Genomic DNA, 54,769 nt, shown 5'->3' on the forward strand with positions numbered 1-54,769 from the left:
GTTGAGAATGTTGTTTTTCCCGAGCAGCCCACCATAATAAAGGGCCAGGCCGGGGAACATGAGCGCTACAAGTGCAAAGGCGGCAAGAAGCCACGCGAGATCTGCCTGTGGCATGAAGAACTCCGATCAAAAAAGTTGTGTTGAGACATAGGTCTGGCGTTGGGCCTACGGTCCACGTGCACGTCTTGTCAGCTGAGCAGCCAGGCGGCAGCCGCAGCGCGATAGTCGCTTATTCCCTTGTAGGTTGCGATGTCTTGCGGAGTGGATACCAGTACTTGGGCGAAGTGGTCGCGCCATGCGGATATGTCTTCAAGAGAAGCCATAAATGTTCGGATGCTAAATGTCCCTGATCTGCCGGCAGCCGCACGAGAAACTGCTCTGCTCGCGAGGTAATGCCTTCGCTGGTGAGTCGCAGCACCGGTTGGTGTATGTCATTGAAACTCATGCCCGCGTCGAAGTGCAGCTGTCAGCCGCGCTCCTTGACCAGGAGCAGATCCGTCCTGTTCCAATTCGTTTCTCGCTAAGAGGCCAGCCGATTGATCAAAACCGCGGCAGTTCTGCCGGCCAGGAAACAGGCACATTGCGGCCGCAGTGAAGGCAGCATTTAGTGCGGGCTGGCTTGTAAGGGATGCGGCGTCAGCAGCCGAGCAGCCAGTCCGACGCGGCCTTGCGGTAGCGGCTGATGCCTTTGTACTCGGCCATGTCCTCGGGGAGTTCAGCCAGGACGCGGCCCAGGCGATCACGCCAAGCCGGCACTTGGGCTATGTCCGATAGGGGCAGGAGGTGGGTGCGGACCAGGAATAGAACCGCCCCGGAGTGGGGGAGGCGGACGAGGTGTTGGACTTCCACACGAAGGTGGAGCCGCTCAGGCATGGTGGGGTCGGCTGACACAGTGCTTCGGTCGCTGGCCCATTCCGGGTAGGTTTCGGTGGAAGTGTCCAGTCGCCGGTCAACAGTCATTGTCCAGTTGGTTCTGCGGTAGTTCTCTCCGGGCTGGAGACGCATGAGGAACTGCTGGGCCCGCGCCACGATTTGCTCCTCATGAACGCGTGGGACGGGGCCATGGACTTCCAGGAATTTCATTCCCACGTCAAAACCCAGGGACCAATCTGCAGCGAAGGTGACCACGCCGGCGTCAAGCCAGAGAGCGTCCTCCCGCTGGTCAAGGAGCACGATGTCGTCCTGTACCTGGCTGCCAAGGAACCGAAGGGGACCCTTGGGCAAGGTTGCGTCGTCTCCATAAGTGAATTCCAGTTCAAGGTCCTGCAGCATGTTCCGCCAAGTACAGGCGTTTCCATCCCTTGTGAAGGAGAAGCTTTCCGGATGTTCCTTGGCCAGGAGCGGGAGCAGGGTGGCGATGGCATCCCATACGGCGAACCGCATGTGGGGCAGCACGTGGGCGCGGGATGGATCCCGGTTCAATACCTCCTCGCGCTCCCTTAGTTCCTCCAGGTAATGTCCGTCGATGTCCAGGATGCCGGCTCCCCACGTACCGGCCTCCGTCTGCACCGGGTTGGCGGCAGGTTCCACGTTGGTGCTGTACCTGTAGCTGTCCGCAGGAAAAGGGAAAGGAAACCGGGCGATTCGCGCCGGAAGGACGGCAGTCCCACGATCTGCCTCGATGACGTCGGTACTCACAGGTCCAACTCCAATTCTTGGTCAAAGCTGCGCGAGACGCAGCACATGATGGTGGTATTTGCGGCTTTTTCCGCCTCTGTCAGGAAGAGATCCCGGTGTTCCGGTGCGCCTCTCAGCACCGAAAGGGAGCACTCGCCACATACACCCTTGCGGCACATGTTGCGCACGTTTTTTCCTGTTTTTTCGAGTGCCTCCAGCAGCGAAACTCCCCCCGGGACCTCCAGGCTGATGCCGCTGCGGGCCAGGCGCACCGTGAAGGGTGTGCCCGGATCCAGTTCTGTGCCTCCGAATGGTTCCGAGTGCAGGCGGCTCTTCGGCCAACCTTGCTCCAACGCCGCCTCCAAAACGGTGTCCATGAAGGCGGCCGGGCCGCACACGTAAAGATGTGTACCTATCTGCTGGTTGCTGAGTTTTTCCCGTAATTCCTCACGGAAGACGTGGCGATCAGTGCATTCCCTCAGCGCAGGCCCAAGCAGCTCCCGGGCCTCGGCCACGTGTGCCCCCGCCCGCGGGCGGTAGGCGTAGAGCAGTGTTGCGGCCACGTTTTTTTCGGCTGCGGCCCGTGCATGCGAAAGCATGGGTGTGATACCGATTCCTGCCGCAATCAGGAGGTGGTGCGTTGCTGTCGCCACGGGCGGAAAGGCGCTGCGCGGCCGGGAAACGCGGACCCGGTCGCCCACCGCAAGGCCGTGCATCGCCAAAGAGCCGCCTGAACCGCCCTCAACCCTGAGTACAGAGATGGTGTATTCAAAGGGTGTGCTGCCGGAACCGGTCAGTGAGTAGGCGTTCGCGCCGCCCCCATACTGGACCACAAGGTGGCTTCCAGGAACATAACGGGGCAGCGGCGCGCCGGCCGGATCTTTGAAAGTGATGCTGGTGATCGAATCCGTTTGAATGCTGACAGCAGCGACTTCCAGGTGGAGGCCCTGCTGAACTGCCGGGTGGACACCGGCTTCAAGCGCCGTCGTGGTCATGCTGACTCCTCGGCGTGGGCTGCGAATCCGAGGTATGCCGCTTTTCGCCGCGAAAAGTGGCCGGAGATTACCAGGGTGGTGGAGCAGCCCTGGCAATGAACCTCCGACCCCGGCCCTTGAAGGGACGGAGTCTTTGTATGGCAATGTCCGCAAAACACAACCGATATCCCCGCTCCCTTGCCCAGCAGCCTCATCTCCTCCTCTACGAGCCCGCACTCCGCCGCGACCGCGGCAGCTGCCTGGATATCGGCTGTCGGCCCGGCGAGCACGAGCCGCATCCCCACATACGTCGATGCAAGCACCGACCTCAATTGCCTGAGGCTTTCGTGATCAGCTGACGTGAAGTGAAGGTCCTGCTGCGGCAGCCCATCCGGGTTTTCAGGCGCAAGGGACTCTGCCTGTCCAAAGGACACGCAAATGACGCCGCGGAAGCCGTGCACCGGGCCAGCCACGGCCGAGGGATTCACGTATGCGGGTTTCATTGACGTCCTACGGTGCGAAGGAGCGGTGACCGGTGTAGAAACCCAGAGCGTAATCCGGGGTCTCGAACTTCACCGTGGTGCCCTTGGGAAAGAACAGAACGTCACGTTCCTTCGCCCGCACAACGTCGCCGGTTGCCTGGTCGGTGAGGATGAACTCGCCCTGAACGACGACCTTCATTTCGTCATACGTGTACTCGTAAACAAGTGGCTCGGAGACTCTGAGTTCGAAGAAGCCGGCGCTTATGGCGGAGCCGCCGGGGTTGGAGAACGAATCGCCAATCGCGGCGTCGACGCCGGGTTCATTCATCGAGGGAAGGCCGATGAAACCGCCTTCTACTTTCTGGATTGATCCAGCCTTCGTGATGGTACCTGTCAGTGCTTCCACGGTTCCTCCAATTGATAGTGGGATGAAACGATGATTCACCACAGTGAACGGGCGTGGGTTTCCGGGCGGTTAAGTTGCTGTTGCCATCGGTCGCTGCAGACGACATCCAGAGTTAACAAACCGGGTCATCATTTGAAACATGCTTTTGACTACTCTGGTTCAACAAGGTTTCATAAGAAGCAACAGCAACCGAACAGGATAGTTTCGATGACAAGTCTCGCAACCCCTGAAGTACAGGCGACGGCGCCCGTGGCAGCGGACGCCGGCCGGATTTCCCTGGCGGATATTGCCGAAGCCCACGGCGTCCGCTTCCTGCTGGCCACCTTCGTGGACATGACGGGGAAGCCCTGCGCCAAGCTGGTCCCGGTTGAAGCCGCCGATGAACTGGAAAACGGCGCGATGGGTTTCGCCGGTTACGCCGCGGGCCTGATGGGCCAGAAGCCGCAGGACTCGGACCTGATCGCCATCCCGGATCTCGCGTCCTTCACGCCGGTGCCCTTCATCAAGGAGGGCCTGGCCATCATCCACTGCGACCCGCATGTTGACGGGAAGCCCTGGCCCTACGCCCCGCGCGTGGTCCTGAAGAACACCCTCGCCCGCCTGGCGGAGAAGGGCATGCAGGCAAAGGTGGGTGCCGAGGTCGAATATTTCCTGGTGACAAAGAACGACGACGGGACGCTGAGTACCGCCGACGACAAGGACGATTCGCCCCGCCCCTGCTACGATGCCCGCGGCGTCACCCGCATGTACGACCACCTCACCTCCATTTCCGATGCCATGAACAGCCTGGGATGGGGCAACTACGCCAACGACCACGAGGACGCCGCCGGCCAGTTCGAGCAGAACTTCAACTATGCGGACGCCCTCACCACGGCTGACCGGGTGGTGTCCCTCCGCTACATCCTGAACATCCTGGCCGGGCAGCGCGGCATGACCGCCACGTTTATGCCCAAGCCCTTCACTGACCGCACCGGCACCGGCCTGCACTTCCACCTGTCCCTGTGGTCGGATGCGGAGGCACTGTTTCCCGCCGAGGGAGCGGACGGCGGCCGCGGCCTTGGGCTTTCCGGCCTCGCCTACTCCTTCATCGCCGGCATCCTGGACCACGCCCCCGCGCTGCAGGCCTTCCTCGCGCCCACCGTGAACTCCTACAAGCGGACCGGCGCCACCACCAGCTCCTCCGGCGCCACCTGGTCGCCCCGCAAGGCATCCTTCGGCGGCAATGACCGCACCCACATGATCCGGGTGCCGGACAACAAGCGGATCGAGCTCCGTTCCGGGGACGGCTCGGCCAATCCGTACCTCGCCATCGCCACGGCCATCGCCGCCGGGCTGGACGGCGTGGAGAAGTCCCTCGATCCGGGCCAGCCGTCCGGGCCGGGGGAGTCCAAACCCGACGCGCATCTTCTCCCGTCCACCCTGCTCCACGCCGTGGAAGCGCTGCGGAAGGACCCCGTGATCCTGGCCAGCCTCAGCGGCGACCCCGCCATTGGCAGCTACTACGCAGACGCCAAGGAAGAGGAGTTCCTCAGCTGGCACAACCAGGTCAGCGACTGGGAAATCCGCACCTATTTGACCTCTATCTAGCCGCCCCTATCTGACCCACTACCCACCCAGCAAAGGACCACCATGTGCGGAATCGCCGCGCTGCAGCTGCGCAACCCCTCGCTGCATCCCCAGATGGGCAGCCTGCTGTCCTCGATGCTCTGCCAGATCGTTGACCGCGGACCGGACTCCGCCGGCCTCGCCGTCTACAACACCCCCGGCCTCGTTTCCCCCGGGACGTCCACGCTGAGCCTCCTGGGCAAGGACCAGGGAATGACGACGGCGGCCATCACCGCAGGCGTGGCCGCGCTCCTTCCCTCCGATGCAGCAGCAGCCGCGCGGGTGGTGGGCGATACCACGCTGGTGAGTGCCGCCGTCGGGACTGACCTGCTGGTGAAAGCAGTCAGCGAAACCCTGCCCGACGCCACCATCATCGGACGCGGCGAGCACGTCGCCGTGATGAAGAGCGTCGGCCACCCCATGGAGATCGCCGCCGAGCATGGACTCGAAGCCATGGCCGGAAGCCAGGGCCTGTCCCACACCCGGATGGCCACCGAATCCGCTGTCACCGCGGGCGGTTCGCACCCCTTCTCCGTCGCCGACGACCTGTGCCTGGTCCACAACGGCTCCTTCTCCAACCACGCCACCGTCCGCCGCGACCTGAAACGCGAAGGGGTGGTGTTCGACTCCGAAAACGACACCGAAGTGGGCGCCCGTTACGTCGCCTCCCGGCTGAAGCAGGGCGACACCCTGGAAGAAGCGCTGGTGAACCTGGGCAAGGTCCTGGACGGCTTCTACACCCTGGTGGTCACCACGGCGGACAGCATGGCCGTGGTCCGCGACCCCATCGCCTGCAAGCCGGCCATCATCGCCGAGACGGATGACTACGTGGCCATGGCCTCCGAATACCGCGCCCTGGCCGGCCTGCCCGGCATCAACAACGCCCGCATCTTTGAACCGGAACCCGGAAAGGTTTACACATGGTCACTCTGACAGCCCCCGAAGCCCCCACCGTTGACGCGCTGAACGAAACCACGGTTGACCTGGCCGCCAGCACCGTCCGTGAACTCAACCAGGCCATCCACAACGCCGTTGACCGGCAGTCCTGGACCGTCACCAACCCCGGCGGCAAGCACAGCCTGGCCGTGGGTATCAACGCCGACATCACGGTGACCATCGAAGGCCACGCCGGGTACTACGCGGCCGGGATGCACCAAAAAGGCGACGTGACCATCAACGGCAATGCCGGCGTCGGACTGGCCGAGAACATCATGTCCGGCAGGGTGCACGCCACCGGTGACGCCTCGCAGTCCGCGGCGGCCACCGGCCACGGCGGCCTGGTGGTCATCGACGGGAACGCCGGGGCACGCTGTGGAATCTCCATGAAGGGTGTGGACATCGTGGTGGGCGGCAACATCGGCCACATGTCCGCGTTCATGGCCCAGGCCGGCCGCCTGGTGGTCTGCGGCGATGCCGGGGACGCGCTGGGCGACTCCATCTACGAGGCGCGCCTTTACGTCAAGGGCACCGTGGCTTCCCTCGGCGCCGACTGCATCGAAAAGCCGCTGCGCGAAGAGCACCTTGCCGAACTCGCGGAACTGCTCGCCGCCGCCGGTCGCACCGACAACCCGGCCGACTTCAAGCGCTACGGCTCAGCCCGGAACCTTTACCACTTCCACGTCGACAACTCGACGTCGTACTAGGAGCCCCCATGACCATCACCTCAGTACCGCTCCCCGCTGAAGCACCAACTGCGGCACCCGCGCAGGATCTGGCTGAATTGGGTCTGCGCGAGTCCGCCACCTTTGACCGTGCCACCATCGCCGACATCCAGCGCGCGGCCGACACCGGCGTCTACGACATCCGCGGCTGGGGCGCCAAGCGCAAGGTCCCGCATTTTGACGACCTGCTCTTCCTGGGCGCCTCCATGTCCCGCTACCCGCTGGAGGGTTACCGCGAAAAGTGCGATACCGACGTCGTCCTCGGCGACCGCCACGCCACGCGGCCGCTGCACCTGCAGACACCGGTGACCATCGCCGGCATGAGCTTCGGCGCACTGTCCGCCAACGCGAAGGAAGCACTCGGCCGCGGCGCTTCCGAGGTGGGAACCTCCACCACCACGGGCGACGGCGGCATGACGCCTGAAGAGCGCGGCCAGTCCAAGCACCTCGTGTACCAGTACCTGCCGTCCCGGTACGGCATGAACCCGGACGACCTGCGCAAGGCCGACGCCATCGAGATCGTGCTGGGCCAGGGCGCCAAGCCCGGCGGAGGCGGCATGCTCCTGGGCCAGAAAATCACCGAACGGGTCGCGGGAATGCGCACCCTGCCCGTGGGCATCGACCAGCGCTCGGCCAGCCGGCACCCTGACTGGACCGGCCCGGACGACCTGGAAATCAAGATTGGTGAACTCCGCGAAATCACCGACTGGAAGACCCCCATCTACGTCAAGATCGGCGCCTCCCGCCCGTACTATGACACGGCACTCGCGGTGAAGTCCGGCGCCGACGTGGTGGTGGTGGACGGCATGCAGGGCGGAACCGCCGCCACGCAGCAGGTGTTCATCGAAAACGTCGGCATCCCCACGCTCGCCGCCATCCCGCAGGCCGTCCAGGCACTGCAGGAACTCGGCGTCCACCGCAAGGTCCAACTCATCGTCTCCGGCGGCATCCGCACGGGCGCCGACGTGGCCAAAGCCATGGCCCTGGGCGCGGACGCCGTCGCCATCGGAACCGCCGCCCTGATCGCACTCGGCGACAACGATCCCCGCTACGCCGCGGAATACTCGGCTCTGGGCTCCGCCGCCGGGTTCTACGACGACTTCCAGGACGGCCGCGACCCCGCCGGCATCACCACCCAGGATCCGGAACTCTCGTCCCGGCTCGACCCGGTAGCCGCAGGCAAACGCCTGGCCAACTACCTCCGCGTCCTCACCATGGAAGCCCAGACCATCGCCCGGGCCTGCGGAAAGTCCCACCTGCACAACCTGGAGCCGGAAGACCTGGTGGCTCTGACCATCGAGGCCTCCGCCATGGCGCGGGTGCCGCTGGCCGGCACCAGCTGGATCCCCGGAGTCCAGGGGAGCTTCTGATGCCTGACCCGTCAGATTACGTGGTAGTGGGCGCCGGCCTGGCCGGCGCCGCCACTGCCTGGCAGCTCGCCGTCCGCGGCCACCAGGTCACGCTCTTGGAACGCGACGTCCCGGCGGCGCATGACGGCAGCTCCCACGGGTCCGCCCGGATCTTCCGCTACGCCTACCCGGACCCGTTCTACACCCGCGCCGTGCTGGAATCGAAAGCACTCTGGGACGGCCTGGCCCTGGACGCTGGAACGGAGCTGATCACCCCGTTCGGCGCCGTGGACTACGGCCCGGAACGCGATCCACGGCGCCTTGCCTCGGTGCTGGGCGGCGAAGGAATCGAGCACCAACTGCTCTCGGTCGCCGAAGCCCGGAACCTCTGGCCGCAGATCGCCTTCGACACCGAGGTGCTCTGGCATCCCGGAGCTGGAGTCATCGACGCCGAGACCACCGTGAACGCGATGGTGGAGCTCGCCGTCCGGAACGGGGCCCGGGTCCTCACCGGCTGGAACGTCGTCCGCGTGGAAACACGGGGCGCCGGCTACCGGGTGCACTCGGCAGCAGGCAGCACCATCGACGCCGGCAACATCGTCGTCAGCGCAGGCGGCTGGCTGCCACAGCTGCTGGAATCGCTGCCGCTCCCGGCGGGCTTCCTGGCCGGACTGCCCGAATTCACCGTGCGGCAGGAGCAGGCATTCCACTTCCGGTACAAAGACACTGCCGACTTCCCGGCCGGCGCCTGGCCCACCTTCATCCACAAGGCAGCCGGCATCCAGGCCTACGGGTTGCCCGGCGGACGGGACGCCGGGTTTGCCGGGCAGAAAGTGGCGGAGTACAACGGCGGACCGCGCATCCCGTCGGCAGCCGGCCAGACGGGCACGGTGGACCCGGCCAACCGCGCCCGCATGACGGATTACGTCCGCCGGTACCTTCCCGGCCTGGACCCTGAGCCGTACGCCGAAACCACCTGCCTGTTCACCAACACCCCCACCGAGGACTTCCTGATCGACCGGGCGGGTAACCTCACCCTCGTCTCGCCCTGCTCCGGACACGGGGCCAAGTTCGCGCCGCTGATCGGCCAGTGGGCGGCCGACCTGGCCACCGGCGCCGGGACTGTTCCGGACAGGTTCCGCAGCGCCACCTCCCCAGCCCTGACCACATAGAACGGACACCTGTGAGCCTTTCCCAGACAGCACCTGCGCCGGCTGCCGTACCCGGTGCAGCTGCCGGCGCCCCCACGGTGGCCGGCCTCCTCAAGGACATTTCCGGCGTGGGCCGCGACAACACCCGCGGGGGCTACTCACGCCCGGTGTTCTCCACCGCCGAGACCGACCTGAGGGCCTGGTTCATCGAACAGGCCGGCCGGCGCGGCCTCGACGTCCAGACGGACTCCAACGGGATCATATGGGCTTGGTGGGACACGGCAACGGGAGTGCGGAAGGACGCCGTCGCCACCGGCAGCCACCTCGATTCCGTTCCCGGCGGCGGTGAGTACGACGGGCCGCTCGGGGTCGCGTCGGCCCTGGTCGCCGTCGACCTCCTCAAAGCCCGCAACTTCCGGCCGCGGCGGCCCCTGGCCCTGACGGTCTTCCCGGAGGAGGAGGGCTCGCGGTTCGGCGTCGCCTGCCTGGGCTCGCGGCTCCTGACCGGCGAACTGGACCCGGACAAGGCACGCAACCTCAAGGACCCGGACGGCAACACGTATGCCGACGTGGCCGCAGCGAACGGCCAGGACCCGCGGTTCATCGGCGCAGACTACAAGGCCCTGCAGCGGCTCGGAATGTTCGTTGAGCTCCACGTGGAGCAGGGGAGGGGGCTGATCGACCTCAACCAGCCCGTGGCCATCGGATCGTCCATCCTGGGCCACGGCCGCTGGAAGCTGAGTATCACGGGGGAGGGGAACCATGCCGGCACTACCCTCATGAAGGACCGCAAGGACCCCATGATCGCCGCCGCGCAGGTGATGGTTTCCATCCGGGATACCGCCCGCAAATACCGTGACGCCCGGGCCACCGTGGGGAGGATGCAACCCGTCCCCGGCGGCACCAATGTCATCGCCTCCCGGGTGGACCTGTGGATCGACGTCCGCCACCCGGAGGACTCCGTCACGGCCGCACTGGTGGAGGCGATCGGGCTGAACGCCCAGGTCCTCGCCGCGGAGGAAGGCTGCACAGCCAGCCTGGGCATGGAATCGCTGAGCCCCACAGTGCATTTCGACGGCGGCCTGCGGGACCGGCTGCAGGAGCTGCTGCCTGCCGCCCCGGTGCTGGACACCGGCGCCGGGCACGACGCCGGGGTGCTCGCGGCGCACCTGCCCACCGCCATGCTGTTCGTCCGTAACCCCACGGGCGTCTCGCATTCGCCGGACGAACTGGTGGAGGACGGGGACGCCGAAGCCGGCGCACTTGCCCTCGCGGACTCACTGGCCGGGCTGTTGGGCGAGGCACGCGGGATTGGCTTGGACCGGCGTCGTACTCCGTGCCTCCCGCGGCCCGCCTAAGATGGCAGACATGACCGAAAAGGCACGTCGGCAGGCCTGTCGTCAGCTGAACTTGCCGCCCGTACCGGCCTGTCCAAGGCCATGATCTCGCGAGCGGAAACCGGCCACCACCTCCTGCTCGCTGACCACGCTGCAGAGGCTGGCGGACGGGCTGAAGGTTCCCGTGACCGCGCTGTTCCGCGGCGCCGACACCGACCGGGACGCCACCTTCACCAAGAGCGGCCCGGGCAGCCTCACCGTCATGGCTCCTACGAGTACGCCATGGAGCCGGGGGACTCGCTGCTGCTCGACGGCGAAGGCCCCCACGGTCCGCTGGAACTGCTGGACTTACCTATCCAGTTCCTGCCGGTTTCCGCCAAATAGCGCCGCCCGCTACCGACGGCTCCTGCAGTAACTCCTGCGCGCCGCGGGACACCTGAAACTCGCTTGTGGATGACCGAAACGATCATTTAACACATCGGAAACCCACCCAAAAATTGCCGCCATACAGTTGGAACCAGACGGCAACAGCCGCCCCTCCGCTGAACGTGGTTTCTCCGTCCACGTCCCTCCGCAGAGCGGCTCTGACGGCAAATAACCGTTCTCTCTTCGCATCACGAAAGGGGTTTCCCCATGGATTCGGGAAATGTCGCTTGGATTTTGGCCAGCTCGGCGCTGGTGTGCATGATGATCCCCGCCCTGGCCCTGTTTTACGGGGGCATGGTGGGGTCGCGCCGCATTCTCAACATGATGATGATGTGCTTTGGCGGCGCCAGCCTGGTGGCCGTCCTCTGGGCACTGTTCGGTTACTCCATGGCCTTCGGCAACTCCGTGGGCGGCCTGGGCCTGATCGGTGACGTCACCGAGTTCCCCGGCATGGGGCAGCTGCTGGCCAAGGATGATTCGGCGTCAATCCCGGTCATCCTGTTTGCCGCATTCCAGCTGTTCTTCGCCTGCGTCACCACCGCACTGGTTGCGGGGGCTGCCGCCGGGCGCATGAAGTTCGGCGCCTGGATGGTGTTCGCCGGGATCTGGGCCACTGTGGTCTACTTCCCCATCGCCCACTGGGTGTTCGCCTTCGACTCGGCAGACGGCAGCACGATGGGCGGCTGGATCGCCAACGGCATCAAAGCCATCGACTTCGCGGGCGGCACCGCTGTGCACATGAACGCCGGCGCCGCCGCCCTGGCCCTGGCCCTGGTCCTGGGCAAGAGCTCCGGGTGGCCGAAAATGGAACACACGAAGCCGCACAGCCGCCCGCTGGTCCTGGTGGGCGCAGGCCTGCTGTGGGTGGGCTGGTTCGGCTTCAACGCCGGCTCCGCACTCGCCGCCGGCCAGTCCGCGGCCGTGGTCTTCCTTAACACGGCCGTCGCCGCTTCGGCCGGCCTGCTGGCGTGGGCCCTCGTGGAGCGGGTCCGCCACGGCGCCGCCACCAGCATGGGCGCCGCGTCGGGCCTGATCGCGGCGCTGGTGGCCATTACCCCGGCGTGTGGCGCGGTGAGCCCGCTGGGTGCACTGGCCATCGGTGCCATCGCGGGGGCCGTCTGCTCGCTGGCTATCGAATGGAAGTTCCGTCTGGGCTTCGACGATTCGCTCGACGTCGTAGGCGTCCACCTCGTCGGCGGCATCCTGGGCACCCTGCTGATTGGCCTTTTCGCCACGGACAAGGCCCCGAACGGCGTCAGCGGCCTGTTCTACGGCGGCGGCTTCGACCTGCTGGGCGTCCAGGCGATCGCCACCGTCAGCGTCCTGGCCTACTCGTTCGGCATCACCTGGCTCCTGGCCAAGATCCTGGACAAGGCCATGGGCGGCCTGCGCATCAAGCCCGAGGATGAACTGCGCGGCATCGACCTCGCGGCGCACTCCGAGCTTGCCTACCTGACGGATGAGGACCCGGTGGAACTGGGCTCGCCGCAGCGGGTCTAACGTCGGCAACGCGCCGGCGCGCCGCCTGCTGGGGGCGGTGTCCGGTGGACGCTTCCGTGTCACGGGTCCCAGCGCACGAGTCAGGGCCAAACCTTGGACCGGTGCCGGCAGCCGCCGGCTTATAGTTCCAGGGTTTGGCCCTTCGTCGTGCCTACTGTTCCGTGCAGGCCAGGGTTCCGCCGGATCCAGTGTCCGGTGCCGTCCACCGAGCGGTACACCGCCTGGCCGCGCCATTCATCCACGATCATCCAGTAGTTGCCGCCGAGCCGGACGTTTATCTAACGTTTCGGATCCGCTGCGCATATACCTTGGCGCGCCGGATATGCGGGGTGCGCCAGGGAATCCGCGCAGCGAGACTGAATTCAACCGTCGAAAACTGCAGTACACGCGTCGAAAGCGGCCGCTAATCCTTGAACAACCCCGCCAGGTCCTCCGCCGTGATGGCTCCGCCGGCCAAGGCGTCACCCTCCATCACGTCCGCGAACAGCTGGGACTTCCGGGTCTTCAGGGCCATGACCTTCTCTTCGATCGTGTCCTTGGCCACGAGCCGGTACACCATCACGTTGCGGGCCTGCCCGATCCGGTGTGTCCGGTCCACGGCCTGCGCCTCGGAGGCAGGGTTCCACCAGGGATCGAGCAGGAAGACGTAGTCCGCCTCGGTGAGGTTGAGCCCGAACCCGCCGGCCTTGAGCGAAATCAGGAACACCGGGGCGCTGCCGTTCTTGAATTCGCTGACGACGTCGGCACGGTTCCGGGTGCCGCCGTCGAGGTAGCAGTACTCGATTTCTTCCTCGTCCAGCCTTTCCCGGACCTTCCCCAGGAATCCGGTGAACTGGCTGAAAATCAGGGCCCGGTGCCCCTCGGCCACCAGGTCATCCAGCTGCTCGAACAGCACATCCAGCTTGCTGGAGCGAACGGCGGAGAGCGCAGGGTCCACCAGGGTTACGTCCAGGCTCAGCTGCCGCAGCAGCGTCAAGGACTGGAAGATGGTGAAGCGGTTTTTGTTGACGTCCTCGATCAGTCCCAGGATCTTTTGCCGCTCGCGCTGCAGGTGCGTCTGGTACACCTTCTGGTGCCGCGGGTTGAGTACCACTTCCAGGACCTGTTCCTGCTTGGGCGGCAGGTCCTTGATCACCTGGTCCTTGGTGCGCCGCATCATCAGCGGCCGGACCCTGCGCCGGAGCTTCTCGAGCTGCCCCTTGTCGCCGTTCTTTTCCACCGGCTTCTGGTAGTACTCGGCGAAGCGCTTGGGGCTGGAGAACAGGCCGGGAGCCACAATGGACGTCAGCGCCCAGAACTCCATCAAGTTGTTCTCCAACGGGGTGCCGGTGATGGCCAGCTTGAATGCTGCCGGCAGCTTCCGCGCACACTGGTAGGCCTTGGACTGGTGGTTCTTCACGAACTGCGCCTCATCCAGGACCAGCCCGGCCCAAGTGCGGGAGGCGTAGGCCTCGTAGTCGATCCGGAACAAAGCGTACGAGGTGATGACGACGTCGGCCGCGCCGAGAGCCTCGGCCACGTCCTGGCCGCTCTTCCCGAACGTCTCGCCGACCGTGCGCACGGTCAGGCCGGGGGCGAAGCGCGCGGCCTCGAGGGCCCAGTTGCCCACCACGCTGGTGGGTGCCACCACCAGGAACGGCGCGACGGCGGCCTGCCTGGTTTCGACCGCCGCGGCACCGGTGTTCCCTGACGGGAGCCCTGGATCCCCGGACGCAAGCCCATGGTCCTTCGCGGCGCACATCAGTGCCAGCGCCTGCACGGTTTTGCCCAGGCCCATATCGTCGGCCAGCACGCCTCCCAGGCCGTGTTTGTAGAGGAAGCTGAGCCAGTTGTAGCCCTCCAGCTGGTACGGTCGCAGCTCGGCGTTCAGGGATGCGGGCAGCGGCAGCCCGTCCACGCCACCTTCCAGGAGTCCGCCCACGGCCGATCGCCAGGCGGCTGCCTGCTGGTCCACGATGCCCAGCTGCGCCAGCTCGTCCCAGAGCCCTGCCTGGAAGCGGCTGATCTGCAACGGCGCATCCTTGTTGTCCTGCAGCGAACGGGCTTCCTCGATCAGTGCCCGCAGCTGGTGCAGTTCCGGCAGGTCGAGCGAGAAGTAGGCGCCGCTGGGCAGCAGCATCTTGGTCTGCCCCGAGGCGAGCGCTGAGAACACGGCCGCGAAGGAGACGGGCTGGCCTTCCAGGGAAATCTGGATGCCCAGGTCGAACCAGTCCCGCTGCTCGGTGGCCTTGGTGGAGATGGACACCACGGGTGCTTCCTCGGCTTCGCGGTAGTCGGCGATCTCACCCACGGTTTCCACGTCCACGTCCGGTGCTTCCCGCAGCCGGGGCAGCACTTCCTCGGTGAACGCCAGCGTATCCAGGCCCTTGAGCTCCACCGACGCCGCCAGGCGCGGCGTGCCCCAGCCGTCCGTGGCGGACTCGCCCAGGGCTGCCACCGTATCCCAGGGCTGGCCGATACCTTCCAGGATGCGGGACTCGGCGGTGTCGTCCCGGTAGCCCTGATCGCCCGGGTGCCGCCACAGCGGCTGCGCCGTGACCAGTTTCCCGGTGCGGTAATGCCACTCCCAGTGCAGCCGCACCCGGTGGTCCGCCCCGTAATTGGCCAGCAGGGACAGGGTGGGAACGGCCAGCTCGGGAAGCTCGACGGACTCGTCCCGCGCAGTGACCCGGGCGGTCTGCTTGAGCTTCGGGTAGAAACCCGTGAGGAACCGGGACTCGTCCTTGGCCGGAATGTGGAGCGTGCTTCCTGCCGTGACGAACGCCAGGAGCTCCTCGCTCAGCCCGTTCTCCAGCGGCGCCAGCGTAATGGCGCCGTCCGGATCCGGAACACCCGGCAGCGCGGCCTCACCGGACGTGAAGAAGAGGCCGTGCGCGGGCCGGCCGATGGTGCCCACCGCCGCCGGATCAACCTCTTCCCCCGCCACGGTGATAGTGGGAGACAACTCCAGCCCGGCGTCGGACACCGCAGTGCTGGAACCTGCGGTGCTGGAACCTGCTGTCCCCGGCCCGCCAGTTCCGGACGCAACGGGTTCGGAAGCCGCATTGGACCCGGCGGAATCCGCCGCGGGAGGCCCGCCCGCCGGGGCCCCGAACCTGCTCAGGGAAAGCCCGACGGCGGCGGGGGCCTCCGCGACCCGGACCGGCTCAGTGCCGCGCGAGTGGACCAGGGCAAGCCCGATCTTTCGAGCATCGGAGAGCAGGCTCCACAGGTTCTTCCCGGCGTAGGAGTTCAGGCCCAGCCACAGGCCGGATGAATTGTGCATCCGGCTGGCTGACGTGGAGTGCCCGGCCAGGAACTCCTGCATCCACTCCACGTGCGCCTGGTTCGATTCCCGCCGGAAGCTCAGGTAGCTCAGGGTGTTCCAGGAAACGTCCCCGCGGATCCATTTACCCTTGGCGCCCATGATGACGGGCCGGACCTTGAGCTGACGCACGCCGCGCACCGGGTCGCGGCGGCCGGTGTAGGAGAAGTGCGGCGGCGGTTCCTCCACCTCGAACTGCAGCGCCAGCGGAACACCGCTGGTGGAAGGGCCGGCGCCGGGCTGGGAAATCAGCGGGCTGAGGGCTTTTTCCCAGTCCGAGAGGGCCGCGGACGGAGCGCGGGACACCTGCGTGGACGTGGACGGCGTCAGCAGCTGCATGCGAATGGCCGGGTTGTCCTCCGCCGCGAAAAGCAGGGCCGCCACATGCTTGCAGTCCTTGCGGACGGGGCAGCTGCAGACTCCTACGGTGCAGCTCCAGCCGCCTGCCTTGCGGACCAGCTTGGCGGTGGTGGAGTACGGAACTTCCGTCCCACCCCGGACCTTGCCCAGCATGAGCCCGGTGCCGGCGTCGAACGACATGCCCGAGACCCTGCTGGCCATGGCATACGCCAGCCCGGCCGCGAGGGAGCGGTCGTTGATGGCGGGTGTCTGTATTGCCAGTGCCGCACTTTCGTCCGGTTGGGATGGCATGGTGCGCGCTACTTTCAGCAGGCCACGGCGGAGCCGGGTCCGGTGGGTGGTTATCTGATCCATCTTAGTTCGCCTGGCAGCAGGCCCATGTCCCGCCTCCTGTCCGGGCCGCCTCGAAAACTTCGCTTGACGTTCACTTCCTCCTCGACGCTGCCGTGAACTGGCCCCCGTAGCGTGAAAAGCGTCCGGAGCACCACCATCCCAGCAGCGAGGATTTCCATGATCACCACGCCACAGCCCGTCGTCCTGACCAGCAGCAGCATCGAAGCGAGCGATGAGGAGACGGTGCAGGCCAACGTCACCGTCATCGACGCCATGCACACTGCCCTGCTCCACACCGAGGAGATGTCACCGGTGGCGGTCCGCAGCTACTACGTCGATTTCTACCTGACTCAGGCGCTGGAAGGCGGCTTCGCGCAGTACGCCTTCCTGGCCCTTGACCGTGCCGCTACGGACACGCTCATCCGCGAGGGCATGGCGGGCATGGGCGCCACAGCACACCTTGAACTGTTCAACCGCGCCGTCGAATCCTACGACGCACTGTCCGAGGAGGACACGGAGCTTTACCTCGACGGCAGCGTCGATGACGACGGCGACGTTCCCGACGGCGTCCTCCGGATGGAGGAGCTGGACGGCGAGTTCGAAGAACTGCTGGAGCAGGAGAACATCACGGCCCTCAACGCCGGCTGGCTGCGGCGCCAGGCAGACCTCGTGGTGCTCGATGACGAGGAAGTCGGCCCGTACATCCAGGGCCTCGTTGCCCACATCCCGGACCTGCCCGAACGCCGTGCCCAGGCTGAAGCCGAAGCACTCGAGGATGCTCCGGACTTCGAAGTGATCATCCGCGAGCTGTGCGACATTGCCGGCTACGGGCTCACGAAGATCACCATGGGCGACCCCAACTACATTCACGACGGCGAAAAGACGCTGGCGTGGCATTTCAGTACTGACAACGGCGACTTCCTCATGGTGGAGGAGGAGGACGAGGCGTTCATGATCAACCCTGAGACCCAGGAAATCGTTGCGGCCGTGGAATTCGAGGACGCAGACCTGGTCGAGGCCTAGCAGCCCGGCCGGCCGCTCCGGTATTGGCGCGGCCCGCGGGACTTTTTGCACGGACTCGGGGCGGGGCGGGACAGCAGCGGATCAGCTGCCCCGCCCCTTCCCGCGATGTGGCCGAAAAAGAAAATACCAGGCACCCGTAACCTCCGCGCCGTCTCCGGCGATGTAGTCAGTGATGGGTCCGCCCGCCGGGCCCAATCGGACGTGTTGTCTAGGTTTGGAGAAGTTAAATGTCTGTGTTCACCGTGCTCGCCACCAGCAAAGTCGCCGCCGGAGTCCTGGCTGCAGGAACCCTGGCCGTTGGAGGAACCGGCGCCGCCGCCATCTCGGGCGTCCTGCCCACCCAGGCCCAGCAGACCGCCCACGAAGTCTTCGGCGCACCGGCCCCCAAGCTCGGCGCCGACGCCGCAGCCAACGGCCAGGCCACCCCGGCGCCGACCGCCACCGCCGCTGTTTCCGACGCCCTGAAGACCGCTGACGCTTCCGCGGACGCCAGCGCCAAGGCGTCCGGCACCGCTACGGCAAGCGACGAGAAGGTTTCCGCCAACACCACCGCCTCGGCAGCAGCCAAGACCGCTGTTGACGCTGCCGGTCCGGCTGCCTTCGGCCTCTGCACCGCCTTCGCCAATGGCGGACTGAACGCTTCCTCGCAGGCCTTCTCCTCCCTGTCCATCGCCGCCAGGGGTGACGCGAACATCAAGAGCTACTGCGCCGACGTCGTAGCCAAGGCCGACGTGGCCGCCAAGGCCGACGCCGCAGCCAAGGGTTCCGCATCGGTTGAGGCCGACAAGCCCCAGGTTCCGTCCGCACCTGCCGTGCCCGCTGTCCCCGCCGTTCCGGGCGCCGACGGCAACACCACCGTTCCCGCCGTTCCGGCCGTTCCCGCCGTTGGCGGCAACACCGCCCACGCTCCTTCAGTTTCGGTCCGCTAAGGCAGTTGGCTAGTCTGGATTGCGGCTGCGGCCGCAGTCCGGGCAGCCGGGCGGGGTGCGCTTGCCTGGGACAGCACCCCTGAACAACCCGCAACAAGGCAGCCGGAAAACCACGGGAACTGGCAGTCCGTACCGGAAACCGGGAAAAAGGCGAGAGCCGGATCCCGGGATGGAGGAGCCGCTGGTGCTAGACACTTTGGCCCAAGAAGAGTTCGACATATTCGACAACGCAGCCGGAACGGATCCGGCCGCGTTGTTCGCTGCTGCCTACAGAACTTTCGCCGGCCCGGTGCAGGGCTACCTCAAAGCACGCGGACTTGATGATCCCGAAGCCGTCACCCAGGACGTCTTCATGGCGTTCTTTCCCAGGATCGGCAACCTTACCGGCGGGCTGCAGGGCGCCAAGTCGCTGATCTTTTCCATCGCCCACGCCCGCATGGTGGACCACTACCGCCGGCTGGAGCGACGGCCACAGCTGACACCGTACGACCCCCAGCATGACGGCCGGACAACCCCGTCCGCGGAGGACCAGGCCGTTGAATTAACCGGCGGGGCCGCCGTCATGCTGGAAGGGCTCAGCGAAGAACACCAGGAGGTCCTGGCCCTTCGCGTCGTGGCGGACCTGTCCATCGAACAGGTGGCCGCCATTATGGGCAAGAGCGCCGGAGCCATCAAGCAGCTCCAGCGCCGGGCCCTGCAAAACCTTAAGGCACAAACGCTCAAGAGAAACCAGGCGAATCATGAGTGACACCGCAGGATCCCGCAACGACGGGGTGGTCGACCAGCTCCTGCTGGAGGCAGGCCTCGGCGACGACGGCCAGCTCCGTGACGCCCTGCTCGACCTGCGTTCGCTGGCAGCCGGGGCCCCGGAACCTTCAGCCGACATCGCCGCCTTGATGTCCGGGGCGTCCACTGGCGCCCCCGCCACCACGGTGCTTCCCGCCGCCGCACCCGCGGAAACATCGATGCTTCCCACCGGGAAACCGGCAGACGAACTGGCCGCCCGCCGCAAGGCCAAGCGCCGGATCACGCTCACCACGCTCTCCGTTGCCGCCTCCCTCGCGGCCGGCGGCGCCGTCGCCGCTGCCTCCGACCAGGGATTCCGTGACTCGTTCAGCCAGTTGAACCACGCGGTCACCTCCTTCGTGACCGGTTCCACCGCCGCCCCCGCAGGCAAGAAGGGCGGGGAAGCGCCGGTGCCCGGTCCCGCGGCGACGCGGCCCGCGGCCGCCAGCCCGGAGGCCGTTCCTGCGGCACCCGCAACCGCCCCGGCACCCGGCGGCGTGGCGTCGCCGTCCGCTGCTGTGCGGCCGGGCAGCACCCCCACCCATGGTTCGTCCGCTTCACCGGCCCAGAAGCCGGCCGGGGTGCCGGCGGAACCGTCACTGCCCACGGACGTCCCCGGGGATGTCCGGAAGGGCCTGGAGCAGGCGTCCAAACTGCCGGTTCCCGTTCCCACCGAAATCCCGCTCCCCGGTAAAGCGACGGACGCGCCCCAGAAGTAGGCCCTGGCCGCATTCGGACGTGAGGTCAGTAGGCCTGCCCCGCCGCCTTGGCCATGGCCCCTGACGGATCGGACAGGAACCACACGCCGCCGATGCCTTGGCCGAGGGTGTCACCGGGTTTGGTGTCCTTGGCGAAGTAGTACAGGGGCATGCCGTTCAGCGTCACCTGCTTCTTGCCGTCCGCGCCGGTGATGGTCCCCAACTTCCCGGTGATTCCCTCAGCAGTGGGTGTCCCGGACGTGGTGGTCAGCGGCGGCCATTGGACCAGGCAAGAGCCCGTGCACGCGCTGGTGCCGGAATCCTTTGTGTCCTTGGTGAAGAGATAGAGGCTCATTCCCTTTCCGTCCACCACAATGCTGCCCGCCGTTGAGGAGGACGCCGTCTTAAGCTCGACGGCGGCACCCGCCTGCGAGGATGACGCTGCGGAAGAAGCCGACGAGGTGGCGGCTGAGGTAGCCGCGGTGCCCGTGGCCGGACTGGTGGCGGCGGGTGAGGTGCCGGAGCTGCTGCCGCAACCGGTGAGGGCTGCGGCGAGGGCCAGGATGGCGAGGCCCGGCCCGGGATGGTGCTTCATGGTGTGCTCCCTTGGCTGGATTTTTTCTTGGTATGGCCCGGCGTCGGATGACCGGACGCTAACCCCTACGACGCTTCCGGGTGAAGAATGGTTCACAGTCCTGCCGAATGCACGGAACGGAGAATGCCCCCGGTCCTCAAGAGTGGCCGGACATCGACCAGGAGGAGCTGGAACGCTCCTATTGAACCGTTTCCGGCCAGCCGGCGTCGTAACAGCAGGAAGCGGAGTGTTTCGGCGACGGGCCGGTGACGGGAGGAGTGGGATGCCGCTCGATGACAGAGTGGTGGAGGCGATCTACCGCGAGCACGGCAGCGCCCTGCGCCGTTTCGTGCTCAGCGCAACCCGGGATCCGCAGATCGCGGAGGACGTGGTCCAGGAAACCGTGCTCCGTGTCTGGCAGCACGCCCCGGACATCAACGGAAGTTTCCGCAGTTACCTGTACCGCACAGCCAGGAACGTCATGATCGACAACTATCGCAGGAGCCGGCGCCGGCCGGCCGAGGCCCTGGGAAGTGGCCTCGCAGATCCCGTCGAGGTGGTGGGACGCGTCGACGAAATGCTTAACCGGGTTTTGATGGAGGAAGCGCTGTTGCGGCTGAGCAAGGAACACCGCGAGGTCCTGGTGGCACTGCACTACCGCCGCTTTACAGTCAACGAGGCAGCAGTCCAGCTCAATATTCCCAGCGGCACGGTCAAGTCCCGCGCCTACTACGGGCTCCGGGCACTGCGCACCATCCTGGACGAGATGGGGGTGGAACGGTGAGCACCAACCAGCACCACCTGCTCGGCGCCTACGTCCTGGGCGGCCTGGATCCCCAGGACCTCGCCCTCTTCGAATCCCATCTCCAGGAGTGCGCTGCCTGCCGCAAGGAACTGGCCGCGCTGGAAAAGGTACCCATGCTCCTGGACGCCCTTCCCGTCCCGGACGCCCTGGCGCTCACCGCCGCACCCGGCGGCAGCGAAGATGCCGGGAGCAACGTTCCCGTCCGCCTTTTCGACGAACTGTCCCGCCGGCGTCGGACCGTGCGACGGCGGTGGGTAGCTTTGGCGGGCGCGGTTGCGGCCGCGTGCCTGGCAGTGGGCCTGGCGGTGGGGCCGCTGCTGGTCAGGCCGCCGCAGCCGGATGCCACCTACTCTGTGGCCTCCGGGAACGGGCTGCAGGTCCACATCGACATGGCACGCAAAGCCTGGGGCACCGAACTCGCGGTGAGCGGCAGCAGCCTGCCCTCGGACGGGACACTCTCACTGTGGGTCCGCGACCGTGCCGGCGGGGAGGACCGTGCCTGCGCCTGGTCGGCCACCCCCACCGGGAAAGTCAAGGTCACCGGGGCAACACCCATCCAGCTGGCAAGCATTTCCAGTGTGGAACTGCGCGACGGCGCCCAGCACGCGGTGGCGGTGATTACGGTTCCGTAGGACCTGCCGGCTTGGTATGCAGTGCCCGGAATTCGGCCACCAGGGCCTGGTCCTCGCAGGCGCGGGCGAAAGCTTCGATCCGCCGTTCGATCTCGTACCCCAGCAGCCGGCTGCCGATCCGCTCCATCGCGGCCCGGAGCACGGCCGGCCGGCACGAAAACGTGTACTTCCAGACTGCCCTTGTGCCGTCGTCGTCCGCGGTGAAGCGCCAGCCACCGCCGAAATTCGCGAAGAACCACGGGCCGGACACCATGGTCATGCCGACGCTGCGCGGTGGCGCGTAAGAGACGTACTGGCTGACCATGTTCAGGCCCAGCCGCGACCTGGTGCGGGTGCGGACGCCCTTCCCCGCAGCCTGGGCGCCGTCGAGGAATCCCTGCGCGGAGATGAAGGGGTCCCATTTGAGCCGGAAGGTGCCGGTGGTCTGGGAGAAGGCGAAGGCAGTCTCCGGATCGATGCGGATAAAGCGCTCGGCGCGTACCTGGGGCATCCCTCAACCCTAACCAGCCGTACGGCCGGTTACTTGCTCATTTTGGCCAGCCGGGCGCGCATCACCATGTACGCGCCGTAGCAAATCAAGCCTGCTCCCACCGCTGCAAGGAGATAGGGCCCGAGGGGTTGGTCGCGGAGGGCGCGCAGGCCGCCGTCCAGGCCGGTGGAGTCCTCCGGGTGCTGCTTCACCGTGGCCACGACGATCAGCAGGCCGGCGAGCAGCAGTACCGTTCCCTTCGCGAGGTAGCCGGTCACACCCAGTGCGGTGACCGCCGTCCTCGCCGGGCCGGGAGAGGGCATCCGCAACTGCTTCTGGAAGGACTTCTTGGGACCCCTGACGCCGTACGCCACGCCCGCGACAGCCACCGCCAGGCCGATCACCACCAGCAGCGCCACACCGCCGGGCGCCAACATCATGGAAACGGTGAAGTCACTGGTGGCCTTGCGGTTGTCGCCGCCGGTGCCGGTGCCCGTGACGAAGTGCCACAGCGTCAGGGCAAGCACGGCGTAGACGACGGCTTGCAGGGCGGCCTTGGCCTTGTTCTTGGCTTTTTTCTTGGTGGGCTGATGGTTGAAATCGAAGATTGCATCGCTTGTCTGCCACAGCGACAAGGCGGCGCAAGCGGCGAAGCTGCCCCACAGCAGGAAAGGGCCAACAGGCATTGTGGCCAGTTCGGCCACCGCGCCGCTGAAATCGGCGCTGCCGGCGCCCCCCACGGCGAGCCGGATGGCGATCGCACCTACCAGCAGGTGCAGGATGCCGCTGACCGCAAAACCCAGCCGGGCAAGAATCTCCAGGACACGCGAATTCGTGACGTCTTCGGCCTTGTCAACGGCCTGCTGCAATTCTTTTTTGATCGTCGTTCCTTTGGACAAGCGCAGTAGAGCGCTGGTGTGCGTGCCCTTCTTATATGGCAATCGTGCCACGAGGGCCCGGTCCGGAACAGCCGGCCCGCAGCGGCCGGCGCGGGCTGCCTGCCGCCAAGCGGTGGCCGGTGCAGGTGCTGCCGCCGGTGCGGGCCCCGGGTTCGGGATAGGGCGATGGGGAGGGATCCCCATCGCCGGGTCCGGCCCCCTGTGCAACCATAAGGACCAACGATCCACACGCACCGCATACTTTTCCGGGGGAAACCATGACTCTTTACGGCGCTGACGTCAGCCAGTTGCGGGCTCTGGCCAAGGCAGCGGACCAGGCGGCGTCCCTCTTGAGCAGCCGGGCCGGTACCCTGCACAGCCAGATCCAGTCCGCTCCGTGGAAGGGGCGGGACGGTGAACTTTTCCGCCAGGAGTGGAGTGGAAGCCACCGGCCCAGCCTGGACAAGGTGGTTGCGAGCCTGCGGGAGAACTCCAAGATCCTGATGCGGCAGGCCGACGAGCAGGAGAAGGCCTCCACCGCCGGTTCGGGTGGATCCGGGACCAGTACCTGGGACCGGCTCACCTCGCTGGCCGCGCAGGCCCGGGAGTGGCTGAAAGAGAAGGCGGAGGCGGCCAGGGCGGCAGCCGAACACCGTAAGGAACTTGAAGCCGGGCTCGAACGCCTGGTCAATGCCAGCCCGGAAGAGCAGGCCAAGTGGTGGGACAGCCTGTCAGCGGCGGACCGCAAATACCTGATTGAGGGCGAAGGCAGCGATGGGCCCTTCGCCGAGGACCTGATGCGCATGGACGGCGGCATTCCCGCCGCCGCACAGCAACTGGCCAAGCAGCACCTGCAGGAGCTTGCCAAGGCGGACATCCCGATCTATTCGGAGACGGGCAAGGCCTCCATCGAGGCCAGGGTGGCCTGGGTCCACGGCGGCGCTGAAGTGGGCACGGAAGTGGTGGAGAACGCCGACGGCTCCGCCACCATGAAGGTGTACGGAAACATGGGCCTGGGCGTCAACGACACCACCGGCACGGCGGGCGCCACCCTGACCGGGGAAGTCTCCCGTGAATACACGTTCGCCAGCGTGGAGGAGGCCATGGCGGCCCGTGAGCAGATGTACAAGGACCTGCCCCCGGACAGCATCGGCGACATCAAGGACGTGGCAGGCAACCCGCCCGGCTACATCCTGGACACCATCAACGACGCCGCCCACGACAACGGCTCCACCGGCCAGACGGACAAGGCCAAGGGAACCTTCTCACTGGAAGCCTCGGGCGAATCCGGCACGGCGTCCGGCTCGGCCAAGCTCGACCTTGCGTACGAGCGCAACCTGACGGACGGGACGTCAACGGCCAGCGGCGAGGTCTCGGCGCAGGGCAAGCTCAACCTGGACGGCCGTGTCTTCGAGGCCTCCGGCAAAGGCGGCCTGCAGGTCAACATGGACAAGGGCAACAACATCGATTCGGTGTCCGTGTCCATGGACGGGACCGTGGCCCAGGGCGTCACCGAAGGCGTGGATGGGAAGGCCGCCAAGTTCGACACCACCGTGACCGCGGGTACCCAGGGCACGGTCAAGATCAACGTGGATTACTCCCCGGAAAACCGGCCCGTCATCGACAGCTACCTGCGCAACGTTGCCCTCGGCAATGAGGCCGGCGCCGCCCGGGACGCCGCCAGGCTGTACGAGGCCGGCTCCGCCACCGTCCAGGTGAACTCGGTGGTCACCGCCACCAACGAGGCCGGGTTCGACGTGAAGCTGGGTGAGGTGGAAGTGAAGACCGAGAACCAGGCCACCACCAACGTATCCACGTACTATAAAGTCCCCAACGACACCAAGCTCGAGAGGCTCTGAAACCATGTCAGTGCACATCGAATCCCCGCTGGGCTTCACCGCAGACTTCCCCGAGCACACCCAGGTCCTGGACGACTCCACCGCCGGCCCCAACAGCGAGCAGTACGGACTGCTGGGTGGCATCGTGGTCACCGTGATCAAGGACGACACTTCCGTGCAGGATGCGCCGCAGGCCAACGGCTGGGCACACCTGATGTCGGATTTCTACCGCGAGGAGCGCGGCGGCACCCTGCTGGCCGAAGGCGAGCTGAACCTGCCCGGTAAGTCCGCGTACGGCGTGGTGGTGGGTTATGACGACGCCGGCGGGTCGGCGAAGGTAGCAGCCACGGTTGGCGTGTGGGAACACGGCCGGTTCATCGGCGTCGTGGTGATCTGGCCGTACCTGAACCCCGAGGCCGAGCCCAGGCTGGACATGCTCAAGGAGATCGTGGCCGCCATCAACGTCGGATAGCGCCCACGCCGCACCAGTCGGTCACGCCTGCTGTTCAGCAGGTCAGCAGGTCAGCAGGTCAGCGTCTGCCGGTCAGCGTCGGCGGTAGCAGAGGTCGAAGATCAGCCGGCCGGCTTCGTGGGCCTTCGCCTCGAAGCTGGTCCGGATCCTGCCTTCGAACCGGGGCGCCCAGCCGCCGGTTTCGTCCACGCCTTCGTTGGGACCGGTGTGCCCGGTGCTCACGGGTGCCCGTCCCTCCCGGACCGGTGCACCGCCCACCAGCGATTCGACGCCGGACTGCCACACCTGGGTCAGCGGGCTTTCGGGTCCGCGGCGCTCGCCGGTGTGCAGGTTTTCGAAGTCTGCTGAGCCCGCCATGACGTCCCGGACGTGGATGGCGTAGTTGGACCAGTCGGTGGCGATCCGGAACAGGCCGCCCGGTTTCAACGCCTTTGCGGCGAGGCCGGCGAACTCGGGCTGGATGAGGCGGCGCTTGTGGTGCCGCGACTTGTGCCACGGATCCGGGAAGAAGACCCACAGTTCGCTGACGGAGCCGGCGGGAAGCATGGTGGCCAGTACCTCCGGGGCGTTGGCCTCCACCACGCGGACGTTGGTCAGGCCCCGGCTGTTGATCTTGATGATGGTGTTGGCGAGCCCGGGCGTGTAGACCTCCACGGCCAGGAAGTTAGTGCCCGGGTTCTGCTCTGCCGCGTGGCAGATGGCATCGCCCAGGCCGGACCCGATCTCGACGACCAGCGGAGCGTCGCGGCCAAATTCGGCTGCCGCGTCGAAGGTGTAGTCGGGGTGGACCGAGGTGTTGGCCACGTGCCGGGGAACATCCACAGCCCACCGCTCCGCATGCTCGGCCCAGGCGGCCTGCCGCCGGCCCTGCAGCCGGGTGCCGCGGCGCACGAAGCTGACCGGACGGCCGCCGTAGGTACCGAAGGAGGCTTGGGTTCCGGGCGTGACGGGCCTGGGGACATGCGGCTGCTGGGGGTTTTCAGGGGATTCGCTCATCCCTTCCAGAATAGCGCCGCGCAGAGAACACCGGTCAGCCCATCATCCGAACAGCCCGATCGCATCGAGCGCCGGACCCAGGGCCAGGGCGAACATCAAGCCGGCGATGCACAGGGCGACTGCCGCCGTGGTCCGGTCTTTTGACGGCTGTGGCGCGCTCTTCAGCACGGGAAGTGCCAGTCGGAGCGCAAGCGAGGCGAAGAGCAAGGGGAGGCTGAAAAACACCAGCGGGGTCACCCAAGGCCTCGGTGAGGGGCCTTCATCCGGGTAAGTCAGCAACATGGCGAACATGGCGACCGGTCCCGTAAGGAACATGCTTGCAGGAGCAAGGAGCGCCAGGACCAGGCTGTTTGCTCCTCTATTGCCGTGCCCGGGGCGGCGTTGGACGGGACCAACGGGAGCGCCCCCCTGTCCGTCCGGCGGGCTGACCCCGGCGGGCAGCGCGCCCTTCCGGGGCGCAGGCCAGGATTCCCGAGATGATGCATTTTCCATCGTGCTCCCATTGGTCTGTACGGCCATCGGGCGGCCGCGGTGCTCCCACACTACGGAGGCAGTTGCGGTGCCGGAAGACGTGTCACCCCGTATGTGGATAACTCGCGCGGGAGCGCCGTCCTGCAAGAATGGGCGGATGACGGACGCAACGAATGCCGGGGCAAGGAAGCAACGGCGAAGGGCTGTCTCCGAAGATGCCCGGGGGCGGTCCAGGACGGGCAGCAGCCTGGTGGACCTGAGCACCCTGGTGGACGCCGAGATTGACGAGCTCCCCGCGCCCGGACCCACCCGCGTGGGCGGCCGGCGCGCCCTGGCCTACCTGGGTGTGTGCCTGGTGCTGATCGGCTTGAACCTGCGCAGCGTCTTTTCCAGCCTGTCCGCTGTCCTGCCGGAGGTGACCGCCCAGGCCGCCCTGCCCGGCTGGTCCGTGGTGGTGCTGACCACGGTTCCCGTGACCTTGCTGGGTGTCTTTGCCCCGCTTGCCCCGGTTCTCGCCCGCCGGTTCGGTGCCGAACGGGTACTGCTGGGGGCCATGGCCTTGCTGACCGCGGGACTGCTGCTGCGGCCTGTGGATGCCGGGGCAACCTTGGGGGGTGCCGGCCACCTGCCTGCCCTGCTGGCCGGCACGGCCGCCTGCGGCGCGGCGATCGCCCTGTGCAACGTCCTTCTGCCCGGCCTGGTGAAGCGGGACTTCCCGCACCGACTCGGACTCATGGGCGGCCTGTACACCACCGCCATCTGCGCGTCCGCCGCACTCGGGGCCGGGTTTACCTACCCGGTCTACACGGCGACGGGGGAGTGGACCAAGGCGCTGTGGGTCTGGGCGGTGCCCGCCGCCGTCGTGCTCCTCCTGTTCCTGCCAGTTGCCGTGCGGCAGGGAACGGTCCGGCACCAAACGGTCAGGGACGGGGTCAACGTGTGGAGGTCGCCGGTGGCCTGGCAGGTGACCATCTTCATGGTGCTGCAGGCCATGATGTCCTTCAGCGGTTTCGCCTGGCTTTCGCCCATCCTCCGCGAAAGGGGCGTGGACGGTGCCACGGCAGGGTTGATCGTGGCCGTGTGCATCGTGCTGCAGATGCTTGGCTCCTTGTTTGCCCCCGCCCTGGCCGCGAAGTTCCGCGACCAGCGGGCCATCAACACTATGGTCGCGCTGATGACCGGCGGCGGCTTCGTGCTGAGCATCCTGGGCCCGCTGGACCTGATCTGGGTATGGGCAGGGCTGCTGGGCCTGGGGCAGGGAAGCCTCACCGCCTGCGCGCTGACCCTGATCATGCTCCGCACCCGCGATGGGCACACCGCAGCGCACCTTTCAGGCATGATGCAGGGCGTTGGCTACGGGGTTGGCTCGACCGGAACGCTTCTGGTGGGGCAACTGCACCAGGCAACAGGGTCCTTTATTCCCGCCGGCATCCTGTTCACTGTGGTCGGCCTCCTCGCGGCCGTCTTCGGCTACCGCTCCGGCCGGAACCGGTACGTGGGCGAGGAACCGTAATGCAAGACCCCACACTTCCAGCTGTCCACCACGCCACCGGGATCTTCCGGCCGCCGTATTTCTGGGTGACGGTGGGTACCTGCGCCCTGGTGTTCCTGGCCGCGTTCGAATCCCTTGCCGTGACCACCATCATGCCGCTGGTCAGCCGGGAACTGAACGGCGGCAGCCTCTACGCGCTGGCCTTCGCGGGGCCGCTGGCCACCGGTGTCATCGGCATGGTGGGGGCCGGCAACTGGTCAGACCGGCGCGGGCCTGCCCTGCCGCTGTATGCCTCCGTAGCGTTGTTCGTGGCCGGCCTGCTGGTCGCCGGCACCTCGGTTTCCATGCCCATGCTGGTCACCGGCCGCCTGGTCCAGGGCTTTGGCGGGGGCGCCCTCACCGTGGCCCTCTACGTCCTGGTGGCAAGGTTCTATCCGGGCACCCTGCATCCCAGGATCTTCGCCGCGTTTTCCGCCGCCTGGGTGGTGCCCTCACTGGTGGGGCCCTTCGCGGCCGGTGTGGTGGCTCAGGTCTTCAGCTGGCACTGGGTGTTCCTGGGCGTCGTGGGGTTGGTGATTCCGGCGCTCGCGATGATCGTGCCGGTCCTGCGCGGACTGGACGCACCCGGGTCAACCGATGGGCCGGAAGAGACGGTCCCGCCGTGGGCTCCGGGCCGGCTCGGGTGGGCGGCGCTGGCCGCTCTGGCCGTACTGGGGCTCAACCTCTCCGCCGACGTCAGCATCCCCGCCTTCCCGCCGGCCAATGCACTCCTGGCCGTTGCCGCCGTCGTCCTCGCCCTGGCAGCGGTCCGCCCACTGGTGCCTGCCGGGACCCTTCGGGCACGGCGCGGCCTGCCCAGCGTGATCCTGGCCCGCGGCCTCGCCTCGGCGTCCTTCTTCGGGGCCGAGGTCTACCTTCCCTACCTGCTGATCGACCAGTACGGCTTCCCGCCCACCTTGGCGGGCGTTACCCTCACCGGCGGCGCACTGGCCTGGGCCGGTGCCGCCGCGGTCCAGGGCCGGATGGGCCCACGGCTGCCGCACCGGAGAGCTGTGCGGGTGGGCTCGCTGATGGTGCTCGTTGCCATCCTCCTGGCGCTGGCCACCGCGGGGCTGCACTTGCCGGCCGCCGTCGCCATCGCCGGTTGGGTGCTGGCCGGCGGCGGAATGGGCCTGCTTTACCCCCGGTTGAGCGTGATGACGCTGGCACTGTCCAGCAAGGAAAACGAGGGCTTCAACAGCTCCGCGATGTCCATCGCGGACTCCCTCGGCGGGGCGCTTTCGCTGGCCGCCACCGGGATTGTCTTCGCAGCATTTACGACGACGGTCCAGTCCTTTGCGGGCGTCTTCGCCTTCACTGCGGCCCTCGGGATGGCCGCAGTGCTGGTGGCGCCGCGGGTCACCGGCAGGAAGGGCCAGGACAGCTAAGCCAGACGCGTGGCGCGCAGGACGACGTCGGCAATGGTCGCCTCCTGCCCATCGGGCCCGGTGGCCAGGCGCTCCCGGTTGGTCAGGACCTCCAGCTGCCATCCGGGGCCGTCGAGCGCAAGTTCACGGACCAGTTGGTCTCCGGTGTAGAACATGTCCAGGTGCTGGTGGTGGTCGTTGCCCCAGGGCGGCAGCCGGTCCGGGTGGTGCCCCACCAGCAGCAGGGTTCCGCCCGGCTTGACGGCTGAGGCGGCGGTGCGCAGCGGGACCCGCCAGTCGAGCTCCTGGGAATGCAGGAACTGCGAGGTCACCAGGTCGTAGGGACCCTCGGGCTGCCACTGCGTCAGGTCCGCCTGCTGCCAGGTGATCCGGCTGCGGATGTCCCCGTTGGATGCGTTCACGCTTTCGCGTGCCAGTTCGGCCAGTTCGTGGGAGTGGGCCCGTTCCAGGGCAACGGCGGAAACGTCGACGGCGGTCACGGACCAGCCTTGCCGGGCGAGCCAGATGGCGTCGGCGCCTTCGCCGCACCCCAGCTCCAGTGCCTTGCCGGGGCGCAGGCCGCCGGCCTCACGGACCAGCTGCGGGTTCGGCTTCCCGCTCCAGAGCCGGGCTTTGGTCCGGTAGCGTTCGTCCCAAACCGTTCCGGGGTCGACGCCGCCGCCAGCCGCTTCCGGCGCCCCGCCGGCGTCGTGCGCGTGGTGCTGGTGCGCTTCATGCTGGTGCGTGTCCTGGCCCTGCCCCGGGTGTTCGCTCATGCTCCAACACTGCCCCGCCATGCCGCCGATGGCAACGCCGCGGACGGGTACCGGCCGGCGGGATGCTAGACTGGAGGAACTTGATGTGCAGTGATGCCGCCTGCTCCTAATCTGGAGATCCTTTCCGGGGAGTGGGCTTTCTTCATGTGAGAGGCACATCCTGCGTCGATGAACGCGTTCCATTTGGTCCCGGCCGGCTGTCCCTATTTACAGCGCCCGGTTGATCACCTGACTTTTCTTCGGCGAAACCCCTGGTCCAACCGGCATCGGGGGCCGATATCCGCCCGGATACCGCCAGAAAGACCGTAAAAAACTACATGACTACTTTTGCTGCCCTCGGTACTCCCAAGGCCCTTGCAGACACACTCACTGCGCAGGGAATCGTTGAACCGTTCCCCATCCAGGTGAAGACCCTCCCGGATACCCTGTCCGGCCGTGACGTCCTTGGCCGCGGCCGGACCGGTTCCGGTAAAACCATTGCTTTCGCTATCCCGCTTGTAGCAAGACTCGCTGAGCGGGAAGCCAAGCACTTCCGCAAGCCCGGCCGCCCCATGGGCCTGGTCCTGGCACCTACCCGTGAACTGGCAACCCAGATCAACGCCACCATCGAGCCGCTGGCCAAGGCCGCCGGCCTGAACACCACCGTGATCTACGGCGGCATCTCCCAGGCCCGGCAGGAGAAGGCGCTGCGTGCCGGCGTCGACATCGTCATCGCCTGCCCCGGCCGCCTGGAGGACCTGATCCGCCAGCGCATCCTCACCCTCGAGGGCGTGGAGATCACCGTCCTGGACGAGGCAGACCACATGGCCGACCTCGGCTTCCTGCCCGTGGTGAAGAAGCTCATGGACATGACCCCCAGCCAGGGCCAGCGCCTGCTCTTCTCCGCCACCCTGGATAACGGCGTGGACAAGATCGTCCAGCGCTACCTGTCCAACCCGCTGACCCACTCCGTGGACGACCCCCAGGCGGCGGTGACCACCATGGAGCACCACGTGCTGGTGGTCAACGACCAGACCGTCAAGAAGCAGCTGATCGTGGAGCTCGCCTCCGGCGCCGGCCGCCGCGTCCTCTTCATGCGGACCAAGCACCACGCCCGCAAGCTGGCCAAGACCCTCACCGACGCCGGGATCCCTGCCGTGGACCTGCACGGCAACCTCTCGCAGAACGCCCGTGACCGCAACCTCGCCGAGTTCTCCAACGGCGATGTCCGCGTCCTGGTGGCCACCGACGTCGCCGCCCGCGGTGTGCACGTTGACGACGTCGAACTGGTTATCCACGTGGATCCGCCCACCGAGCACAAGGCCTACCTGCACCGTTCCGGCCGCACCGCGCGTGCCGGCTCCGACGGCACCGTGGTCACGCTGACCCTGCCGGAGCAGCAGTCCGACGTGAAGAAGCTCATGAAGGCCGCCGGCGTGGACGTCAACTTCGAACGCGTCACGGCCAGCTCGCCGATCGTGGCCGAGCTCGTCGGCGACATCGCCGAGAAGGTCGACCCCCGTACCCGCGCCGCACTGCTGGCAGCCAAGGGACCCAAGCAGGGCGCCGGCACCTCCGCCGGTGCCAATGCCGAGCGCAAGCGTGCACGCCGCCAGGCTGCTCCGAGTGCCGGGGGCCGTGGCGGGCGTGGCGGACGCGGCAAGGTTTCGGCCGAGCCAGCCCGCAGCGATGCCCCCCGTGCAGAGCGCCGCGCAGCAGCCTTCGAAGGCCGCACTGAAGCCCGCGCCGCCTTTGACCGCAACGCCGAGCAGAATGAGGACCGCGCTGTTGCAGCTGCGGCGGCCCGCCGCAACGCCCGTGGCCGCGGCACCGCCTCGACCCACCGCAACGACGTCCCCGCGGCAGGTGGCCGCTCATCGGCCGGCCGCGGTTCAGACGGCCGTGCAGCAGAAGGCCGGGGCGATGCCAGGATCACCCGCAGCGACGCCCCCCGCGGTGGCTCCGGCCGCCCGGCCTCAGGCGGACGCCCGGCGTCCGGCGGTGGCCAGCGCAGCGGACGCCCGGCAACAGGCCAGCGTGCAGCAGCAGGTGCGTCCGGCCAGCGCTCCTCAGGTGCCGGCGGCAACAAGGCCGTCTGGTCCTCCAACACTGGTGGAACGTCCGGCGGCTCCTTCGGTGCCGGCAGTGGTGGCAACGGCGGCTCCGGCCGTCCCGCCCGCAGCGGCCCCCGCCGCGCTTCGGCACCGGCGTCGAACGAGCGCCGCGGCCGCTAATCCCCACCGGCTCCCTACATCGAGTGCTCCGTACCTGTCGTTTAGACGCGTCATAACGACAGGTACGGAGCACTCGATGCGTTTAACGGCTACCAGCCGCGGGCGCGCCACTCTTCGAGGTGCGGCCGTTCGGCACCCAGCGTGGTGGGCTTGCCATGCCCGGGATGGACGACGGCGGTGTCCGGGTAGGCGTCGAACAACCGCTCCGTAACATCGGAGAGGAGCTGGGCGAACCGTTCCGGATCCTTCTGCGTGTTGCCCACCCCGCCCGGGAACAGCGAGTCACCGGAGAAGATGTGCGCCGGCCCTTCCGGGTCCTGGTACACAAACGCGATCGAGCCGGGCGTGTGGCCCCGCAGGTGCACTGCGGTCACGTCGAAGCCGTCGAAATTCCCGGCGTCACCATGGCTGAGCCGCACGTCCACGGGAACCGGCAACGCATCGGCGTCGTCCGCTCCCGCCGCTGTCCGGGCCCCGGTGGCGTCAACCAGCTCCTTCAGCGCCCGCACGTGGTCCCAATGCTGGTGCGTGGTGGCGATCAGGGCCAGCCGCGGCTCGGCAGCGGTGTCCCCGGCGCCGTCCGCAAGCAGCTGTTGGATGGCCGGAAAATCATCCGCGGCGTCAATCAGCAACTGCGCGCCGCTGTCCTTCGCGGTCAACAGGTACACGTTGTTATCCATCCCGCTGACGGAGATGCTGCGGATGGTGATGGCCGGCAGGTCGTAGAGAAGTGAGTCCATGCGCTTCAGTCTAGGGACCGGCTACAGGTCCAGCGGCAAGGTACTGGAGTAGACCTGCTTGGACGGCGGTCCGGCCAGTACCTCGTGCAGCGCGCTTTTGCCCTCCGGCGTTTTCCGCCACGAGGCGTAGTCGTCATGGTCCTGCGTGGTTGCCCAGGTTTCCACCACCAGGATGTGGCAGGGATCCGCGTCGTCCACCAGCGCTTCGATGCCCTGGTTGCCCGGCCAGGCACGGGTGGCAGCAAGCGTCTCGGACAGGTACTTGGCGGCGTCCTCCCGGTGGGCGGGATCGAACCGGACTTCGAAGTGGACGATGGCAGGCATGGGGCTCCTTGAAATTGCTGTCAAATGCACGGTTTGGTTGGAAACAGCATCCCTTATTCGCGGCCTTCGGACACCCAGGCGGGGTTTGCCGAGCGGGATCCGACGACGGCGTCCGAGGCCGCACCGAGGACCTCCAAGTGCGCCGGGGTGAGGTCCAGGGCCAGGGCGCCAAGGTTCTCGTCGACGCGCGCGGCCTTGCGGGTGCCGGGGATGGGGACGACGGGCAGGCCGAGCCGCTTGCCCTGGGCGAAGAGCCATGCCAGGGCAACCTGGGCCGGCGTCGCGGCGAGCTCCGCTGCGACGGACCGGACGGCGTCCACCACCGCCTGGTTGGCGCTCGCAGCGTCGGGGGCAAAGCGGGGAATGTTCCGCCTGAAGTCCTTCTCGCCCAGGCTTGATGTGTCCACGGTGCCGGTGAGGAAGCCGCGGCCCAGCGGGGAGTAGGGGACGAAGCCAACACCAAGCTCTGCTGCGGCGGGAGCCACGTTGCGCTCCACATCCCGGCTCCAGATGGACCACTCGCTCTGGACCGCGGAGATTGGGTGCACCGCTGCGGCGTCACGGAGTTCCTGTGCTGTCACCTCGGACAGGCCCAGGTGCTTGACCTTGCCCTGCTTCACCAGCTCCGCCATGGCGCCCACGGTTTCCTCGATGGGGACCCGGACATCGCGGCGGTGCATGTAGTAGAGATCGATCACGTCGGTGCCCAGCCGCTGCAGGCTGCGGTCCACCGCCTGGCGCACGTAGGCCGCATCGCCCCGGATGTCCGTGTAGCCGTCCGCGGGGTTGCCCACCAGCGCAAACTTGGTGGCCAACTGGATCTCGTCCCGGCGCTCCTTGAGCAGCTGGGAAATCAGTTCCTCGTTGCTGCCTCCGCCGTAAATGTCCGCGGTGTCGATGAAGCTGACGCCGGCATCGACGGCATGGTGCAGGGTCCGGAGCGCCTCGGCGGGATCAACGTCGCCGTAGACCGGGGTGAGGGCCATGCCGCCGAAGCCCAGGGGGCTGACGGCCAGGCCGTCGCCGAGCTGGACAGTGGCGGCGGGCCTGGTGTTGCCGTGGTCAGTGCGGGTGTTTGCCATGGGTGCTCCTGTTCGGTCCTGCAGTGTGGAGAGGTTCGTTTACAGCCAGGGGATGATCCGGTCTGCCTCCGACCGTCCGGCCTGGATCAGGCGCGCATTTGCTTCATCGGGACCGGTGGCCCAGGCCGCGGCGGCTGCACGGTCCATGCCGAATGACACGTGCCGGTCCACCAGCCGCTGCAGGCGGAGGGCGGGCGGAGTTTCGAGGAACCACACCTCGTCCAGCTGCGCCCGCACTTCCTTCCACGGTTCCTGTTCCGCCAGCAGGTAATTGCCCTCCGTGATGACCAGCGGGACATCCGCGGGCACCGCGATCGAGGCGGCCACCGGCTCGTCCAGGGTGCGGCGGAATTCCGGTGCGTACACCACGGCTTCGTCCCGGCGCGCCAGGCGGCGGAGCAGCGAAAGGTAGCCGCCGCCGTCGAACGTATCAATGGCGCCTTTACGCTCCCGCGGCGGCGTCCCCTCGATGATCGCGTTGCCCAGGTGGAAGCCGTCCATCGGGACCACCACGGCCGTCCCCGGGCTGAACTGCTCCCGCAGCCACACGGCGAAGGTGGACTTTCCGGATCCCGGCGCGCCGGCGATGCCCAGGATGGTGCGCGTCCCGGGGGCAAGCCTGCGTCGGAGCGCCTCGAGGGCCTGGGTGATCTCGGGGGAGTCCATGGCAAAAGCCTACGGCTATCGGCCGCGGACCGGCCGCCGAATCTCCCCACTTTTCGGCCCAACAGGACGGCGTACGACGGCGGGTTGCCGGGACACGCCGTCGGCTGCCCTCAAAGGTGGAGAAAGTCAGCGGCGGACAGCGCCGGCCGGCTTGCCTGCGGCCGCATGGTCCTTCCCGGCGGGCAGCGCTTTCAGGCCTGCGGCGCAGCCCACGATGCCGGCAATGAACAACAGCTTCAGGACGCTGAAAGGTTCCACGCCGGTGGCCATCGCCCAGCCGACCGTCAACGAAGCACCGATGCCCACCCAGATCGCGTACGCGGTGCCCAGCGGAATGCTTCGGATGGCCATGCCCAGGCCCAGCATGCTCAGGGCTGCCGTGACGGCGAAAACAACGGTGGGGAGCGGCTTGCTGAAGCCATCGGACAGGCCCAGAGCGGTGGCCCAGACCGCTTCCAGGACCGCGGAGGCAAGGAGCACCAACCAGGGAACTGAACGTTTCACCGTTACGCCACCACCTTCAGGCCAACCACGCACGCGGCGATGCCGGACAGCAGCATCAGCCGGGCCGCCGTCGGACGTTCAACCTTGGTGGCCATGGCGTAGGCGGAGGTCAGGACGACGCCAACCCCCACCCATACGGCGTAGGCGGTTCCGGTGGGGATGGACTGCATCGCGATGGCCAGGCCGCCGGTGCTCGCCGCGACGGCCACCAGGAACAAGGCCGCGGGGGCGAGGCGGCGGCGGCCGGAAACCTGGGCGGACCGGTGCAAGGCGGCTGCCCAGACGGCCTCCAGCGCGCCGGAGAGAAGAAGGATTATCCACGACATGACCAGATCCTTTGGCCAGTCTTGTCGCGTGCCGGGTACTGAACCGTCGTCCGGAGGCTCAGGTGCGGAGCCTTGGATTCCAGCCTAGCAACGCCCGACGGCGGGCGGCCACCGATGGTGCCGAACCTCACCAAGGGCCCATTACCCGGTGGGCTCCAGCGGGTCGATCGACACCACTGCCAGGAAGCCGCGGCCCAGGATCTCCGGGCTGTTAGCGTCCGCGCCGGCCACGGCGTCGTAGCGGCCCAGTTCCACCGGCTCACAGTCCGACTGGTCGCTGCCGCCTTCACTAACCATGGCCTGCCCCTGCAGCAGTACCGCCAGCTGGCCTTCGAAGACCGGGTGGGCGCGCTTTTTGGACAGCTCGATGATGGAGGTGTATCCCTTGTACGCCGCGGCGCGGGTGATGACATTCAGGTCCCGGATGTCTCCGGTGGGGAGCGTCCCCGTTGTGGCCGCGCCGCCGTCGAACCTGAAAGGCCGGTATTTCTCCACGGGTTGCTCTGCGCCGTCCACGGTGAGGAGCAACAGGTCCCCCTCGATGACCGTCAGGACCCGTTCCATGCCGGGGAACTCGGAAAAGTCACCTGCCTTGGTGACGTCCGCGATGCTCACGCGCCAATCCCAGCCGCCCACGGCCGAGCCCTGGCGGGCGATTTCCCTGGTCACCCCGCCGCCGTTGCGCCACGGTTCGGCCTTGAGCTCTGCGAAGCGGATGATCTGCATCAGCCCAGCCTAGTTCCCCGCCCCGGCCCCGGCGTGGTCCGGCGTCGCAGGTTGCGCCCCGTCCCTGCTAATCTCCTGCGGGGGGTCAACACGAAAACAGCCTGAAGGAGCCGGGAATGTTCGTCAAAGTGTGTGGTCTCAGTACGCCCGAATCGATCCGCGAGGCGGTGGACGCGGGGGCCGACGCCGTAGGGTTCGTCCTGACTGCCAGCCCCCGGGTGGTCTCACCCTCCCAGGCCGCCTCCCTGTTGTCGGAGGTTCCCGCCGGTGTGCGCCCGATTGGAGTGTTCCGCGACGAACCCGTGGTCGACGCCGTCGCAATCGCCCGGGCGGCCGGCCTTGAGTGGATCCAGCTGCACGGGCACCGGTCGCGGGCGGACGTGGCAACGGTGCACAACGCCGGCATGAAGCTGGTCCGGGCCATCACCATGGGCGCGGGCGAGGATGAGTTCGAAGACTGGGGTGAGGACCTGCTCCTGATTGATGCGGCGGTGCCGGGCTCCGGCGAGTCCTGGGACTACGCCTCGGTGGCGGCGCTGCCGGTGCTGCAGGGACGGGACTGGCTGCTTGCCGGTGGGCTGGACGCGGCTAACGTTGGCCGGGCATCCGCCGCTGCCCAGGCCTGGGGCGTGGACGTCTCCTCGGGTGTCGAGGCCTCCCGCGGCGTGAAGGACCTGGCAAAGATCCGCGCCTTCGTGCAGGCCGCCAAGGCAACCGCAGCGGTGTAGGCGCCGGGCTCAGGGCAAAATCAGGCTCAGGGCAAGATCAGGGGAGTCCCCTACCTTCTTACTGGAAGTGCGGGGGCAGAATGGGTTCATGAAGACACTTCTGAACATCATCTGGCTTGTTTTCGGCGGCTTCTGGCTTGCCCTTGGCTATTTTCTTGCGGGCGTGGTCTGCTGCCTGCTGATCGTCACCATCCCCTGGGGCATCGCCTCCTTCCGGATCGCTGCCTACACGCTGTGGCCCTTTGGCCGGATGGTGGTTGACCGGCCCGGCGGCAACGGTGTCTTCTCGCTGCTGGGCAACGTGATCTGGTTGCTCGTGGCCGGCATCTGGATTGCCATTGGCCACGTGCTGACGGCGTTCGCCATGGCGGTAACCATTGTCGGCATCCCGCTGGCGATCGCCAACCTCAAGCTGATCCCGGTGTCCCTGATGCCGCTGGGCAAGCAGATCGTGCCCACCAGCAGGCCCTTTGCCAGCAACTACCGCTAAGGGTCAGCTCGAGGGCTGCAGCGGCCGGAAGGCCCCGTCCCGCAGGAGGGCCACGGACCCGCTGTCGTCCAGTTCGGCCGCGATGTCCACGTCCTCCGCGTAGCCGGCACCGGTCAACTCGCGGCCGCTGGAACACCGCAACAGCACCTCGCGCAGGCGCGGCTCGGCGGCTTCGAACACGGCCATGGCCGCCACGGCCTCCGGCGCGTAGCCGTGCCTGCCGTCGCCGGCTTCATAACCGCCCTTTCCGGCGGCCGCCAGCCCTGCGATGAAAGCCCCGGCGCCGATCTGGTCTTCCACGGCGGCCCGGAGGGTGCCGTCCTGCCAGCGTTCACCGGCCGCAACCACCGCCACCACGGCGTCGCCAGGAAGGTTGGCGGCAACCCAGTCCGCCGTCGCCGCGGCGTTCCGGAGGCACACCGCGGCCACCAACGGAACGTCGCCTGCCAGCCCATGGCACAGTTCAGAGCCGTTGGGGGAGGGCAGGACGATCCGTTCCAGGGATTCGGCGCTGCGGAGGCTCGCGGGGGAGAGGCTCAGCCCGCCGCCGTCGCGGGGGCCCGCCAGCTGGGCGTGGTGGTGGGCGGCGAAGTCTTCGGCCCTGGTGTCCCGCCACGGGAAGGGGAAGACCTCCGCGTTCCGGTCCAGTGCCACGCTGACGCAGGTGCTGAAGGACAGGACGTCCACCACCACCGCGATATCCGCTCCGGGGGCCACGGTCCTGGCACCGTTCAGTCCCCAGTCGAACCGCACCTCGAAAGGGAGCTGCCGGTGTGCGGCGTTTGCGGAGTGCGTGTGCCGCGGCGTGGAACGGGGAGCGTTCATGCCAGTTCCCCTTTCAGGTTGCGGTGCGCAGCGTCCCGCCACAGTTCCCTGGCGCGTTGGTGGTGGAAGAGCGGGTCCAGTTCCAGCAGTTGGCGTACGACGGCGGCCCGGCCGGCAGCGAAGTCGGCGTCGCCGATGTGCGCGTAGTCTTTCCGGACGGCCGCAGCATAACGGGCGTACTCCTCCGGTTCCCCGCCGAGGATGGACAGGTCCGCGTCGCAGAGGAGGGCGCCGTCGTCGTCACCCGGTTCGGGCTGGTGGTCGGATGTCAGCAGGACCAGCCGGGCCACCTCTGCCACGTCTGCCTCCGGCAAGCCTGCCGCGGTGAGCCGGTCCTCGGCCAGCCGGGCGGATTCTTCTTCATCCTGGCCTGCCGTGCCCCGGTACACGGCGTCGTGGAACCAGGCCGCCAGCAGCACGGTCCGCGGAGCCTCAGCCGGTTCGGTGAGCAGGTCCAGCGCCTCCAGGACGGAAAGCAGGTGGGTGCAGCCGTGGTAGTGGCGGTGGGGTTCGCTCCAGCGGTCCAGCAGGTCCAGGAAGAGGGCGTCGTGGCCGGGCATGATGGCTTCCCAGCGGTTCAGCAGCGGAATTTTTAGCGACTTGTTTCGCCGGCGTGCAGGTATCCGCAGTCCGCTGGCGATCAGCTTGCGGACCAGGAGCCGGGCTTCCACCGAAACCGCCCCGGCCTCCACCAGCTCACCGAACCGGCGCTCCGGCACGTCGTAGTGGTCGCCGTCGAACGCCCGCTCGGGGATTCCCGCGGCAGCAGCGAAAGCGTGCAGCTCATCAAGGGAAGTATCGGACACCAGGTGCGAGAAGTGCGTTCCGTGTGCAGGCCACAATGGCGGGTCGATGTAGATGGCCATGGAAGGAGTCTAGTGCTGCCGATCGCCGGGCACCGTGGTATGGCGAGCCAGAAGCAAATCCTCATTTGCGTTGTGATAACGCTCTTGGAACTGCATTTGCGGATTAGTATTGCCGCATGGCCCTAATCCGCGTTTCCGAAGCCGCCCGCTTCCTGGGCGTAAGCGACGATACCGTTCGCCGCTGGACGGACCACGGAACACTCACGCCGTTCCGGGACGACGCAGGCCGGCTCGCCGTCGACGGCCTGGAACTTGCCACGCACGCACGGAAGCTGGCCCAGCTCCCGGATGATCCGCAACGCGGCGGCAGCTCGGCCCGCAACCGGTTCGTCGGCCTCGTCACCAACGTCATCGCCGACAAAGTGATGGCCCAGGTGGAACTGCAGTGCGGGCCCTTCCGGGTGGTATCCCTCATGAGCAGCGAGGCGGTACGCGACCTGGGGTTGGAGCCAGGTGTCGTCGCCACTGCGGTGGTCAAGGCAACCACGGTCATCATCGAATCCCCGAAAGGCAGGGCCACCGCATGAGCCGGCAGCCCGTGCGCTCCCCGGCGTCCACCGTTCGAGCCGCAGTCCTGCCACTGGCGGTGCTGCTGCTGGCCGTCCTGTCCGGCTGCGCAGCGGCAGGGGGCCCGGCTGCGGGGACAAGTGCCGGCCCTGACGCCGGCTCCAAGGCCAAGCCGGCAGGCACCATCACGGTCTTCGCGGCAGCCTCGCTCAAGGCCACCTTCGCTGAACTGGCACGCACCTTCGAAACGGAAAACCCGGGAACCACGGTCACGTTGAGCTTCGCGGGTTCCTCGGACCTTGCCAGCCAGATCAGCCAGGGCGCGCCTGCGGACGTTTTTGCCTCGGCGGATACGGCCAACATGAAGAAACTGCAGGACGCCGGCCTCGCTGACGGCGCACCCCGGAACTTCGCCACCAACACCCTGGCCATTGCCGTTCCGCCGGGCAATCCGGCCGGTATTTCGGCGCTGAAGGACCTGGCGCGGCCGGGCGTCAAGCTGGTCGTTTGCGCCAAACAGGTCCCCTGTGGGGCAGCTGCGGCGAAGGTGGCAGGCGCGGCCGGGATTGCGCTGGCGCCCGTCAGCGAGGAAAACGCTGTCACTGATGTGTTGGGCAAGGTCACATCGGGGGAGGCCGACGCCGGCCTGGTGTACGGCACGGACGTCAAGGCAGCCGGCGCCAAGGTGGACGGGATTGAATTTCCGGAGTCGCAGGGCGCGGTCAATACCTACCCCATCGCGGGCGTGGCCAGTGGGCGGAACAAGGCGACAGCCCAGGCCTTCATCGGCCTGGTGACCGGCGCGGAGGGGCAAAAGATCCTCGCCGCGGCTGGCTTCGGACCCGGTGGGCAGTAATGCCGGGAACCGCTGAGCCAGTGAAGCACGAGAGGTAGCAGTTGGGTCAGCAGGGCTATTCCGGTGTTCCCGGCTGGGTGCGCGCACTGGCGGTTGTTGCCGCCGTCGTGGTGGTGCTCCCGTTGCTTGCCATGGTGCTGCGGGTGGACTGGGCGCAGTTCATTCCCCTCGTGACCTCGGAGTCGTCGCTGACGGCGCTGGGGCTGAGCCTGCGGACCTCCGCGGCGAGCACCGTGCTGTGCATAGTGCTGGGGGTCCCCTTGGCGCTGGTCCTCGCCCGGGATAGGTTTCGGCTGCAGGGGCTGCTGCGTTCGCTGGTGCTCCTGCCGCTTGTTCTTCCCCCCGTGGTGGGCGGCATCGCCCTTCTCTACACCTTCGGCCGCCAGGGCCTGCTGGGGCAGACCCTCGATTTGCTTGGCCTGCAGATTGCCTTCTCCACCACTGCGGTGGTCCTGGCGCAGACGTTCGTGGCGCTGCCCTTCCTGGTGGTCAGCCTGGAAGGTGCCCTGCGCACCTCGGGCTCCCGCTACGAGGCCGTGGCCGCAACCCTGGGCGCACGCCCGGGCACCGTCTTCCGGCGGGTCACGCTCCCGCTGGTCCTGCCCGGACTGGCGTCCGGTGCCGTTCTGTCCTTCGCCCGCAGCCTGGGCGAGTTCGGCGCCACGCTGACGTTCGCGGGCAGCCTGCAGGGGGTCACCCGGACCTTGCCGCTGGAAATCTACCTGCAGCGGGAAACCGATCCGGACGCCGCCGTCGCCCTGTCGCTGGTGCTGGTGGCCGTCGCCGTAGCGGTGGTGGCGCTCGCCTACAGCCGGCCGGCGGCTGTCAGCGGAACAGGAAAACGGACGACGGCGGCGGCACCGGCAGGAGGGAACAGCAAGTGACGTTGTCCTTCCAGGCAGCCGTGGCCGGGCGGGGATTCGACGTGTCTCTCACAGTGGGGCCCGGCGAAACCGTAGCCGTGATGGGCCCCAACGGCGCCGGGAAGTCTACCCTGCTGTCCAGCATCGCGGGATTGTTGCGGCCGGACACCGGCGTGGCAAAACTCGACGGAAAGACCCTGTTCGACCTCGACAGCGGCAACCGCACCTGGGTGCCGCCGCACCAGCGAGGGACCGCGTTCCTTGCCCAGGAGCCCCTGCTCTTTCCGCACCTGAGCGCGGTGGACAATGTCTCCTTCGGGCCCCGCAGCGCCGGCGTCCCCAAGCGGGACGCCAAGCAGCAGGCCCTGCGCTGGCTGGCTGACGTCGAAGCGGAAGGCCTGGCCGGGCGCCGTCCCGCCGAACTCTCCGGCGGCCAGGCCCAGCGGGTTGCCGTGGCACGTGCACTCGCCGCGGACCCCGCGCTGCTCCTGCTTGACGAGCCCCTGGCCGCCCTCGACATCCACTCCGCCCCGCTGCTGCGCCGCCTGTTCAAGCGCGTCCTCGCGGGTCGGCAGGCCATCATCGTCACCCACGATGTCCTTGACGCGCTGATCCTCGCGGACAGGGTGGTCATCCTGGAGAACGGCAGGATTGCAGAGGAAGGCCCAACCCGGGAAGTGCTGGAACGTCCACGCAGTTCCTTTGCCGCCGGCCTGGCCGGGCTGAACTTCGTCCCCGGAACCCTGGACGGGGCGGCGGTGCGTACCCAAGATGGCCTGCGGATCGCCGGCCACGCCGACGAGCAAGTGCTTTCCGGGCAGCAGGCTCAATCCGGGCCCGGGGCAACTTCCGGGCCTGCGGCGATGCCCGGGCATCCGGGCGGGTCCGGCGGAGCCGCACCGGTGCCCGGGCCAGGAAGTCCCGGGGTGGCCGTGTTCCCGCCGTCGGCCGTTTCCGTGTTTCTCACCGACGCGCACGGCAGCCCGCGCAATTCGTTCCCGGTAACCATCACGGACCTCGAGCCGCACGGCGACCAGATCCGTGTCCGGGCCGGCCGCCTGGCTGCCGACATCACGCCGGCGGCATCGGCGGACCTCGGCCTGGTGCCGGGGATGACCGTTCATTTCGTGGTCAAAGCGGCCGCCGTTTCCGTGTACGGGACCTAGGAGGACCTCCGGCTCTGGACAGCGGTTTCGCCGTGGGCAAACATGGCTAGTGAACCTCGTCCTGCAAAGTTGAGCGTAGTACACTCAACTTAGTTATCAAGCCCCCGAAAGGAGCCCTCTTTGGACGTCAAATTCACCACCAAGAGCCAGGAGGCTCTTTCCGCTGCGGCAATGAATGCCTCAACCGCCGGCAACCCGCAGGTTGAACCGGCCCACCTCCTCAAGGCGCTGATGGACCAGCGGGAGGGCGTGGCCGTCGCGCTGCTCCGCGCCACCGGTGCCGACCCCGACGCCGTCAGCGTCCAGGCCAGCAGCGCCATCAAGGCCTTGCCCGCCACGTCGGGCGGATCCAGCCAGCAGGCCCAGCTCAGCCGCCCCGCCCTGCAGGCCATCCAGAATGCCAAGGACGAAGCGGAGCGGCTGGGTGATACGTTCGTGTCCACCGAAGTCCTCCTGCTGGGCCTCTCCTCCGCCAGCGATGCCACCGGACGGTTGCTGCGCGACGCCGGGGCCTCCCATGAGGCGCTGCTCGCCGCCTTGCCGGGGGTCCGCGGCGACCGGAAAGTCACCAGCCCTGACCCGGAAAACACCTTCCAGTCGCTCGAAAAATTCGGCACTGACCTCACTGCCATGGCCCGCGCCGGCAAACTGGACCCCGTTATTGGCCGCGATACCGAAATCCGCCGCATCGTCCAGGTCCTGAGCCGCCGCACCAAGAACAACCCCGTGATCATCGGCGAGCCCGGCGTCGGCAAGACGGCCGTCGTCGAAGGGCTGGCCCAGCGCATCGTGGCCGGAGACGTGCCGGAAAGCCTTCGTGGCAAGACCCTGATCGCCCTGGACCTCGCATCCATGGTGGCCGGAGCCAAGTACCGCGGCGAGTTCGAGGAGCGGCTCAAGGCTGTCCTGGAGGAGATCAAGAACTCCGAGGGCCAGATCGTTACCTTCATCGACGAGATCCACACTGTGGTGGGTGCCGGCGCTACCGGTGATTCCTCCATGGACGCCGGCAACATGCTCAAGCCCATGCTGGCCCGCGGCGAACTGCGCCTGATCGGTGCCACCACGCTGGACGAATACAGGGAAAACATCGAAAAGGATCCGGCGCTGGAGCGCCGCTTCCAGCAGGTCTATGTGGGTGAGCCCAGCGTTGAGGACACCATCGGGATCCTCCGCGGCCTGAAGGAGCGTTACGAGGCGCACCACAAGGTGGCCATCGCAGACTCCGCGCTGGTAGCTGCCGCCACGCTGTCCAACCGCTACATCTCGGGGCGCCAGCTGCCGGACAAAGCCATCGACCTGGTGGATGAGGCCGCGTCACGGCTGCGCATGGAGATCGACTCCGCGCCTGAGGAAATTGACCAGCTCCAGCGGCTGGTGGACCGGCTCACCATGGAAGAACTGGCGCTGCAGGACGAAAAGGACGCCGCCTCCATGGAGCGCCTGGACGCACTCCGGGCCGACAAAGCCGACAAAAAAGAGGAACTCAACGGCCTCAAGGCGCGCTGGGAGGCCGAGAAGGCCGGGCTCAACCGGGTGGGCGACCTCAAGGCAAAGCTGGACGAACTCCGCAGCGCCTACGAGAAGGCGGCCCGCGAAGGCGACCTGGAAACGGCGTCGCGCGTGTTGTACGGCGAGATTCCGGCACTCGAACGCGAACTGAACGCCGCTGCCGAGGCTGAAGCCGCCGTCACGGACAAGTCCGCGCAGATGGTGGCCGAGCAGGTGACCGCAGACGACATCGCCGAGGTCATCTCCGCGTGGACCGGAATTCCGGCCGGCCGCATGCTGCAGGGCGAGAGCCAGAAGCTGCTGCACATGGAGGAGGAACTGGGCAGGCGGCTCATTGGCCAGTCCAAGGCCGTCACCGCGGTGTCCGACGCCGTCCGCCGCGCCCGTGCCGGGATCAGCGACCCCAACCGCCCCACCGGTTCCTTCCTGTTCCTTGGCCCGACGGGGGTGGGCAAGACCGAGCTTGCCAAGGCCCTGGCGGATTTCCTGTTCGACGACGAACGCGCCATGGTGCGCATCGACATGTCCGAGTACGGCGAGAAGCACTCCGTGGCCCGGCTGGTCGGGGCCCCTCCCGGATACGTCGGCTACGAGGAAGGCGGCCAGCTGACCGAGGCCGTCCGCCGCCGCCCCTACTCTGTGGTGCTGCTGGACGAGGTGGAGAAGGCGCACCCCGAAGTCTTCGACATTCTCCTCCAGGTGCTCGACGACGGCCGGCTCACCGACGGCCAGGGCCGGACCGTGGACTTCCGCAACGTCATCCTGGTGCTGACATCCAACCTCGGCAGCCAGTTCCTGGTGGACCAGACCCTGGATGCCGCCGCCAAGCGCAACGCCGTCATGGCCACCGTCAACGCGTCCTTCAAGCCCGAGTTCCTCAACCGGCTCGATGAAGTGGTCCTGTTCGATGCCCTGACGGTGGAGGAGCTGGCGCACATCGTGGAGCTGCATGTGGCGGAGTTGGGCCGCCGGCTCCACGAGCGCCGGCTCACCCTTGAGGTCACCGACGGCGCGAAAGCTTGGCTGGCCTTGTCCGGTTACGATCCTGCGTACGGTGCCCGTCCGCTGCGCCGCCTGGTGCAGCGTGAGATCGGCGACCGGCTGGCCAAGGCCATCCTGGCCGGGGACATCAGTGACGGTGACACGGTCCTGGTTGATACAGCGGCGGATCCCGGCGAACTCACCGACGGCAACGTGGACACGCTGACGGGCGCTCCCAGTTCGGGCTTGTCCGTTCGGCGGAAAGACTAGCCGGCAGGCTCATGCACCGGCGTGCTGCCCGGGCGGATCACCCGTCAGGGCAGCACGCTGGCGGTAATTACATTGCCGGTATCGGCTGTGACGTAGCAATCCACCCGGCGGTCGCCCGAGTCCCAGCTGGTACTGCTGGGGAAGCTGCGCTGGTAGTTGAGGTGGAACTGGTTGGCCGCCGGGCCGAGCGTGGCCGCCTGGCATGCCTCCAGCGCCTTGGCTTTCAACGGGTCAGCCCCCGGGTAGGCGGCTGCGGCAGGGTAGCGGTACGTTGCCACCAGTTGCGCCGAATGCCCGGTATCGCAGGACACCACCGTGGACGCCAGGGCTTCCGGATCGAAGTCCTTGAAGCAGTCGCCCACCGCGTAGGCGGCAGGTGCCACCCCGTCGCGTGGAAGTGGCTGGGGAGTGGCCGGGGCAGTGGCGGTGGTCTGCAGCACACCCGGCGCGTCGGCCGCGGACTTGTCGGCACCGGAGGATGAGTTCAACCACACGGCAAGCCACACGAGCGAGCCGGCAACGGCCACGATCACGACGACGAGGAACACCTTCCAGAAGGTCACCCTGTTGGGTGCGCGGCGGGTTGGGGGTTCCGGGACGGGCTGGGACCACGTGACAGATTCCGGGGCGGGCGCTGAACCGTTGCCCCCGCTTGGGACCCTTGGCAGGCTGCCGGTGTGCGGCGGCGAGGCAGGCTTCGGCGGGATGTCCTGGTGGTTCACGGGTGCGCATCCTCCTGGGTTTTGTTCCGCGGCTCGCCAACGGCCGGCCAAAATCGGCAGTTCTTAAGTGACTCTACCGAAGAAAAATGCCGTGATCCTGCGGGTCGAAGTGAGTCATGGTACCCCACGCCCCGGCTCGGGGCCGTTAGCGGCAAGCAGGGGCAGCCGAAAGCATGTAATCTAGGTGTACGACAAATTGACCAAACATTCCGGGGCCTCACCGATCGCCAAGGTGACCACCTCCGGTCCAAGTACAAAAGGGGGTCACGCCATGGGGCGCGGCCGTCAAAAGGCAAAAGCTACCAAGCAGGCTCGGGACATCAAGTACTACTCCCCGAACACTGACTACTCGGCACTTCAGCGTGAGCTGACGGGCCCAGGCAGTCGTTCAACGAGCCATTACTCGAATGAACCGGTCGAGCCGGACTATTCGGCCTATGTGGATAAGTACGCGGATGATTTGGATGACGATGACGACGAGGTTGACAACCGTCGCATCGGCTAGCTGTCGTAAGGCCGCCGTGGCCCCGGGCTTTCCCGTTCGCGGCGCAGCTAAGCGCTAACAGACTCCGCAGGTGCTGTCCCCGCAGCTTAGGGATGGCACAGGACCTCCTTTCCAGTACCCGCTTTCGGGTGACTGCTGACATGAGGAAGCCCGCTGCCTTCCCGGACATCCGGTGGCAGCGGGCTTTCCGGCGTTGGTAACCTGACCGGATGACTGTTCGGACCAACTACGCCAATGGTGAGCCCTGCTGGGCGGATCTGCAGACCCCCGATGTCGCCGCCGCCAAAGACTTTTACGCCAGTGTTTTCGGCTGGACCTACCAGGACTTTCCCACCCCGGACGGCCGCAGCTACGCACAGGCCTTCATGAACGGCCAGCTGGTTGCCACCATTGCGCCGCAGGGCCCTTTGCAGCCGCCGGGCACCCCGGCGCAATGGAATATCTACTTCGCGGCCGCAGACGCCGCAGCGCTGCTTGACGATGCCACCCATGCGGGCGGCAACGTCCAGTTCGGGCCTGAAGAGGTAGGCGGCACCGGCGTCTTGGCCTTCCTCGCCCCGCCTGGTGGCGGGACCGCGGGCATCTGGCAGGCCGGTACTCACTTCGGCAGCCACCTCTTCAACGAGCCAGGTGCGCTGGTCTGGGCGGAACTGTCCACGCCCGAGCCGCAGGCCGCCGTCGGCTTCTTCCAGCACCTGTTCGGGCACGAGGTCACCGAATATCCGCAGGACGACGGCGGCAGTTACAGTACGCTGCTCATCGACGGTGGCGAGGTGGCCGGCGTCGTTCCTGCCGAAGAAGGCGAGGAAGCGTCCTGGCAGGTCTACTTTGGCGCGGCTGGTATTCGGAACGCAGCGGAGGTTGCGGTGCAGGCCCGGGGAGAGGTCATCGTGGAGCCGGACGAGCATCCTGCTGACGGTTCACTGATCACCATCAAGGACCCGCAGGGCGGCATCCTCAGCCTGATCCAGGTCAATTAACAACATTGGGGTCCCCCACCGTGCGGTGCGGGACCCCAAATGTTTTGCGGCTTTACGCGTAGGCGTTGACCATGCGGACTGCGCCGCCGTCCACGCCCTTGGCGCCCTGGACGTAGTCGGGGCCGGATTTGGAAATGGAATCCGAATTCTCCGTGACCGTGCCCATGACCCAGGACGGCAGGCCGCGGTCGTTCAGGCGCGCGACCGCGGCGTCGGCGGCGTCGGGGGACACGATGGCCACCATGCCAACGCCGAGGTTGAGGGTGCGTTCGAGGTCGGGCAGCGGGACGTTGCCAAGTTCGGACACCAGCTTGAAGATCGCGGGCAGTTCCCAGGTGGCGCGGTCCACCGTGGCTACCAGCCCCTGCGGGAGGACCCGGGCCAGGTTGGCGGCCAGGCCGCCGCCGGTGACGTGGCTGAAGCCGTGGACGGCGGCACCGGCGCTGACCGGGAAGGTGCGGGCCAGGTCCAGGCAATCGGCTGCGTAGACGCGGGTGGGTTCCAGGAGTTCCTCGCCCAGCGTGCGTCCCAGTTCGGATACCTGGCGGTCCAGTGCCCAGCCGGCGTGGTTGATGACGCGGCGGACAAGCGAGTAGCCGTTGGAGTGCAGGCCGGAGGAGGCCATGCCGATCACCACATCGCCGGCGCGGACGCGGTCCGGGCCGAGCAGGGAGTCGGCTTCCACAACGCCGGTGGCTGCGCCGGCGACGTCGTATTCGTGCTCGCCCAGCAGGCCCGGGTGCTCTGCGGTCTCGCCGCCCACCAGGGCGGTGCCGGCCACGGAGCAGGCTGCGGCGATGCCGCGGACGATGTCCGCGATGCGCTCGGGGACCACTTTGCCGCAGGCGATGTAGTCGGTCATGTACAGCGGCTCGGCACCTACCACCACGATGTCGTCCACCACCATGCCCACCAGGTCGAACCCGATCGTGTCGTGGATGTCCATGGCCTGGGCGATGGCGACCTTGGTGCCCACGCCGTCCGTGGAGGTGGCCAGCAGCGGCTTCTTGTACGTCAGGAGCCTGGAAACGTCGTAGAGGCCGGCGAAGCCGCCCACCCCGCCGATCACCGAGGAGTTGTGGGTCGCCTTGACGGCGTCCTTCATGAGCTCGACGGCGCGGTCCCCGGCTTCAACGTCCACGCCCGCGGAGGCGTAGGTGATGCCGGAGTTCTCTGCGGCGGTGTTGGCGGAAGTCATACGGAGTCCTTCTTGTCGGCGCTGGTGGCGGCGTGTACGTCGGGCACGAGGTCGGCTTCGGTCAGCAGGTTTTCGAATTCGGAGTCCGGCCCGGGATCGCAACCGGTGGCGCCGGCTTTCTCCGCCGGGTCCTCCGTGGCGTCAACGGCCAGGGCGGCCGTTTCACCGGGAAGCGCGGACGGGGACGGCTTGATGCCGCCTAGGTCGGTGCGCTCAAGCAGGTTCTTGCCCAGCTTGTCGGCGTCCGGGAGCTTGATGGGGTACTTGCCGGTGAAGCAGGCGGTGCAGAGCCGTTCACGCGGCTGCCGCGTGGCCCCGATCATGCCGTCCTCGGAGATGTAGGCCAGCGAGTCCGCGCCGATTGCCTGGGAGATCTCCTCGATGGTGGCGCCGTTGGCGATGAGTTCCGCGCGGGAGGCGAAGTCGATGCCGTAGAAGCAGGGCCACTGCACCGGCGGGGAGGAAATCTTCACGTGGACGGCTGCGGCGCCGGCTTCCCGGAGCATCCGCACAATGGCGCGCTGGGTGTTGCCGCGGACGATCGAATCATCCACCACCACAACACGCTTGCCGCGGATCACGGATTCAAGGGCGTTGAGCTTGAGCCGGATGCCCAGCTGGCGCAGAGTCTGCGAGGGCTGGATGAATGTGCGGCCCACGTAGGAGTTCTTGACGAACCCGTGGGCAAAGGGGATACCGGACTCTTCGGCGTAGCCGACGGCGGCGGGGGTGCCGGATTCCGGGACAGGGATGACGATGTCTGCCGCCTGCGTGTTTTCGCGGGCCAGCTGGCGGCCCATCTCCACGCGGGACTCGTAGACGGAGCGGCCGGCTATGGCAGCGTCCGGGCGGGCGAGGTAGACGTATTCGAAGACGCAACCGGCCGGCGTCGGCTCCGCGAACCGCTTGGACCGTACGCCGTCCTCGTCGATGGCGATGAACTCGCCAGGCTCGATTTCGCGGATGAAGCTGGCACCCACGGTGGCCAGCGCGGACTGCTCGGAGGCCACCACCCAGCCGCGTTCCAGCCGGCCGAGCACCAGCGGGCGGATGCCAAAGGTGTCGCGTGCGGCGTACAGGGTGCCTTCATCCATGAAGACGAAGCAGAAGCCGCCCTTGATCTTGGGCAGGAGTTCGGTAGCCGTTTCCTCGAGGGTCTTGCCCGGCTCGCCTTCAAGCAGTGCGGTGACCAGGGCGGTGTCGGAGGTGTTGCCCTGCTTCATTTCGCCGGTGAGCTGCCCGCCGTTGCGCTCGTTGATCATGGCGTTGAGCTCGGCGGTGTTGGTCAGGTTGCCGTTGTGCGCCAGGGCAACCGTGCCCGTGGAGGTGGCGCCGAGGGTGGGCTGGGCGTTGGCCCAGTGGCTGGCGCCGGTGGTGGAGTAGCGGCAGTGGCCCACGGCCAGGTGCCCGGTCAGGGTGTTCAGGGTGGTCTCGTCGAAGACCTGGGAGACGAGTCCCATGTCCTTGTAGACGTTGATTCGCTTGCCGTCGCTGGTGGCTATGCCAGCCGACTCCTGACCACGGTGCTGCAGTGCATACAGCCCGTAATAGGTAAGTTTTGCTACCTCTTCGCCTGGTGCCCAGACTCCGAAGACGCCGCAAGCGTCCTGCGGGCCTTTTTCGCCGGGAAGTAGATCATGGGAAAGTTTTCCATCGCCGCGTGCCACTGATCGATTATCGCACGATATGGGGTATGACTTTTCCGGCTGCCCGTTTGTGACCTGCTAGGCCTGGGGGTCAGTGTCAGGTTCAGAATCCGGGACGGCTTCCACTACTGCCCGCTGTTGGCGCTTTACGCTGCGGCGGTCCAGCAACAGTGCCAGTCCGGCGCCCAGGATGGCGCCTGCGGCGGCGAACATCACCAGGAAGAAGCCGAACACGGCCCCGGGGTCGAAGGTGGTGTCGCCCGGCACCCCATATGCCACCACTGCGGCTGCGACAACACCCAGCAGCGCTCCGACCACCAGGAAGGGAACGTATTTGGGTGCCCGGCGGACCGTAACTTCGCGGCGCTCGGCAGGGGTTTCTTCAAAAGACATGCCATCCAGCCTAATGCCCACTGTTTGGGTCCACGTAACGGCGTGGTGGCGGCTCCAGATGTTCCCGATGCCGGCGAAACATGGAGGGACGCACTGGCAGCCGACTAGGCGAAGGCTGATATATCTATTGACATCAAGTGTGGGCGCTGTCATATTTTGCTATGAGCGTCATGTGCACCCTGTTGTTTATTACGCAACTCAGCGCACTTCACGAAACGAGTCGGTGTGGTCCCCGGGCATGGCATGTCAGCTAGATTGGCACTTGGTGCCGACTCACGGATCCGGCTGGATCCAGGAAAGGAACACAAGAACCATGGTCCACAAAGTACAAGCAGTCGTTGTCCGGGAGAAGAACGCTCCTGTCTCCTTGGAGACCATCCTGGTCCCGGATCCGGGACCGGGGGAGGCCTTGGTGGACATCCTGACCTGCGGTGTTTGCCACACCGATCTGCATTACAAGCAGGGTGGCATTGGTGATGAGTTCCCGTACCTGCTGGGCCACGAGGCCACTGGTGTGGTCAGCGCCGTTGGCCCTGATGTGACCCAGGTGGCGCCGGGTGACCGGGTGATCCTGAACTGGCGGGCTGTATGCGGGGAGTGCCGGGCGTGCGCCAAGGGCCAGCCGCAGTACTGCTTCAACACCCACAACGCCACGCAGAAGATGACCCTCGAGGACGGGACCGAGCTTTCGCCTGCCCTGGGAATCGGCGCGTTCGCGGAAAAGACCCTGGTGGCTGCGGGGCAGTGCACCAAGGTGGACCCGGAGGTTGACGCTGCAGCGGTTGGCCTGCTGGGCTGCGGCGTGATGGCAGGCATCGGGGCCGCCATCAACACCGGTGAGGTCAAGCGGGGCGAGTCCGTGGCCGTGATCGGTTGCGGCGGCGTGGGTATTGCCGCGATCGCCGGTGCCAGGCTCGCGGGGGCGACCACGATCATCGCCGTGGACATCGACGACAACAAGATCGGAATGGCCAAGTCCCTCGGCGCCACCCATGGGGTGAACTCCAAGCAGGAGGACGCCGTGGAAGCCATCCGTGCCCTCACCGGAGGCAACGGAGCGGATGTGGTGATTGACGCCGTCGGCCGCCCTGAAACGTACAAGCAGGCCTTCTATGCCCGCGACCTTGCCGGCCGTGTGGTGCTGGTGGGCGTCCCGACGCCGGAGATGACCCTTGAACTGCCGCTGCTGGATGTCTTTGGCCGCGGCGGTTCGCTGAAGTCCTCCTGGTACGGCGACTGCCTCCCATCCCGCGACTTCCCCATGCTTGTCTCGCATTACAAGCAGGGCAGCCTGGACCTGGACGCGTTCGTGTCCGAACGGATTTCGATCGACCAGGTGGAGGAGGCCTTCGAACGGATGCACGAGGGCAAGGTCCTGCGCTCCGTCGTCGAAGTCCAGCCGGCTGGACCGTCCGCATGAGCGTCACCATCGAGAACCTGGTCACCTCGGGCACATTTTCGCTCGACGGCGGCACCTGGGACGTGGACAACAACGTCTGGATCGTGGGCAATGACGAGGAATGCATCATCATCGACGCGCCCCACGATGCCGCAGCGATCATCAACCAGGTCCGCAGCCGGAAGGTGAAGGCCATCCTGCTCACGCACGCACACAACGACCACATTGGCGCCGCACGCGAAGTGGCGGATGCCCTGGGTGCGCCGATCTACCTGAACCAGGAGGACCTGGTGTTGTGGGAGCAGGTCTACCCCGACGCCAAGCCGGACCGCCACCACGCTGACGGTGACGTGTTTGAGGTGGGTGGTGCAGCGCTGAAGGCGATCCACACGCCCGGCCACTCGCCAGGGTCCACCTGCTTCTACCTGGAGAGCGAGGGGACCGTGTTCACCGGGGACACCCTGTTCAACGGCGGCCCGGGTGCCACCGGCCGGTCCTACAGCGACTACCCCACCATCCTGGCGTCCATCCGAGAACGGCTGCTGACGCTGCCGCCTGACACGGTGGTCCGCACCGGCCACGGCGATAACACCACCATCGCGGCGGAACAGGAAACGCTGGCGAAGGTTCCGCAGTAGCCAGCGGACGTCCACGAAATATGCCCGCGAAGGGCGCGCCCGGAGAGCCTGGCGCGCCCTTGCCGGCGCTCGAACAGCACAAGCCGGTAAGGAAGTTGGAACGATGAAGTTCGGTAAGCAGCCCGCGCCCGTTGCGGACATCAATGAGGATGATCTTTCTGTCCATAAGCCCAAAACGGAGGCGGCCGGGGTCAAGGCCGTTATGGTTGCGCTGGAGCGTGCGGTGGCGCAGGCGGGTGTGGCCCGGACGGCGCAGTCGTTGCTGCGGTTGAACCAGCGGGGTGGGTTCGATTGCCCCGGCTGCGCGTGGCCGGAGTCGGACAAGAAGCGCAAGGCTGCTGAGTTCTGTGAGAACGGCGCCAAGGCGGTGGCGGAGGAGAACACCTTGCGCACCGTTGGCGCGGAGTTCTGGGCGAAGCATTCCATCAAGGAGCTGTCGGAGAAGACCGAGTACTGGCTGGGCAACCAGGGCCGGCTGTCCGAGCCGGTGGTGATCCGCGAAGGCGAAACACACTATTCGCCGATCTCCTGGGCGGACGCGTTCGAACTCATTGGCGAGCATGTCCGGGCCAGCACCCCGGACCGGTGCGTTTTCTACACCTCCGGCCGCACCGCCAACGAGACGGCGTTCCTGTATCAGTTGTTTGCCCGGGCCCTGGGCACCAACAACCTGCCCGACTGCTCCAACATGTGCCACGAGTCCTCCGGCTCGGCGCTGAACCCGACCATCGGCATCGGCAAGGGCACGGTTTCCCTGGATGACATCCACGACGCCGAACTGATCTTCGTCGTCGGCCAGAACCCAGGCACCAACCACCCGCGGATGTTGTCGGCGTTGAAGGAATGCAAGGACAAGGGCGGCAAGGTGGTGGCAGTGAACCCGCTGCCCGAGG

The 54,769-nt window shown here is 67.1% G+C and carries 58 protein-coding genes and 1 riboswitch (2 of these 59 running past the window's edge); of the genes, 31 read left to right on the forward strand and 27 right to left on the reverse strand.

Annotated features, from left to right (window positions below; all coding sequences use genetic code 11):
• Both AB4Y79_RS12875 and AB4Y79_RS12880 read right to left on the reverse strand, forming a co-directional pair.
• Positions 1-114: the beginning of an ammonium transporter gene (locus tag AB4Y79_RS12875; protein WP_441862319.1), read on the reverse strand. It extends 1,131 nt beyond the left edge of the window; the window shows 114 of its 1,245 coding nt (coding positions 1-114); the start codon lies at positions 112-114; its stop codon lies beyond the left edge, outside the window.
• 74 nt (positions 115-188) lie between these two features.
• A complete protein-coding gene (locus AB4Y79_RS12880) occupies positions 189-323 on the reverse strand; it encodes a hypothetical protein (RefSeq protein ID WP_441862322.1) in 135 nt (44 codons plus the stop codon).
• A gap of 17 nt (positions 324-340) precedes the next feature.
• Here AB4Y79_RS12880 and AB4Y79_RS12885 point away from each other — a divergent pair, with 17 nt between their 5' ends.
• A complete protein-coding gene (locus tag AB4Y79_RS12885; protein WP_441862325.1) occupies positions 341-595 on the forward strand; it encodes a hypothetical protein in 255 nt (84 codons plus the stop codon).
• A gap of 41 nt (positions 596-636) precedes the next feature.
• Here the strand turns inward: AB4Y79_RS12885 and AB4Y79_RS12890 are convergent, their stop codons facing one another.
• From AB4Y79_RS12890 to AB4Y79_RS12905, 4 genes are read right to left on the reverse strand one after another with little or no spacing between them, the layout of a single operon-like run.
• Positions 637-1,638, reverse strand: a complete 1,002-nt coding sequence (locus AB4Y79_RS12890; protein ID WP_441862328.1) for a heme-dependent oxidative N-demethylase family protein — start codon at positions 1,636-1,638, stop codon at positions 637-639.
• Positions 1,635-2,612, reverse strand: a complete 978-nt coding sequence (locus tag AB4Y79_RS12895; protein ID WP_441862330.1) for a PDR/VanB family oxidoreductase — start codon at positions 2,610-2,612, stop codon at positions 1,635-1,637. Before AB4Y79_RS12895 ends, AB4Y79_RS12890 begins: the two co-directional genes overlap by 4 nt.
• Complete coding sequence (locus AB4Y79_RS12900) at positions 2,609-3,094, reverse strand: dimethylamine monooxygenase subunit DmmA family protein (RefSeq protein WP_441862332.1); 486 nt, start codon at positions 3,092-3,094, stop codon at positions 2,609-2,611. The genes AB4Y79_RS12895 and AB4Y79_RS12900 overlap by 4 nt, the downstream gene beginning before the upstream one ends.
• A 7-nt stretch (positions 3,095-3,101) precedes the next feature.
• Positions 3,102-3,479: a cupin domain-containing protein gene (locus AB4Y79_RS12905; protein ID WP_441862334.1), complete on the reverse strand. Its 378-nt coding sequence runs from the start codon at positions 3,477-3,479 to the stop codon at positions 3,102-3,104.
• 207 nt (positions 3,480-3,686) lie between these two features.
• Here AB4Y79_RS12905 and glnT point away from each other — a divergent pair, with 207 nt between their 5' ends.
• From glnT to AB4Y79_RS12935, 6 genes are read left to right on the forward strand one after another with little or no spacing between them, the layout of a single operon-like run.
• Positions 3,687-5,066, forward strand: a complete 1,380-nt coding sequence (gene glnT / locus AB4Y79_RS12910; protein ID WP_441862336.1) for a type III glutamate--ammonia ligase — start codon at positions 3,687-3,689, stop codon at positions 5,064-5,066.
• Between the two features lie 42 nt (positions 5,067-5,108).
• Positions 5,109-6,017, forward strand: coding sequence for a glutamine amidotransferase (locus tag AB4Y79_RS12915; RefSeq protein WP_441862338.1), 909 nt, complete (start codon positions 5,109-5,111; stop codon positions 6,015-6,017).
• Positions 6,005-6,727, forward strand: coding sequence for a protein glxC (locus tag AB4Y79_RS12920; protein WP_441862340.1), 723 nt, complete (start codon positions 6,005-6,007; stop codon positions 6,725-6,727). Before AB4Y79_RS12915 ends, AB4Y79_RS12920 begins: the two co-directional genes overlap by 13 nt.
• An 8-nt stretch (positions 6,728-6,735) precedes the next feature.
• Positions 6,736-8,115, forward strand: a complete 1,380-nt coding sequence (locus tag AB4Y79_RS12925; protein ID WP_441862343.1) for an FMN-binding glutamate synthase family protein — start codon at positions 6,736-6,738, stop codon at positions 8,113-8,115.
• Complete coding sequence (locus tag AB4Y79_RS12930) at positions 8,115-9,266, forward strand: FAD-dependent oxidoreductase (protein ID WP_441862345.1); 1,152 nt, start codon at positions 8,115-8,117, stop codon at positions 9,264-9,266. The genes AB4Y79_RS12925 and AB4Y79_RS12930 overlap by 1 nt, the downstream gene beginning before the upstream one ends.
• An 11-nt stretch (positions 9,267-9,277) precedes the next feature.
• Positions 9,278-10,603, forward strand: coding sequence for an allantoate amidohydrolase (locus AB4Y79_RS12935; RefSeq protein ID WP_441862348.1), 1,326 nt, complete (start codon positions 9,278-9,280; stop codon positions 10,601-10,603).
• A 42-nt stretch (positions 10,604-10,645) separates the two neighbouring features.
• On the opposite strand, the gene AB4Y79_RS12940 is transcribed toward AB4Y79_RS12935, so the two are convergent.
• On the reverse strand, positions 10,646-10,846 hold the full coding sequence (locus AB4Y79_RS12940) for a hypothetical protein (RefSeq protein ID WP_441862351.1): 201 nt from the start codon (positions 10,844-10,846) through the stop codon (positions 10,646-10,648).
• Positions 10,847-11,215: 369 nt separating this feature from the next.
• Between AB4Y79_RS12940 and AB4Y79_RS12945 the strand changes: the two genes are divergently transcribed.
• A complete protein-coding gene (locus AB4Y79_RS12945; RefSeq protein WP_441862354.1) occupies positions 11,216-12,508 on the forward strand; it encodes an ammonium transporter in 1,293 nt (430 codons plus the stop codon).
• 403 nt (positions 12,509-12,911) lie between these two features.
• Here the strand turns inward: AB4Y79_RS12945 and AB4Y79_RS12950 are convergent, their stop codons facing one another.
• Positions 12,912-16,463, reverse strand: a complete 3,552-nt coding sequence (locus AB4Y79_RS12950) for a DEAD/DEAH box helicase (protein WP_441862497.1) — start codon at positions 16,461-16,463, stop codon at positions 12,912-12,914.
• A 219-nt stretch (positions 16,464-16,682) separates the two neighbouring features.
• On the opposite strand from AB4Y79_RS12950, the gene AB4Y79_RS12955 reads away from it, so the two are divergent.
• From AB4Y79_RS12955 to AB4Y79_RS12970, 4 genes are all read left to right on the forward strand, one after another.
• Positions 16,683-17,528 carry a DMP19 family protein gene (locus AB4Y79_RS12955; protein ID WP_441862357.1) on the forward strand — a complete coding sequence of 282 codons (846 nt, stop codon included), beginning with the start codon at positions 16,683-16,685 and terminating at the stop codon, positions 17,526-17,528.
• 227 nt (positions 17,529-17,755) lie between these two features.
• Positions 17,756-18,457, forward strand: a complete 702-nt coding sequence (locus tag AB4Y79_RS12960) for a protein tyrosine phosphatase (protein ID WP_441862360.1) — start codon at positions 17,756-17,758, stop codon at positions 18,455-18,457.
• Between the two features lie 169 nt (positions 18,458-18,626).
• On the forward strand, positions 18,627-19,205 hold the full coding sequence (locus AB4Y79_RS12965; protein ID WP_441862362.1) for an RNA polymerase sigma factor: 579 nt from the start codon (positions 18,627-18,629) through the stop codon (positions 19,203-19,205).
• Positions 19,198-19,962, forward strand: a complete 765-nt coding sequence (locus AB4Y79_RS12970) for a hypothetical protein (protein WP_441862365.1) — start codon at positions 19,198-19,200, stop codon at positions 19,960-19,962. Before AB4Y79_RS12965 ends, AB4Y79_RS12970 begins: the two co-directional genes overlap by 8 nt.
• Before the next feature lie 25 nt (positions 19,963-19,987).
• Here AB4Y79_RS12970 and AB4Y79_RS12975 read toward each other — a convergent pair whose 3' ends face one another.
• Positions 19,988-20,536 (reverse strand): COG4315 family predicted lipoprotein, encoded by a 549-nt coding sequence (locus AB4Y79_RS12975; protein WP_441862368.1) that lies wholly within the window; start codon positions 20,534-20,536, stop codon positions 19,988-19,990.
• Between the two features lie 262 nt (positions 20,537-20,798).
• Here AB4Y79_RS12975 and AB4Y79_RS12980 point away from each other — a divergent pair, with 262 nt between their 5' ends.
• Together AB4Y79_RS12980 and AB4Y79_RS12985 are read left to right on the forward strand one after the other, a co-directional pair.
• Complete coding sequence (locus tag AB4Y79_RS12980; RefSeq protein WP_441862371.1) at positions 20,799-21,299, forward strand: sigma-70 family RNA polymerase sigma factor; 501 nt, start codon at positions 20,799-20,801, stop codon at positions 21,297-21,299.
• Positions 21,296-21,952 (forward strand): anti-sigma factor family protein, encoded by a 657-nt coding sequence (locus AB4Y79_RS12985; protein WP_441862374.1) that lies wholly within the window; start codon positions 21,296-21,298, stop codon positions 21,950-21,952. The genes AB4Y79_RS12980 and AB4Y79_RS12985 overlap by 4 nt, the downstream gene beginning before the upstream one ends.
• Here the strand turns inward: AB4Y79_RS12985 and AB4Y79_RS12990 are convergent.
• The gene (locus AB4Y79_RS12990; RefSeq protein ID WP_441862376.1) at positions 21,939-22,442 is read right to left on the reverse strand and encodes an SRPBCC family protein; all 504 of its coding nucleotides are present in this window, start codon (positions 22,440-22,442) and stop codon (positions 21,939-21,941) included. The two genes, AB4Y79_RS12985 and AB4Y79_RS12990, sit on opposite strands and share 14 nt — an antisense overlap.
• Positions 22,443-22,471: 29 nt before the next feature.
• On the reverse strand, positions 22,472-23,290 hold the full coding sequence (locus tag AB4Y79_RS12995) for a DUF1206 domain-containing protein (protein WP_441862379.1): 819 nt from the start codon (positions 23,288-23,290) through the stop codon (positions 22,472-22,474).
• A 287-nt stretch (positions 23,291-23,577) separates the two neighbouring features.
• Between AB4Y79_RS12995 and AB4Y79_RS13000 the strand changes: the two genes are divergently transcribed.
• Complete coding sequence (locus AB4Y79_RS13000; RefSeq protein WP_441862382.1) at positions 23,578-25,158, forward strand: hypothetical protein; 1,581 nt, start codon at positions 23,578-23,580, stop codon at positions 25,156-25,158.
• A 4-nt stretch (positions 25,159-25,162) separates the two neighbouring features.
• Positions 25,163-25,609 carry a hypothetical protein gene (locus AB4Y79_RS13005; protein ID WP_441862384.1) on the forward strand — a complete coding sequence of 149 codons (447 nt, stop codon included), beginning with the start codon at positions 25,163-25,165 and terminating at the stop codon, positions 25,607-25,609.
• A gap of 72 nt (positions 25,610-25,681) precedes the next feature.
• On the opposite strand, the gene trmB is transcribed toward AB4Y79_RS13005, so the two are convergent.
• Together trmB and AB4Y79_RS13015 are read right to left on the reverse strand one after the other, a co-directional pair.
• Positions 25,682-26,605, reverse strand: a complete 924-nt coding sequence (gene trmB / locus AB4Y79_RS13010; protein ID WP_441862387.1) for a tRNA (guanosine(46)-N7)-methyltransferase TrmB — start codon at positions 26,603-26,605, stop codon at positions 25,682-25,684.
• A gap of 42 nt (positions 26,606-26,647) precedes the next feature.
• A complete protein-coding gene (locus AB4Y79_RS13015; protein WP_441862390.1) occupies positions 26,648-26,920 on the reverse strand; it encodes a hypothetical protein in 273 nt (90 codons plus the stop codon).
• Positions 26,921-27,233: 313 nt separating this feature from the next.
• Here AB4Y79_RS13015 and AB4Y79_RS13020 point away from each other — a divergent pair, with 313 nt between their 5' ends.
• Positions 27,234-28,589, forward strand: a complete 1,356-nt coding sequence (locus AB4Y79_RS13020) for an MFS transporter (RefSeq protein WP_441862393.1) — start codon at positions 27,234-27,236, stop codon at positions 28,587-28,589.
• On the forward strand, positions 28,589-29,995 hold the full coding sequence (locus AB4Y79_RS13025; RefSeq protein ID WP_441862396.1) for an MFS transporter: 1,407 nt from the start codon (positions 28,589-28,591) through the stop codon (positions 29,993-29,995). The genes AB4Y79_RS13020 and AB4Y79_RS13025 overlap by 1 nt, the downstream gene beginning before the upstream one ends.
• Here the strand turns inward: AB4Y79_RS13025 and AB4Y79_RS13030 are convergent.
• Positions 29,992-30,750 carry an SAM-dependent methyltransferase gene (locus AB4Y79_RS13030; protein ID WP_441862399.1) on the reverse strand — a complete coding sequence of 253 codons (759 nt, stop codon included), beginning with the start codon at positions 30,748-30,750 and terminating at the stop codon, positions 29,992-29,994. The genes AB4Y79_RS13025 and AB4Y79_RS13030 overlap by 4 nt on opposite strands.
• 317 nt (positions 30,751-31,067) lie before the next feature.
• On the opposite strand from AB4Y79_RS13030, the gene AB4Y79_RS13035 reads away from it, so the two are divergent.
• The gene (locus tag AB4Y79_RS13035) at positions 31,068-32,963 is read left to right on the forward strand and encodes a DEAD/DEAH box helicase (protein WP_441862401.1); all 1,896 of its coding nucleotides are present in this window, start codon (positions 31,068-31,070) and stop codon (positions 32,961-32,963) included.
• An 89-nt stretch (positions 32,964-33,052) separates the two neighbouring features.
• Here AB4Y79_RS13035 and AB4Y79_RS13040 read toward each other — a convergent pair whose 3' ends face one another.
• The 7 genes from AB4Y79_RS13040 to AB4Y79_RS13070 form a co-directional block, all read right to left on the reverse strand.
• On the reverse strand, positions 33,053-33,703 hold the full coding sequence (locus tag AB4Y79_RS13040; RefSeq protein ID WP_441862403.1) for an MBL fold metallo-hydrolase: 651 nt from the start codon (positions 33,701-33,703) through the stop codon (positions 33,053-33,055).
• Positions 33,704-33,724: 21 nt separating this feature from the next.
• Positions 33,725-34,027 (reverse strand): putative quinol monooxygenase, encoded by a 303-nt coding sequence (locus AB4Y79_RS13045; protein ID WP_441862405.1) that lies wholly within the window; start codon positions 34,025-34,027, stop codon positions 33,725-33,727.
• A gap of 53 nt (positions 34,028-34,080) precedes the next feature.
• Positions 34,081-35,109: an aldo/keto reductase gene (locus AB4Y79_RS13050; protein ID WP_441862407.1), complete on the reverse strand. Its 1,029-nt coding sequence runs from the start codon at positions 35,107-35,109 to the stop codon at positions 34,081-34,083.
• Between the two features lie 39 nt (positions 35,110-35,148).
• Positions 35,149-35,775 (reverse strand): nucleoside/nucleotide kinase family protein, encoded by a 627-nt coding sequence (locus AB4Y79_RS13055; protein ID WP_441862409.1) that lies wholly within the window; start codon positions 35,773-35,775, stop codon positions 35,149-35,151.
• A gap of 126 nt (positions 35,776-35,901) precedes the next feature.
• Positions 35,902-36,279 carry a DMT family transporter gene (locus AB4Y79_RS13060; RefSeq protein WP_441862411.1) on the reverse strand — a complete coding sequence of 126 codons (378 nt, stop codon included), beginning with the start codon at positions 36,277-36,279 and terminating at the stop codon, positions 35,902-35,904.
• Between the two features lie 2 nt (positions 36,280-36,281).
• On the reverse strand, positions 36,282-36,605 hold the full coding sequence (locus AB4Y79_RS13065; protein WP_441862413.1) for a DMT family transporter: 324 nt from the start codon (positions 36,603-36,605) through the stop codon (positions 36,282-36,284).
• 10 nt (positions 36,606-36,615) lie between these two features.
• Positions 36,616-36,681: riboswitch (guanidine-III (ykkC-III) riboswitch) on the reverse strand.
• A 65-nt stretch (positions 36,682-36,746) separates the two neighbouring features.
• On the reverse strand, positions 36,747-37,331 hold the full coding sequence (locus AB4Y79_RS13070; RefSeq protein ID WP_441862415.1) for a HutD/Ves family protein: 585 nt from the start codon (positions 37,329-37,331) through the stop codon (positions 36,747-36,749).
• Between the two features lie 116 nt (positions 37,332-37,447).
• Here AB4Y79_RS13070 and AB4Y79_RS13075 point away from each other — a divergent pair, with 116 nt between their 5' ends.
• Together AB4Y79_RS13075 and AB4Y79_RS13080 are read left to right on the forward strand one after the other, a co-directional pair.
• On the forward strand, positions 37,448-38,059 hold the full coding sequence (locus AB4Y79_RS13075; RefSeq protein WP_441862417.1) for a phosphoribosylanthranilate isomerase: 612 nt from the start codon (positions 37,448-37,450) through the stop codon (positions 38,057-38,059).
• Between the two features lie 88 nt (positions 38,060-38,147).
• Complete coding sequence (locus AB4Y79_RS13080; RefSeq protein ID WP_308929629.1) at positions 38,148-38,549, forward strand: YccF domain-containing protein; 402 nt, start codon at positions 38,148-38,150, stop codon at positions 38,547-38,549.
• Positions 38,550-38,552: 3 nt separating this feature from the next.
• Here the strand turns inward: AB4Y79_RS13080 and AB4Y79_RS13085 are convergent, their stop codons facing one another.
• Together AB4Y79_RS13085 and AB4Y79_RS13090 are read right to left on the reverse strand one after the other, a co-directional pair.
• Complete coding sequence (locus AB4Y79_RS13085) at positions 38,553-39,374, reverse strand: 2-phosphosulfolactate phosphatase (RefSeq protein ID WP_441862421.1); 822 nt, start codon at positions 39,372-39,374, stop codon at positions 38,553-38,555.
• Positions 39,371-40,240, reverse strand: a complete 870-nt coding sequence (locus AB4Y79_RS13090) for a DUF4031 domain-containing protein (RefSeq protein ID WP_441862424.1) — start codon at positions 40,238-40,240, stop codon at positions 39,371-39,373. The genes AB4Y79_RS13085 and AB4Y79_RS13090 overlap by 4 nt, the downstream gene beginning before the upstream one ends.
• Positions 40,241-40,356: 116 nt before the next feature.
• Here AB4Y79_RS13090 and AB4Y79_RS13095 point away from each other — a divergent pair, with 116 nt between their 5' ends.
• The 5 genes from AB4Y79_RS13095 to clpB all read left to right on the forward strand — a co-directional run bounded on the left by AB4Y79_RS13095 (position 40,357) and on the right by clpB (position 46,395).
• Entirely contained in the window at positions 40,357-40,767 is a 411-nt protein-coding gene (locus tag AB4Y79_RS13095; RefSeq protein ID WP_441862426.1) for a TOBE domain-containing protein, read from the forward strand.
• Positions 40,764-41,603, forward strand: a complete 840-nt coding sequence (gene modA / locus AB4Y79_RS13100; RefSeq protein ID WP_441862429.1) for a molybdate ABC transporter substrate-binding protein — start codon at positions 40,764-40,766, stop codon at positions 41,601-41,603. Before AB4Y79_RS13095 ends, modA begins: the two co-directional genes overlap by 4 nt.
• A 41-nt stretch (positions 41,604-41,644) precedes the next feature.
• Positions 41,645-42,487, forward strand: a complete 843-nt coding sequence (locus tag AB4Y79_RS13105) for an ABC transporter permease (protein ID WP_441862431.1) — start codon at positions 41,645-41,647, stop codon at positions 42,485-42,487.
• Positions 42,484-43,632: a sulfate/molybdate ABC transporter ATP-binding protein gene (locus AB4Y79_RS13110; protein WP_441862434.1), complete on the forward strand. Its 1,149-nt coding sequence runs from the start codon at positions 42,484-42,486 to the stop codon at positions 43,630-43,632. Before AB4Y79_RS13105 ends, AB4Y79_RS13110 begins: the two co-directional genes overlap by 4 nt.
• A 120-nt stretch (positions 43,633-43,752) precedes the next feature.
• The gene (gene clpB, locus AB4Y79_RS13115; protein WP_441862436.1) at positions 43,753-46,395 is read left to right on the forward strand and encodes an ATP-dependent chaperone ClpB; all 2,643 of its coding nucleotides are present in this window, start codon (positions 43,753-43,755) and stop codon (positions 46,393-46,395) included.
• A gap of 44 nt (positions 46,396-46,439) precedes the next feature.
• Here clpB and AB4Y79_RS13120 read toward each other — a convergent pair whose 3' ends face one another.
• Positions 46,440-47,117, reverse strand: coding sequence for a septum formation family protein (locus AB4Y79_RS13120; protein WP_441862439.1), 678 nt, complete (start codon positions 47,115-47,117; stop codon positions 46,440-46,442).
• Between the two features lie 271 nt (positions 47,118-47,388).
• On the opposite strand from AB4Y79_RS13120, the gene AB4Y79_RS13125 reads away from it, so the two are divergent.
• Both AB4Y79_RS13125 and AB4Y79_RS13130 read left to right on the forward strand, forming a co-directional pair.
• Positions 47,389-47,622, forward strand: a complete 234-nt coding sequence (locus tag AB4Y79_RS13125) for a DUF3073 domain-containing protein (protein WP_018772127.1) — start codon at positions 47,389-47,391, stop codon at positions 47,620-47,622.
• 209 nt (positions 47,623-47,831) lie between these two features.
• Positions 47,832-48,602 carry a VOC family protein gene (locus AB4Y79_RS13130; RefSeq protein ID WP_441862441.1) on the forward strand — a complete coding sequence of 257 codons (771 nt, stop codon included), beginning with the start codon at positions 47,832-47,834 and terminating at the stop codon, positions 48,600-48,602.
• A gap of 52 nt (positions 48,603-48,654) precedes the next feature.
• Here AB4Y79_RS13130 and purM read toward each other — a convergent pair whose 3' ends face one another.
• From purM to AB4Y79_RS13145, 3 genes are read right to left on the reverse strand one after another with little or no spacing between them, the layout of a single operon-like run.
• Positions 48,655-49,800: a phosphoribosylformylglycinamidine cyclo-ligase gene (purM, locus tag AB4Y79_RS13135; protein ID WP_441862443.1), complete on the reverse strand. Its 1,146-nt coding sequence runs from the start codon at positions 49,798-49,800 to the stop codon at positions 48,655-48,657.
• Positions 49,797-51,467: an amidophosphoribosyltransferase gene (gene purF / locus AB4Y79_RS13140; protein WP_441862445.1), complete on the reverse strand. Its 1,671-nt coding sequence runs from the start codon at positions 51,465-51,467 to the stop codon at positions 49,797-49,799. The genes purM and purF overlap by 4 nt, the downstream gene beginning before the upstream one ends.
• Positions 51,468-51,524: 57 nt before the next feature.
• Complete coding sequence (locus AB4Y79_RS13145; protein ID WP_441862447.1) at positions 51,525-51,839, reverse strand: hypothetical protein; 315 nt, start codon at positions 51,837-51,839, stop codon at positions 51,525-51,527.
• Positions 51,840-52,152: 313 nt separating this feature from the next.
• Here AB4Y79_RS13145 and AB4Y79_RS13150 point away from each other — a divergent pair, with 313 nt between their 5' ends.
• The 3 genes from AB4Y79_RS13150 to AB4Y79_RS13160 form a co-directional block, all read left to right on the forward strand.
• Positions 52,153-53,259 (forward strand): S-(hydroxymethyl)mycothiol dehydrogenase, encoded by a 1,107-nt coding sequence (locus tag AB4Y79_RS13150; protein WP_441862449.1) that lies wholly within the window; start codon positions 52,153-52,155, stop codon positions 53,257-53,259.
• Positions 53,256-53,876: an MBL fold metallo-hydrolase gene (locus AB4Y79_RS13155; RefSeq protein WP_441862451.1), complete on the forward strand. Its 621-nt coding sequence runs from the start codon at positions 53,256-53,258 to the stop codon at positions 53,874-53,876. The genes AB4Y79_RS13150 and AB4Y79_RS13155 overlap by 4 nt, the downstream gene beginning before the upstream one ends.
• Positions 53,877-53,979: 103 nt before the next feature.
• Positions 53,980-54,769: the 5' end (the start) of an FdhF/YdeP family oxidoreductase gene (locus tag AB4Y79_RS13160; protein ID WP_441862454.1), read on the forward strand. 1,580 nt of this gene lie beyond the right edge of the window; the window shows 790 of its 2,370 coding nt (coding positions 1-790); it begins with the start codon at positions 53,980-53,982; its stop codon lies beyond the right edge, outside the window.

It is taken from the genome of Pseudarthrobacter sp. YAF2 (genome assembly GCF_052113345.1).
Taxonomy (GTDB): domain Bacteria; phylum Actinomycetota; class Actinomycetes; order Actinomycetales; family Micrococcaceae; genus Arthrobacter.

Coding starts and splice junctions, on each gene's coding strand:
- AB4Y79_RS12880 (WP_441862322.1), bottom strand. CDS start 323: ATGGCTTCTCTTGAAGACATATCCGCATGGCGCGACCACTTCGCCCAA.
- AB4Y79_RS12885 (WP_441862325.1), top strand. CDS start 341: ATGTCCCTGATCTGCCGGCAGCCGCACGAGAAACTGCTCTGCTCGCGA.
- AB4Y79_RS12895 (WP_441862330.1), bottom strand. CDS start 2,612: ATGACCACGACGGCGCTTGAAGCCGGTGTCCACCCGGCAGTTCAGCAG.
- AB4Y79_RS12900 (WP_441862332.1), bottom strand. CDS start 3,094: ATGAAACCCGCATACGTGAATCCCTCGGCCGTGGCTGGCCCGGTGCAC.
- glnT (WP_441862336.1), top strand. CDS start 3,687: ATGACAAGTCTCGCAACCCCTGAAGTACAGGCGACGGCGCCCGTGGCA.
- AB4Y79_RS12915 (WP_441862338.1), top strand. CDS start 5,109: ATGTGCGGAATCGCCGCGCTGCAGCTGCGCAACCCCTCGCTGCATCCC.
- AB4Y79_RS12920 (WP_441862340.1), top strand. CDS start 6,005: ATGGTCACTCTGACAGCCCCCGAAGCCCCCACCGTTGACGCGCTGAAC.
- AB4Y79_RS12925 (WP_441862343.1), top strand. CDS start 6,736: ATGACCATCACCTCAGTACCGCTCCCCGCTGAAGCACCAACTGCGGCA.
- AB4Y79_RS12930 (WP_441862345.1), top strand. CDS start 8,115: ATGCCTGACCCGTCAGATTACGTGGTAGTGGGCGCCGGCCTGGCCGGC.
- AB4Y79_RS12940 (WP_441862351.1), bottom strand. CDS start 10,846: ATGACGGTGAGGCTGCCCGGGCCGCTCTTGGTGAAGGTGGCGTCCCGG.
- AB4Y79_RS12945 (WP_441862354.1), top strand. CDS start 11,216: ATGGATTCGGGAAATGTCGCTTGGATTTTGGCCAGCTCGGCGCTGGTG.
- AB4Y79_RS12950 (WP_441862497.1), bottom strand. CDS start 16,463: ATGCCATCCCAACCGGACGAAAGTGCGGCACTGGCAATACAGACACCC.
- AB4Y79_RS12955 (WP_441862357.1), top strand. CDS start 16,683: ATGATCACCACGCCACAGCCCGTCGTCCTGACCAGCAGCAGCATCGAA.
- AB4Y79_RS12960 (WP_441862360.1), top strand. CDS start 17,756: ATGTCTGTGTTCACCGTGCTCGCCACCAGCAAAGTCGCCGCCGGAGTC.
- AB4Y79_RS12965 (WP_441862362.1), top strand. CDS start 18,627: ATGGAGGAGCCGCTGGTGCTAGACACTTTGGCCCAAGAAGAGTTCGAC.
- AB4Y79_RS12970 (WP_441862365.1), top strand. CDS start 19,198: ATGAGTGACACCGCAGGATCCCGCAACGACGGGGTGGTCGACCAGCTC.
- AB4Y79_RS12975 (WP_441862368.1), bottom strand. CDS start 20,536: ATGAAGCACCATCCCGGGCCGGGCCTCGCCATCCTGGCCCTCGCCGCA.
- AB4Y79_RS12980 (WP_441862371.1), top strand. CDS start 20,799: ATGCCGCTCGATGACAGAGTGGTGGAGGCGATCTACCGCGAGCACGGC.
- AB4Y79_RS12990 (WP_441862376.1), bottom strand. CDS start 22,442: ATGCCCCAGGTACGCGCCGAGCGCTTTATCCGCATCGATCCGGAGACT.
- AB4Y79_RS13000 (WP_441862382.1), top strand. CDS start 23,578: ATGACTCTTTACGGCGCTGACGTCAGCCAGTTGCGGGCTCTGGCCAAG.
- AB4Y79_RS13005 (WP_441862384.1), top strand. CDS start 25,163: ATGTCAGTGCACATCGAATCCCCGCTGGGCTTCACCGCAGACTTCCCC.
- trmB (WP_441862387.1), bottom strand. CDS start 26,605: ATGAGCGAATCCCCTGAAAACCCCCAGCAGCCGCATGTCCCCAGGCCC.
- AB4Y79_RS13015 (WP_441862390.1), bottom strand. CDS start 26,920: ATGTTCCTTACGGGACCGGTCGCCATGTTCGCCATGTTGCTGACTTAC.
- AB4Y79_RS13020 (WP_441862393.1), top strand. CDS start 27,234: ATGACGGACGCAACGAATGCCGGGGCAAGGAAGCAACGGCGAAGGGCT.
- AB4Y79_RS13025 (WP_441862396.1), top strand. CDS start 28,589: ATGCAAGACCCCACACTTCCAGCTGTCCACCACGCCACCGGGATCTTC.
- AB4Y79_RS13030 (WP_441862399.1), bottom strand. CDS start 30,750: ATGAGCGAACACCCGGGGCAGGGCCAGGACACGCACCAGCATGAAGCG.
- AB4Y79_RS13035 (WP_441862401.1), top strand. CDS start 31,068: ATGACTACTTTTGCTGCCCTCGGTACTCCCAAGGCCCTTGCAGACACA.
- AB4Y79_RS13040 (WP_441862403.1), bottom strand. CDS start 33,703: ATGGACTCACTTCTCTACGACCTGCCGGCCATCACCATCCGCAGCATC.
- AB4Y79_RS13045 (WP_441862405.1), bottom strand. CDS start 34,027: ATGCCTGCCATCGTCCACTTCGAAGTCCGGTTCGATCCCGCCCACCGG.
- AB4Y79_RS13050 (WP_441862407.1), bottom strand. CDS start 35,109: ATGGCAAACACCCGCACTGACCACGGCAACACCAGGCCCGCCGCCACT.
- AB4Y79_RS13055 (WP_441862409.1), bottom strand. CDS start 35,775: ATGGACTCCCCCGAGATCACCCAGGCCCTCGAGGCGCTCCGACGCAGG.
- AB4Y79_RS13065 (WP_441862413.1), bottom strand. CDS start 36,605: ATGTCGTGGATAATCCTTCTTCTCTCCGGCGCGCTGGAGGCCGTCTGG.
- AB4Y79_RS13070 (WP_441862415.1), bottom strand. CDS start 37,331: ATGCAGATCATCCGCTTCGCAGAGCTCAAGGCCGAACCGTGGCGCAAC.
- AB4Y79_RS13075 (WP_441862417.1), top strand. CDS start 37,448: ATGTTCGTCAAAGTGTGTGGTCTCAGTACGCCCGAATCGATCCGCGAG.
- AB4Y79_RS13080 (WP_308929629.1), top strand. CDS start 38,148: ATGAAGACACTTCTGAACATCATCTGGCTTGTTTTCGGCGGCTTCTGG.
- AB4Y79_RS13085 (WP_441862421.1), bottom strand. CDS start 39,374: ATGAACGCTCCCCGTTCCACGCCGCGGCACACGCACTCCGCAAACGCC.
- AB4Y79_RS13090 (WP_441862424.1), bottom strand. CDS start 40,240: ATGGCCATCTACATCGACCCGCCATTGTGGCCTGCACACGGAACGCAC.
- AB4Y79_RS13095 (WP_441862426.1), top strand. CDS start 40,357: ATGGCCCTAATCCGCGTTTCCGAAGCCGCCCGCTTCCTGGGCGTAAGC.
- modA (WP_441862429.1), top strand. CDS start 40,764: ATGAGCCGGCAGCCCGTGCGCTCCCCGGCGTCCACCGTTCGAGCCGCA.
- AB4Y79_RS13125 (WP_018772127.1), top strand. CDS start 47,389: ATGGGGCGCGGCCGTCAAAAGGCAAAAGCTACCAAGCAGGCTCGGGAC.
- AB4Y79_RS13130 (WP_441862441.1), top strand. CDS start 47,832: ATGACTGTTCGGACCAACTACGCCAATGGTGAGCCCTGCTGGGCGGAT.
- purM (WP_441862443.1), bottom strand. CDS start 49,800: ATGACTTCCGCCAACACCGCCGCAGAGAACTCCGGCATCACCTACGCC.
- AB4Y79_RS13145 (WP_441862447.1), bottom strand. CDS start 51,839: ATGTCTTTTGAAGAAACCCCTGCCGAGCGCCGCGAAGTTACGGTCCGC.
- AB4Y79_RS13150 (WP_441862449.1), top strand. CDS start 52,153: ATGGTCCACAAAGTACAAGCAGTCGTTGTCCGGGAGAAGAACGCTCCT.
- AB4Y79_RS13155 (WP_441862451.1), top strand. CDS start 53,256: ATGAGCGTCACCATCGAGAACCTGGTCACCTCGGGCACATTTTCGCTC.